46 protein-coding genes, 1 rRNA gene and 4 pseudogenes (1 of these 51 running past the window's edge) are annotated in these 57,671 nt (G+C 59.5%); 35 read left to right on the forward strand and 16 right to left on the reverse strand.

Features of this window, described 5'->3' with window-relative positions; translation table 11 throughout:
- The first annotated feature begins 187 nt into the window (after positions 1 to 187).
- From rrf to Q8X48_RS14675, 6 genes and pseudogenes are all read left to right on the forward strand, one after another.
- A 5S ribosomal RNA gene (gene rrf, locus Q8X48_RS14650) occupies positions 188 to 303 on the forward strand.
- Between the two features lie 236 nt (positions 304 to 539).
- Complete coding sequence (gene recC / locus Q8X48_RS14655; protein ID WP_407800781.1) at positions 540 to 3,989, forward strand: exodeoxyribonuclease V subunit gamma; 3,450 nt, start codon at positions 540 to 542, stop codon at positions 3,987 to 3,989.
- Positions 3,989 to 7,678, forward strand: coding sequence for an exodeoxyribonuclease V subunit beta (gene recB, locus Q8X48_RS14660; protein WP_407800782.1), 3,690 nt, complete (start codon positions 3,989 to 3,991; stop codon positions 7,676 to 7,678). Before recC ends, recB begins: the two co-directional genes overlap by 1 nt.
- Positions 7,675 to 9,777, forward strand: coding sequence for an exodeoxyribonuclease V subunit alpha (gene recD / locus Q8X48_RS14665; RefSeq protein ID WP_407800783.1), 2,103 nt, complete (start codon positions 7,675 to 7,677; stop codon positions 9,775 to 9,777). Before recB ends, recD begins: the two co-directional genes overlap by 4 nt.
- Before the next feature lie 128 nt (positions 9,778 to 9,905).
- A pseudogene (locus Q8X48_RS14670) lies at positions 9,906 to 10,202 on the forward strand (OmpA family protein); the annotation flags it as partial.
- Complete coding sequence (locus Q8X48_RS14675; protein WP_407800784.1) at positions 10,199 to 11,743, forward strand: class I SAM-dependent methyltransferase; 1,545 nt, start codon at positions 10,199 to 10,201, stop codon at positions 11,741 to 11,743. The pseudogene Q8X48_RS14670 and the gene Q8X48_RS14675, both read left to right, overlap by 4 nt.
- Positions 11,744 to 11,842: 99 nt before the next feature.
- On the opposite strand, the pseudogene Q8X48_RS14680 reads toward Q8X48_RS14675, so the two are convergent.
- A pseudogene (locus Q8X48_RS14680) lies at positions 11,843 to 11,980 on the reverse strand (LysR family transcriptional regulator); the annotation flags it as partial.
- A gap of 163 nt (positions 11,981 to 12,143) precedes the next feature.
- Here Q8X48_RS14680 and Q8X48_RS14685 point away from each other — a divergent pair.
- The 5 genes from Q8X48_RS14685 (at position 12,144) to Q8X48_RS14705 (ending at position 18,371) form a co-directional block, all read left to right on the forward strand.
- Positions 12,144 to 13,379 carry a tyrosine-type recombinase/integrase gene (locus tag Q8X48_RS14685; protein ID WP_407800785.1) on the forward strand — a complete coding sequence of 412 codons (1,236 nt, stop codon included), beginning with the start codon at positions 12,144 to 12,146 and terminating at the stop codon, positions 13,377 to 13,379.
- A 960-nt stretch (positions 13,380 to 14,339) separates the two neighbouring features.
- The gene (locus Q8X48_RS14690; RefSeq protein ID WP_407800786.1) at positions 14,340 to 15,158 is read left to right on the forward strand and encodes a phage antirepressor KilAC domain-containing protein; all 819 of its coding nucleotides are present in this window, start codon (positions 14,340 to 14,342) and stop codon (positions 15,156 to 15,158) included.
- Positions 15,159 to 15,678: 520 nt separating this feature from the next.
- Complete coding sequence (locus tag Q8X48_RS14695) at positions 15,679 to 16,536, forward strand: helix-turn-helix domain-containing protein (RefSeq protein ID WP_407800787.1); 858 nt, start codon at positions 15,679 to 15,681, stop codon at positions 16,534 to 16,536.
- A 388-nt stretch (positions 16,537 to 16,924) separates the two neighbouring features.
- On the forward strand, positions 16,925 to 17,197 hold the full coding sequence (locus tag Q8X48_RS14700; RefSeq protein WP_407800788.1) for a helix-turn-helix domain-containing protein: 273 nt from the start codon (positions 16,925 to 16,927) through the stop codon (positions 17,195 to 17,197).
- A 460-nt stretch (positions 17,198 to 17,657) separates the two neighbouring features.
- Entirely contained in the window at positions 17,658 to 18,371 is a 714-nt protein-coding gene (locus Q8X48_RS14705; protein ID WP_407800789.1) for a recombinase family protein, read from the forward strand.
- A gap of 396 nt (positions 18,372 to 18,767) precedes the next feature.
- On the opposite strand, the gene Q8X48_RS14710 is transcribed toward Q8X48_RS14705, so the two are convergent.
- Positions 18,768 to 19,196, reverse strand: coding sequence for a hypothetical protein (locus Q8X48_RS14710; RefSeq protein ID WP_407800790.1), 429 nt, complete (start codon positions 19,194 to 19,196; stop codon positions 18,768 to 18,770).
- Positions 19,197 to 19,412: 216 nt separating this feature from the next.
- Between Q8X48_RS14710 and Q8X48_RS14715 the strand changes: the two genes are divergently transcribed.
- Positions 19,413 to 19,973 carry a hypothetical protein gene (locus Q8X48_RS14715; RefSeq protein WP_407800791.1) on the forward strand — a complete coding sequence of 187 codons (561 nt, stop codon included), beginning with the start codon at positions 19,413 to 19,415 and terminating at the stop codon, positions 19,971 to 19,973.
- A 301-nt stretch (positions 19,974 to 20,274) separates the two neighbouring features.
- Here the strand turns inward: Q8X48_RS14715 and Q8X48_RS14720 are convergent, their stop codons facing one another.
- Entirely contained in the window at positions 20,275 to 20,628 is a 354-nt protein-coding gene (locus Q8X48_RS14720; protein ID WP_407800792.1) for a hypothetical protein, read from the reverse strand.
- An 851-nt stretch (positions 20,629 to 21,479) separates the two neighbouring features.
- Here Q8X48_RS14720 and Q8X48_RS14725 point away from each other — a divergent pair.
- The 3 genes from Q8X48_RS14725 (at position 21,480) to Q8X48_RS14735 (ending at position 22,894) form a co-directional block, all read left to right on the forward strand.
- Complete coding sequence (locus tag Q8X48_RS14725; protein WP_407800793.1) at positions 21,480 to 21,698, forward strand: hypothetical protein; 219 nt, start codon at positions 21,480 to 21,482, stop codon at positions 21,696 to 21,698.
- A 9-nt stretch (positions 21,699 to 21,707) separates the two neighbouring features.
- Entirely contained in the window at positions 21,708 to 21,860 is a 153-nt protein-coding gene (locus tag Q8X48_RS14730) for a gp19.5 family protein (protein ID WP_407800794.1), read from the forward strand.
- A 104-nt stretch (positions 21,861 to 21,964) separates the two neighbouring features.
- On the forward strand, positions 21,965 to 22,894 hold the full coding sequence (locus Q8X48_RS14735) for an STM4504/CBY_0614 family protein (RefSeq protein WP_407800885.1): 930 nt from the start codon (positions 21,965 to 21,967) through the stop codon (positions 22,892 to 22,894).
- A gap of 201 nt (positions 22,895 to 23,095) precedes the next feature.
- Here the strand turns inward: Q8X48_RS14735 and Q8X48_RS14740 are convergent, their stop codons facing one another.
- The gene (locus tag Q8X48_RS14740; protein WP_407800795.1) at positions 23,096 to 24,043 is read right to left on the reverse strand and encodes a LysR family transcriptional regulator; all 948 of its coding nucleotides are present in this window, start codon (positions 24,041 to 24,043) and stop codon (positions 23,096 to 23,098) included.
- Positions 24,044 to 24,193: 150 nt separating this feature from the next.
- Here Q8X48_RS14740 and Q8X48_RS14745 point away from each other — a divergent pair, with 150 nt between their 5' ends.
- Both Q8X48_RS14745 and mmsB read left to right on the forward strand, forming a co-directional pair.
- Positions 24,194 to 25,720: a CoA-acylating methylmalonate-semialdehyde dehydrogenase gene (locus tag Q8X48_RS14745; RefSeq protein WP_407800796.1), complete on the forward strand. Its 1,527-nt coding sequence runs from the start codon at positions 24,194 to 24,196 to the stop codon at positions 25,718 to 25,720.
- A 10-nt stretch (positions 25,721 to 25,730) separates the two neighbouring features.
- The gene (gene mmsB / locus Q8X48_RS14750; protein ID WP_126049136.1) at positions 25,731 to 26,618 is read left to right on the forward strand and encodes a 3-hydroxyisobutyrate dehydrogenase; all 888 of its coding nucleotides are present in this window, start codon (positions 25,731 to 25,733) and stop codon (positions 26,616 to 26,618) included.
- 165 nt (positions 26,619 to 26,783) lie between these two features.
- Here the strand turns inward: mmsB and Q8X48_RS14755 are convergent, their stop codons facing one another.
- The 4 genes from Q8X48_RS14755 to Q8X48_RS14770 form a co-directional block, all read right to left on the reverse strand.
- Entirely contained in the window at positions 26,784 to 27,128 is a 345-nt protein-coding gene (locus Q8X48_RS14755) for a cupin domain-containing protein (protein ID WP_007900627.1), read from the reverse strand.
- Between the two features lie 106 nt (positions 27,129 to 27,234).
- Complete coding sequence (locus Q8X48_RS14760; RefSeq protein WP_407800797.1) at positions 27,235 to 27,606, reverse strand: MerR family transcriptional regulator; 372 nt, start codon at positions 27,604 to 27,606, stop codon at positions 27,235 to 27,237.
- A 49-nt stretch (positions 27,607 to 27,655) separates the two neighbouring features.
- Positions 27,656 to 28,234, reverse strand: a complete 579-nt coding sequence (locus Q8X48_RS14765) for an NAD(P)H-dependent oxidoreductase (RefSeq protein ID WP_407800798.1) — start codon at positions 28,232 to 28,234, stop codon at positions 27,656 to 27,658.
- A 42-nt stretch (positions 28,235 to 28,276) separates the two neighbouring features.
- Positions 28,277 to 29,161, reverse strand: coding sequence for a LysR family transcriptional regulator (locus tag Q8X48_RS14770; RefSeq protein ID WP_407800886.1), 885 nt, complete (start codon positions 29,159 to 29,161; stop codon positions 28,277 to 28,279).
- 203 nt (positions 29,162 to 29,364) lie between these two features.
- Between Q8X48_RS14770 and Q8X48_RS14775 the strand changes: the two genes are divergently transcribed.
- Positions 29,365 to 30,129 carry a sulfite exporter TauE/SafE family protein gene (locus Q8X48_RS14775; RefSeq protein ID WP_407800799.1) on the forward strand — a complete coding sequence of 255 codons (765 nt, stop codon included), beginning with the start codon at positions 29,365 to 29,367 and terminating at the stop codon, positions 30,127 to 30,129.
- On the opposite strand, the gene Q8X48_RS14780 is transcribed toward Q8X48_RS14775, so the two are convergent.
- On the reverse strand, positions 30,119 to 30,433 hold the full coding sequence (locus tag Q8X48_RS14780; protein ID WP_407800800.1) for a putative quinol monooxygenase: 315 nt from the start codon (positions 30,431 to 30,433) through the stop codon (positions 30,119 to 30,121). The genes Q8X48_RS14775 and Q8X48_RS14780 overlap by 11 nt on opposite strands.
- Before the next feature lie 163 nt (positions 30,434 to 30,596).
- Between Q8X48_RS14780 and Q8X48_RS14785 the strand changes: the two genes are divergently transcribed.
- From Q8X48_RS14785 to Q8X48_RS14810, 6 genes and pseudogenes are all read left to right on the forward strand, one after another.
- Entirely contained in the window at positions 30,597 to 31,187 is a 591-nt protein-coding gene (locus tag Q8X48_RS14785; protein ID WP_095965978.1) for an NAD(P)H-dependent oxidoreductase, read from the forward strand.
- Positions 31,188 to 31,433: 246 nt separating this feature from the next.
- Positions 31,434 to 32,345 (forward strand): LysR family transcriptional regulator, encoded by a 912-nt coding sequence (locus tag Q8X48_RS14790; protein WP_007973212.1) that lies wholly within the window; start codon positions 31,434 to 31,436, stop codon positions 32,343 to 32,345.
- Positions 32,346 to 32,448: 103 nt separating this feature from the next.
- A complete protein-coding gene (locus Q8X48_RS14795; RefSeq protein WP_095965976.1) occupies positions 32,449 to 33,342 on the forward strand; it encodes an NAD-dependent epimerase/dehydratase family protein in 894 nt (297 codons plus the stop codon).
- Positions 33,343 to 33,544: 202 nt separating this feature from the next.
- Positions 33,545 to 34,990: a SulP family inorganic anion transporter gene (locus tag Q8X48_RS14800; protein WP_407800801.1), complete on the forward strand. Its 1,446-nt coding sequence runs from the start codon at positions 33,545 to 33,547 to the stop codon at positions 34,988 to 34,990.
- Positions 34,991 to 35,071: 81 nt separating this feature from the next.
- Positions 35,072 to 36,529 (forward strand): N-acyl-D-amino-acid deacylase family protein, encoded by a 1,458-nt coding sequence (locus Q8X48_RS14805; protein ID WP_407800802.1) that lies wholly within the window; start codon positions 35,072 to 35,074, stop codon positions 36,527 to 36,529.
- Positions 36,530 to 36,789: 260 nt separating this feature from the next.
- Positions 36,790 to 36,870: pseudogene (locus Q8X48_RS14810) on the forward strand (VOC family protein); the annotation flags it as partial.
- A gap of 19 nt (positions 36,871 to 36,889) precedes the next feature.
- Here the strand turns inward: Q8X48_RS14810 and gliR are convergent.
- The gene (gene gliR, locus Q8X48_RS14815) at positions 36,890 to 37,918 is read right to left on the reverse strand and encodes an AraC family transcriptional regulator GliR (RefSeq protein WP_126049152.1); all 1,029 of its coding nucleotides are present in this window, start codon (positions 37,916 to 37,918) and stop codon (positions 36,890 to 36,892) included.
- Between the two features lie 210 nt (positions 37,919 to 38,128).
- Here gliR and Q8X48_RS14820 point away from each other — a divergent pair, with 210 nt between their 5' ends.
- The 7 genes from Q8X48_RS14820 to Q8X48_RS14850 all read left to right on the forward strand — a co-directional run bounded on the left by Q8X48_RS14820 (position 38,129) and on the right by Q8X48_RS14850 (position 48,312).
- A complete protein-coding gene (locus tag Q8X48_RS14820) occupies positions 38,129 to 39,724 on the forward strand; it encodes an FAD-binding oxidoreductase (RefSeq protein WP_407800803.1) in 1,596 nt (531 codons plus the stop codon).
- 5 nt (positions 39,725 to 39,729) lie between these two features.
- Positions 39,730 to 41,319: a glycerol-3-phosphate dehydrogenase/oxidase gene (locus Q8X48_RS14825; RefSeq protein WP_407800804.1), complete on the forward strand. Its 1,590-nt coding sequence runs from the start codon at positions 39,730 to 39,732 to the stop codon at positions 41,317 to 41,319.
- A gap of 20 nt (positions 41,320 to 41,339) precedes the next feature.
- The gene (locus Q8X48_RS14830) at positions 41,340 to 42,908 is read left to right on the forward strand and encodes an FGGY-family carbohydrate kinase (protein ID WP_407800805.1); all 1,569 of its coding nucleotides are present in this window, start codon (positions 41,340 to 41,342) and stop codon (positions 42,906 to 42,908) included.
- A 240-nt stretch (positions 42,909 to 43,148) separates the two neighbouring features.
- Positions 43,149 to 44,450, forward strand: coding sequence for a phospholipase (locus Q8X48_RS14835; protein WP_407800806.1), 1,302 nt, complete (start codon positions 43,149 to 43,151; stop codon positions 44,448 to 44,450).
- Between the two features lie 41 nt (positions 44,451 to 44,491).
- Positions 44,492 to 46,447 carry a DUF1302 domain-containing protein gene (locus Q8X48_RS14840; protein WP_193601747.1) on the forward strand — a complete coding sequence of 652 codons (1,956 nt, stop codon included), beginning with the start codon at positions 44,492 to 44,494 and terminating at the stop codon, positions 46,445 to 46,447.
- Positions 46,448 to 46,581: 134 nt separating this feature from the next.
- Complete coding sequence (locus tag Q8X48_RS14845; protein ID WP_407800807.1) at positions 46,582 to 47,955, forward strand: DUF1329 domain-containing protein; 1,374 nt, start codon at positions 46,582 to 46,584, stop codon at positions 47,953 to 47,955.
- Between the two features lie 147 nt (positions 47,956 to 48,102).
- Positions 48,103 to 48,312 (forward strand): FitA-like ribbon-helix-helix domain-containing protein, encoded by a 210-nt coding sequence (locus Q8X48_RS14850; RefSeq protein WP_407800808.1) that lies wholly within the window; start codon positions 48,103 to 48,105, stop codon positions 48,310 to 48,312.
- 193 nt (positions 48,313 to 48,505) lie between these two features.
- On the opposite strand, the gene Q8X48_RS14855 is transcribed toward Q8X48_RS14850, so the two are convergent.
- Both Q8X48_RS14855 and Q8X48_RS14860 read right to left on the reverse strand, forming a co-directional pair.
- Complete coding sequence (locus Q8X48_RS14855) at positions 48,506 to 49,369, reverse strand: methyl-accepting chemotaxis protein (RefSeq protein WP_371317832.1); 864 nt, start codon at positions 49,367 to 49,369, stop codon at positions 48,506 to 48,508.
- A gap of 42 nt (positions 49,370 to 49,411) precedes the next feature.
- Positions 49,412 to 50,425: pseudogene (locus Q8X48_RS14860) on the reverse strand (methyl-accepting chemotaxis protein); the annotation flags it as partial.
- 261 nt (positions 50,426 to 50,686) lie between these two features.
- Here Q8X48_RS14860 and Q8X48_RS14865 point away from each other — a divergent pair.
- Together Q8X48_RS14865 and Q8X48_RS14870 are read left to right on the forward strand one after the other, a co-directional pair.
- Positions 50,687 to 51,358 (forward strand): histidine phosphatase family protein, encoded by a 672-nt coding sequence (locus Q8X48_RS14865; protein ID WP_407800809.1) that lies wholly within the window; start codon positions 50,687 to 50,689, stop codon positions 51,356 to 51,358.
- Between the two features lie 31 nt (positions 51,359 to 51,389).
- Positions 51,390 to 52,235: a phosphatase PAP2 family protein gene (locus Q8X48_RS14870; RefSeq protein ID WP_407800810.1), complete on the forward strand. Its 846-nt coding sequence runs from the start codon at positions 51,390 to 51,392 to the stop codon at positions 52,233 to 52,235.
- A 92-nt stretch (positions 52,236 to 52,327) separates the two neighbouring features.
- Here Q8X48_RS14870 and Q8X48_RS14875 read toward each other — a convergent pair whose 3' ends face one another.
- From Q8X48_RS14875 to Q8X48_RS14890, 4 genes are all read right to left on the reverse strand, one after another.
- On the reverse strand, positions 52,328 to 53,734 hold the full coding sequence (locus Q8X48_RS14875) for a DUF2252 domain-containing protein (protein WP_407800811.1): 1,407 nt from the start codon (positions 53,732 to 53,734) through the stop codon (positions 52,328 to 52,330).
- Between the two features lie 126 nt (positions 53,735 to 53,860).
- A complete protein-coding gene (locus Q8X48_RS14880) occupies positions 53,861 to 54,223 on the reverse strand; it encodes a DUF6124 family protein (RefSeq protein ID WP_407800812.1) in 363 nt (120 codons plus the stop codon).
- 162 nt (positions 54,224 to 54,385) lie between these two features.
- The gene (locus Q8X48_RS14885) at positions 54,386 to 54,847 is read right to left on the reverse strand and encodes an isochorismatase family protein (RefSeq protein ID WP_407800813.1); all 462 of its coding nucleotides are present in this window, start codon (positions 54,845 to 54,847) and stop codon (positions 54,386 to 54,388) included.
- 156 nt (positions 54,848 to 55,003) lie between these two features.
- A complete protein-coding gene (locus tag Q8X48_RS14890) occupies positions 55,004 to 56,227 on the reverse strand; it encodes an OprD family porin (RefSeq protein WP_407800814.1) in 1,224 nt (407 codons plus the stop codon).
- A 229-nt stretch (positions 56,228 to 56,456) separates the two neighbouring features.
- Between Q8X48_RS14890 and Q8X48_RS14895 the strand changes: the two genes are divergently transcribed.
- Both Q8X48_RS14895 and Q8X48_RS14900 read left to right on the forward strand, forming a co-directional pair.
- Complete coding sequence (locus tag Q8X48_RS14895; protein ID WP_407800815.1) at positions 56,457 to 57,377, forward strand: LysR family transcriptional regulator; 921 nt, start codon at positions 56,457 to 56,459, stop codon at positions 57,375 to 57,377.
- Between the two features lie 106 nt (positions 57,378 to 57,483).
- Positions 57,484 to 57,671, forward strand: partial view of a YfcC family protein gene (locus Q8X48_RS14900; RefSeq protein ID WP_407800816.1) — the start only. The gene runs 1,255 nt beyond the window's last position; only the first 188 of its 1,443 coding nucleotides appear in the window; the start codon lies at positions 57,484 to 57,486; its stop codon lies off the right edge, out of view.

Genomic DNA, 57,671 nt, shown 5'->3' on the forward strand with positions numbered 1-57,671 from the left:
CCCGTGAGGCTTGACCATATAACACCCAAGCAATTTGATGCTCCTAGTTGAAAAGACGAAAGAGACCAGATTGCGGTGTGTGAAGACGAAACGAACCGAAAGTTCGAAAGACTCACAAAACACCGAAGCTATCACATACCCAATTTGCTGAAGCGAGGCCACCGGTCACGACTCAGTACCCGAATTTCTTGACGACCATAGAGCATTGGAACCACCTGATCCCATCCCGAACTCAGAAGTGAAACGATGCATCGCCGATGGTAGTGTGGGGTTTCCCCATGTGAGAGTAGGTCATCGTCAAGATTAAATTCCGAAACCCCAATTGCGAAAGCAGTTGGGGTTTTGTTTTTGCGCCTCCATACACCTCAAACGCTGTTCCCTGTAGGAGCGAGCCTGCTCCGGGCGGCGTTCCGACGAAGAACTTCAGCGCACCGCGTTACCCCAGGCAACCCGCGTCATCGTTGACGACCTTCGCGAGCGAGCTCGCTCCTACAAATGCTAAAGTCGTCCCTCGAATTTGCATTTTCCAAGGAAGCCTTATGCCGGACGCGACGTCCCTCAGTGCTGGATTCATGGTGGTTCACGGCAATCGCCTGGACGAGTTGCGCAGCCTGGTGGTCAGTTGGATGCGGCGCTACCCGCTGGCTCCCCTGGAGAATGAAATCGCGCTGGTGCAAAGCAATGGCATTGCCCAATGGTTGAAGCTGGCCCTGGCGGAAGATTCCGAAGAAGACGACATGGGCGGCTGCGGCATCGCCGCCGCCATCGACGTGCAGCTGCCCGGCAGTTTCATGTGGCAGCTCTATCGCATGGTCCTTGGGCGCGACGAAATTCCGGCCAAGTCCCTGCTCGATAAAGCCCCACTGACCTGGCGATTGATGCGCCTGCTGCCGCAGTTGATCAACCAGCCACACTTCGAGCCGCTGCAGCGCTTCCTGACCCATGACACCGATCTGCGCAAACGCTATCAACTGGCTGAGCGTCTGGCGGACCTGTTCGACCAGTACCAGGTCTATCGGGCCGACTGGCTTGAAGACTGGGCAGAAGGTCGACATCAGACAAGAAGCGCCAGGGGCGAGGCCAAAGCCCTGACGCCGGCCAATTGCTGGCAGGCAGAGTTATGGCGTGCACTCTTGCTGGATGTCGGAGAGCAAGGCATGGCGCAAAGCCGTGCCGGGGTCCATCAGCGATTCGTCGAACGCATCAACAACCTCGAAACAGCTCCCCAGGGATTGCCCTCGCGAGTGATCGTTTTCGGGATTTCTTCGCTGCCTGCCCAAGCCCTGGAAGCACTGGCGGGGCTGGCACGATTCAGTCAGGTCCTGCTGTGCGTACACAACCCGTGTCGTCACCATTGGGCGGACATCGTCGCCGATAAAGACCTGTTGCGCCATCAATACAAGCGTCAGGCCCGCAAGAGCGGCATGCCGGTAGTGATCGATCGGCAAACCCTGCACCAGCATGCTCACCCGCTGCTGGCTGCCTGGGGTAAACAGGGGCGGGACTATATCAACCTGCTCGACAGTTACGACGATCCCAACAGCTATCGCTCCGCATTTCGTGACGGGCGCATCGACCTGTTCAGTGACGGTCAGCCGCTGAATGTGCTCAACCAGTTGCAGGATGACATCCTCGAGTTGCGTCCCCTCAACGAGACTCGGGAGCGCTGGCCGGCCATCGATCTGCAGACGGACGAATCGATCCGTTTTCACATTGCCCACAGCGCCCAGCGAGAAGTCGAGATTCTCCACGATCAACTGCTCGCGCGCTTCAGTGCCGATCCGGCATTGCGCCCCCGGGACATCATCGTGATGGTCCCGGACATCGACAGCTACGCCCCGCATATTCGTGCCGTGTTTGGCCAACTCGACCGTCAGGACCCGCGCTTCATTCCGTTTACGCTGGCTGACCAGGGCCAGCGTGGTCGCGATCCACTGTTGATTGCGGTCGAGCACCTGCTCAAGTTGCCTGACAGCCGATTCCCCGTCAGTGAGATTCTCGATCTGCTGGACGTCCCGGCACTGCGCGCCCGCTTTGGTGTCGAGGAGCGTGACCTGCCGACCCTGCACCGCTGGATCGAAGGTGCCGGCATTCGCTGGGGCATGAATGCCGAGCAACGTGCCGGACTCGGGCTGCCCAATGAACTGGAGCAAAACAGCTGGCGTTTCGGTTTGCGACGGATGTTGCTCGGTTATGCCGTTGGCAGCGCCGATGCCTATGAGGGCATCGAGCCCTACGACGAGATCGGTGGTCTGGACGCTGCGCTCATTGGTCCGCTGGTTGCGCTGCTGGACGCGCTGGAAGTGGCTCACCATGAACTCTCTCAGCCGGCACCGCCGCGGCAATGGGGCTTGCGCTTGCAGGCGTTGGTGCAGTTGTTCTTCCTCGCCAGCAACGAACACGATGACTACTTGCTGGCTCAGCTCGAAGAACTGCGTGAGGCCTGGCTCGAGACCTGCGAGTCCGTCGGCTTGCAGGACGAGTTGCCGCTGACGGTCGTGCGTGAAGCCTGGCTAGCAGGCCTGGACCAGGGCCGTTTGTCTCAACGCTTTCTGGCCGGTGCGGTGAACTTCTGCACCTTGATGCCCATGCGCGCTATCCCGTTCAAGCTGGTCTGCCTGCTGGGCATGAATGACGGCGATTATCCGCGTGCTCAACCGCCGCTGGATTTCGATCTGATGGGCAGTGATTACCGGCCAGGTGACCGCTCCCGACGCGAAGATGACCGTTACCTGCTACTGGAAGCCTTGCTGTCGGCACGGGATCAGCTCTACATCAGTTGGGTGGGCCGCAGCATCCGCGACAACAGTGAGAGACCGGCGTCAGTATTGATCGGCCAGTTGCGTGACCACTTGGCCAGTGGTTGGCGATTGGCACAAAGTGGCGAGGATCTGCTTGAAGCCATGACCCGGGAACACCCGTTGCAACCTTTCAGCGCACGCTACTTTCACGAAGGGGATGAGTCGTTCAGCTACGCCACGGAATGGCAGGTCCTTCATCAAGCGACAGAGCAACAGGCGAGTGCCGAAGTGCTCGAGCCTCACGTTCAGGACGAACCCCTCAGCCTCGGTCAACTGCAGGATTTCCTGCGCAATCCGGTACGGCACTTTTTCAGCCAGCGACTGAAAGTCTTCTTCGAGGCGGCTGAAGTGCCGTTGGCCGATGAAGAGCCTTTTGTCCTGGATGCACTGCAGCGTTACAGCCTCAGTGATCGTTTGCTCGAAGCGGCGCTGGCAGATCCGGGAAATACCGTACAAGCACTGGAGGATCAGGCCAAACGCCTGCAAAACAGCGGGCTGCTGCCCATGGCCGGTTTCGGTGAGTGCCTGCAACGTGAATTGATCGAACCATTGCCCGACTTGCTGCAACGCCACCAACAGCTCCTGGCTTTGTGGCCGACACCGCTCAGCAGTGCGTTGCCCGTCAATCTTGAACTGCAAGGCCTGCACATCGAGGGCTGGCTCAGCGGTCTGCATCAACGCGCTGATGGCGGTTTGCTGTCTGTCACGACGATCCCCAACAGTATCGGCTCGATCAAATCGCGCAAATGGCATCGACTCACGCGCCCGTGGCTCACGCATCTGGTGGCCTGTGCCAGTGGCATGGCGTTGACCACTGCACTGGTGGCCAGCGACGACAGCCTGTTGCTCGCACCGATGGACGAGTCCACGGCACGGAAAATTCTCGGTGACCTGTTGATGGCCTGGCAGTCGGGCATGCGCCAGCCTCTGCCGATCGCGGTCAAGACCGCCTTCGCGTGGCTGGGGCAAACCGCCCCGGACAAAGCCACGGCCGCTGCGCGCAAGGCCTATGAAGGCGACGGGCTGACGACGGACGGAGAGCGGCGCGAAAGTCCGGCACTTGCACGCCAATTCGCCGATTACGATGCCCTGACCGCCGATGAAACCTTCCCCGACTGGTGTGATGCGCTCTATCGCCCGCTGCTTGAAGCACCCTGGCGTTCACTGTCCAGCGAGGAGTCGCGTTGATGAGTACAAAGACACCGCTGGCCCTGGCTTTCCCGCTGCGTGGCAGTCAACTGATCGAAGCCAGCGCCGGGACCGGCAAGACCTTCACCATTTCCGCGTTGTACCTGCGCCTGGTGCTGGGCAATGGCGGGGAAGGCAGCGGCTTCGGACGCGAATTATTGCCGCCGCAAATCCTCGTCGTGACCTTTACCGACGCCGCCACTAAAGAATTGCGCGAACGCATTCGCACGCGACTCGCCGAGGCCGCACGCTTTTTCCGCGATGAAACGCCTGCCCCCGACAGCCTGATTGCCGAACTGCGTGATCAGTACTTGCCCGAGCAATGGCCCGGGTGCGCAAACCGCCTGGATATCGCCGCCCAATGGATGGACGAGGCAGCAGTGTCGACTATCCACAGTTGGTGCCAGCGCATGTTGCGCGAGCACGCCTTCGACAGCGGCAGCCTGTTTACCCAGACCCTGGAAACCGACCACAGCGATTTGCTGGGGGAGGTCCTGCGCGATTACTGGCGGCTGTTCTGCTACCCGATGCAAGGTGATGCGCTGAATTGGGTGCGCAGCAATTGGGGCGGTCCGGCGGCGCTGCTGCCGCGGATTCGTGCGCTGTTTGCCAGTGAGCGCGATACGCTTCAAGGCAAAGAGCCCGCCGAGATAATTTCGCAATGCTTGCAAGAGCGACGGGCTGCCCTGATCGAGCTCAAGAAGCCATGGCCGCAGTGGGCGGGCGAGTTACTTGCGATCTGTCACCAGGGTGTTGCCAGCAAGGCTGTCGACGGTCGCAAGATGCAGGCGCGCTATTTCGAGCCCTGGTTCGAAAAAATCAAAGCCTGGGCCGAAGACGAATCTCTCGAGCAACTGGATATCGGCACCGGTTTCACGCGCCTGACCCCGGATGGCATGGCCGAAGCCTGGAAGGGCGAAGCGCCTCGACATCCGGCGCTCGATGCGATGGCCGGTCTCAAGGCCTGTCTCGACGGGTTGCCAACGCCCGATGCCGCCGTGCTGCAACATGCCGCCCGCTGGGTCGGGGCACGATTCGAAGAAGAGAAACGCCGTCGTGCGGAAATGGGCTTCGACGACATGTTGCTGCGCCTTGATGCGGCCTTGCAGTCCGACGGCGGCGAGCGGCTGGCCACCCTGATTCGTGAACAGTTTCCGGTCGCCCTGATCGATGAGTTCCAGGACACCGACCCGGTGCAGTACCGGATCTTCGAGAGCATCTACCGCATTGAAGAGAACAGCCCCGAGTGCGGCCTGTTCCTGATCGGCGACCCGAAACAGGCGATTTATGCTTTTCGCGGTGCCGACATCCATACCTACCTGCGCGCCCGTCAGGCCACCACCGGCCGCCTGCACACCCTGGGCACCAACTTCCGCTCGAGCCATGGCATGGTCAACGCGGTGAACCATGTGTTCGAGCGTGCCGAAGCCCGGGAGTCGGGACGGGGCGCATTCCTCTTTCGGGAACCGAATGGCAATAACCCGGTTCCGTTCATGCCGGTGGCCTCCCAGGGCCGCAAAGAAGTCCTGCATATCAATAATCAGGCAGTCCCGGCCTTGAACATCTGGCACTTGTCGGCCGAACAACCGTTGTCCGGCGCGGTCTACCGGCAATATCTGGCGGCTGCCTGCGCCAGTGAAATCACGGCATTGCTCAATGGCGGGCAGCAGGGACAAGCGGGATTCACCAAGGACGGCAAAGCCTTCAGGGGCCTGCTCCCGGCGGACATCGCCATCCTGGTACGCGATGGCAAGGAAGCGCAGGCGGTGCGTGGCGAATTGGCTGCGCGGGGCGTGCGCAGTGTCTACCTGTCGGACAAAGACTCGGTGTTCGCCGCCCAGGAGGCGCATGACGTGCTGACCTGGCTCAAGGCCTGCGCCGAGCCGGATGTCGAGCGCCCGCTTCGGGCCGCGTTGGCCAGCATCACCTTGAACCTTTCGTTGACCGAGCTGGAGCGGCTGAATCAGGACGAATTGGCCTGGGAGTCCCGGGTCATGCAGTTCCGTGGCTATCGCGAAGTCTGGCGCAAGCAGGGTGTTTTGCCGATGCTGCGCCGTTTGCTGCACGACTTCCGCCTGCCCCAGGCGTTGATCGCCCGCAGTGACGGCGAGCGGGTCTTGACGAACCTCCTGCACCTGTCCGAATTGCTGCAACAGGCCGCCGCCGAACTCGATGGCGAACAAGCGCTGATCCGGCATTTGTCCGAGCATCTGGCGTTGTCCGGGCAGGCGGGCGAGGAGCAGATTCTGCGTCTGGAAAGTGATGAGCAACTGGTCAAGGTCGTGACCATCCACAAGTCCAAAGGCCTCGAATACCCCTTGGTGTTCCTGCCGTTCATCTGCTCGGCGAAGCCGGTGGATGGCAGCCGTTTGCCGTTGCACTACCACGATGAATCAGGCAATGCCCAGGTCACGTTGAAGCCGACGGCAGAATTGATTGCCCTGGCCGACGATGAGCGTCTGGCCGAGGATCTGCGCTTGCTCTATGTCGCCCTGACCCGGGCGCAACACGCCTGCTGGCTGGGGGTGGCTGACCTCAAGCGCGGCAACAACAATGGTTCGGTGCTGCATCTGTCGGCCTTGGGTTATCTGTTGGGCGGCGGTGCACCATTGGCCGACTCCCCGGCGTTGCAGCAGTGGTTGCGCGATCTGCAACAAGACTGCCCGGCGCTGGCCTATGCCCAGATGCCTGACGCGACAACAGAGCATTACCTGCCACCGCAAAACGACGCGGCGCTGCTGGCTCCGCTGATCCCCAAACGCAAGGCCAGTGAAAACTGGTGGATCGCCTCTTACAGCGCATTGCGCATTGGCGACACCCTGAGTGTCGGCACGGACGAGGCACCGGAGAGTCCACAGGCGCAAAAACTGTTCGATGACGAACGTCTCGACCCGCAGGCTCCCAGGGAAGTGGTGCTCAGTGGCGGCGATATCCATCGCTTCCCGCGCGGCCCGAACCCCGGCACCTTCCTCCATGGTCTGCTCGAATGGGCGGGGGGCGAGGGGTTTGCCGCGGCACCCCAGGAGGTGATCGACGCCATTGCCCGACGCTGCAATCGCCGAGGCTGGGAGGGCTGGATCACCACGCTGAGTGACTGGCTGCAGCATCTGCTCAAGTCGCCGTTGCAACTGGGTGCCGATCAGGCGCCGGTGATATTCGGGCAGTTGACGCAATATCAGGTCGAGATGGAATTCTGGTTCGCCAGCCATAAGGTCGATGTACTCAAGCTCGATGCGCTGGTGTGCCAGTACACCCATGACGGCGTGGCCCGGGTGGCCGCCGAACCGGTGCTGCTCAACGGCATGTTCAAGGGCTTCATCGACCTGACGTTCGAACACGACGGCCGCTATTACGTTGCCGACTACAAATCCAACTGGCTTGGCGCCGATGATGCGGCCTACACCGTGCCGGCCATGGAGCAGTCGATTCTCGACAACCGCTATGACCTGCAATACGTGTTGTACCTGTTGGCCCTGCATCGCCAGCTCAAGGCGCGACTCGCCGATTACGACTACGACCGGCACGTCGGCGGTGCGTTGTACCTGTTCCTGCGGGGTACGCGTGCGGCCAGCCAGGGGGTGTTTTTCACCCGTCCGCCAAGAGAACTCATCGAGCGTCTGGACAGGCTGTTCCAGGGCAAGCCAGAGCCCAAGGCCGAGCCCGCCTGGGAACAGGGAGTACTGTTATGAATCGCTCATTCGCCGATTTGCTGCCGACATCGCTGGCAGCCGAAAGCCTGGTCGAACTTGCGCCGCTGAATCGTGCCGACGACTTGCTGTTGCTGCTCACGCGCTGGGTCGAACGTGGCTGGTTGCGCGCGCTGGACAAAGCCTTTGTGGCGTTTCTGCATGAGCTGGCGCCGGAGGATGATCCATTGGTCTTGCTGGCTGCCGCGCTGACCAGCCACCAGTTGGGCCACGGGCATGTCTGCCTCGACCTGTTCGAGACGCTGAAAGAGCCGGACTTCGCCCTGTCATTACCACCCGAAGGTGACGTCCAAGGCGGCGCCATGCTGTTGCCGTCGCAATTGCTCGGATCGCTGGACGGTGCTCATTGGTGCAAGGTGCTGGCCGCCAGCAACCTGGTCGCACTGGCCGCCGATAGCCGTGACAACGTGCGTGACCGACCTTTGGTGTTATCGGGCAAACGCTTGTACCTGCGCCGCTATTGGGCCTACGAGCGGCGGATCGACCTTTCGTTGCGCGAGCGCCTGACGGAGCACGAGTCCACGCCGAACGACCTGCTCCAGCGCCTCACCGGTTTGTTTGGGCCTGCCCGGCCGGGTGAAGTGATCGACTGGCAGAAGCTCGCCTGCGCCCTGGCGACGCGCAGCGCCTTCAGCATCGTGACGGGGGGGCCGGGAACCGGCAAGACCACCACCGTCGTGCGCTTGCTGGCGTTGCTCCAGGCGCCGGCGGTCGAGGCCGGCATGCCATTGCGCATTCGCCTCGCCGCACCGACCGGCAAGGCCGCGGCGCGTCTGACAGAGTCCATCAGTCAGCAAGTCCGGACCCTGAAGGTCAGCGAAGCAATACGCGAGAAAATCCCGTCGGATGTCACCACCGTTCACCGTCTGCTGGGTAGCCGGCCCGGGACACGTCATTTCCGGCACCACGCGGGCAATCGCCTGCCGCTGGATGTGCTGGTGGTGGACGAGGCCTCGATGATCGACCTGGAAATGATGGCCAATCTGCTCGACGCCTTGCCGGCCCATGCACGCCTCGTGCTGTTGGGGGACAAGGACCAATTGGCTTCGGTAGAAGCCGGTGCGGTACTGGGGGATCTGTGTCGTGACGCGGAGGCTGGCTGGTACAGCCCGCAGACACGCCAGTGGCTGGAAGCCGTCAGCGGCGAAAGCCTGCAAGCCGGCGGATTGCAGGAGGATACGCAGGGCGCTCATCCACTGGCCCAACAGGTGGTGATGTTGCGCCATTCCCGGCGATTCGGTGAGGGCAGTGGCATTGGTCAGCTCGCTCGTTGGGTCAACCAGCAGCAACCGGAAGAAGCCCGCAAGTTGTTGTCTGCGCGAAGCCATGACGATGTGTATGGCTTGTCCCTCAAGGGCGAGCAAGACCGGACCCTGGAGCGTTTGCTGCTCGAAGGCCATGGTGAGGGTCCGCAGGGTTATCGGCATTACCTGACCTTACTGCGCAAACAGCGGCCGCCACTCGACAGCCCGCTGGACGATTCGAGCTGGACCGACTGGGCCCGGGAGGTGTTGCAAGCCTTTGACGCGTTCCAGCTGTTATGTGCCGTGCGCAAGGGGCCGTGGGGTGTGGAGGGCCTGAACCAGCGAGTGACGGAGGCGTTGCTCAGGGCACGCCTGATCGACAGCGACCAGCAGTGGTACGAAGGTCGCCCCGTGCTGATGACCCGCAACGATTACGGGCTGGGCTTGATGAACGGCGATATTGGCATCGCCCTCAAGCTCCCGGAGCAGGAGGGCCACGGAAAACAGGTTTTGCGTGTGGCGTTCCCACGCAATGACGGCCAGGGCGGCGTGCGATTTGTCCTGCCAAGCCGTCTGAATGATGTCGAAACCGTGTACGCCATGACTGTGCATAAATCCCAGGGCTCGGAGTTCGCGCACACCGCGTTGATTCTTCCTGACGCCTTGAATCCGGTTCTCACCAAGGAATTGATCTATACCGGGATTACCCGGGCCAAGGACTGGTTCACCCTGATCGAATCGCGCGCAGGCGTATTTGAAGAGGCGGTGAAACGCCGGGTCAAGCGCTTGAGCGGGCTGATGCTGGAACTGAAGGACGGCAGTGAGCCGACAGGCTGAAAGGTCAGTGAGCGATTGTAGGAAGTTGCCAGAGGCGGCGTAGTACGTGGCCTCGCTGGCATTTCCTCGCTGTGCAGTCGTTGCGGCATCCTTTCGCTTCGGTCCAAGAGTATTCCTGCATGAAGGTGGCTGTCAGGATGACAGAGCGCGTCGGCAAGGCGCTGCTCGGTGTGGGTATCGAGCGAGAGCGGGTCGATGGCCACACCGACGCATCGGGCAAAGAGGCCTACAACGAGCAGCTGTCCGTGCGCCGGGCGAAAAGCGTTGCACCGGTGGCCACCAACACCACCTCCAGTGGCCGCAACGGCTTGAGCCTGGCGTGGACACGAAAAATTGTTCACACGTTTTTTATTGCTTGTAGTGCGCAAGAGCTACCCCTTATAAGAGCAACTTTTCACTCTCGAAATAAAGGGAAGCAAGCATGAGCGACGCCTGGAACGAAGGGTATTTTACGGACGAGGGCTACACCTACAGCTACAGCCGGGAAATCAATCCAGTCTTCCAGCGCTATTGCTTGTTGTTGCGCGGTTTTGCCAGTCTTGAGACGACCGACGGCTATCACTGCGAATTGGGGTTTGGCCAGGGTGTCTCGATCAATATCCATGCCGCCGCCAACCCAGGGCCCTACATAGGTACGGATTTCCACCCGGGCCAGGCAGCCCATGCCAATGCACTGGCGACTGCCTGGAACAGCGATGCGCGGCTGTATGACGACAGCTTCGAGCAACTGCTTGCCCGCGACGACTTGCCACAATTCGACAGCATCAGCCTGCATGGCATCTGGACCTGGGTCAGCCGCGACAACCAGAAACTGATCGTCGAGTTCGCCCGTCGTCACCTCAAACCCGGTGGCCTGCTGTACATAAGCTACAACTGCTTCCCCGGCTGGTCGCCGTCGGCACCCTTGCGTCATCTGTTCAGGCTGCACGACCGCTTCGCCACGAACACCTGCGTTCGCCCGGACCAGCGTATCGAGGCCGCACTGCAATTCTCCGAAACGCTGCTGGCGGCCAATCCCAACTACGCCAGCGCGGTACCGAATCTTGACGACAAGCTCCAGGGCATCAAAGGTCAGGATCGCCAGTACGTCGCCCATGAATACTTCAACCGCGACTGGAACTGCATGTATTTCACCGACGTGGTCGATGCCCTGGCCCCTGCCAAACTCGACTACGCCACGACGGCCGTCCCTCTGGACTCGGTGGCCCCGCTCAACTTGAGCGCAGAAGGCATGGACTTCCTGGAAGGAATCGAGCACCCGGTCATGCGTGAACAAGCGCGCGACTACTTCGTCAACCAGCATTTCCGTCGAGATCTGTACGTGCGCGGCGCCAACCGACTGTCCGCCGCTGAACAGCGCCAGGGTATGTACAACACGCGTTTTGTCCTGCTGCGAGCGGCAGAAAGCATCTCTGACACCGTCAGGGGGCCTGCCGGCGAAGCTACGCTGCAGACAGAAGTCTATGGTCCCGTACTTGAAGCGCTGACGGCCAACGCCTATGCACCGAAAACCTTGCGCCAGTTGGCCGGGTCCGTGCCCTCGATGCCTTATGACGATCTGGTGCAGGCCATCACCGTATTGATCGGGATGGGCGCTGCAGCACCGTGCCAGAGCGAAGTGGCCGAGAAACTGGTGCAGGCGCGCTGCAACACCCTCAATCTGCAGCTATGCAAACGTGCGCTGCTCAGTAACAAAATCCAGATCCTGGCCAGTCCGGTAACGGGCGGCGGCGTGCCGGTCAGCCGCTTCCAGCTGCTGTTCCTGATATCCATCAAGCAAGGCAGAAAACATCCGGCTGAATGGGCACAGCTGGCGTGGGGCGTTCTCGCCGAACAAGGCGAAGTCCTCATCAAGGACAATCAGCCGTTGACCACGGCAGAAGAGAATATCGCCGAACTGACTGAACAGGCCGAAGCGTTTGCCGAGCAATCGCTGGTGGTTCTCAAGGCGTTGAACATCGTTTGACCGATAGATGGGGGGCAGACGCCCCCATCATGGGAGCCCTCGCGTGGGCTTTAACCTGCTGACCTCATTACGGTGCCGCTACCTGATTCCTTCAAATCTTCAGTCGGCAAACAACATCTCCCGGCTTTCGCCCATCAGCAGGCCCTGATTCTGTTCGGTCACCTGGCGGATGTAATCCCACAACAGGGTGATCCGCTTGAGCTTCCTCAGGTCTTCGCGGCAGTACATCCAGAACTTCAAGGAACTCAGGTTAACCCAATGAATACAGGGGCTAACCGCTATGAGCATCCTTGCAGCTCCGTCTGCTGTTACAAACACTGTTACAAACCTCGCATTTCCCGTGAGGCCAACGACAAGACTCGCCAAGCCGTATCACTTCAGGCGTAACGGGATTTACTACATGCGTCTCAGGGCCACCGGCAGCACCACTGAGTTCGCATCTGTTTCCCTCTACACCAGCAACAGGCGGGACGCATTGGACGCTTCAGAACTCATTGCGGGGTTCGTCAGGGCGTTCCATTTGGATAACCCTGATGCGTCGTGGAGCAAGCTGAAAGAACATTTCCGTGTTGTCACGGGGGAGCTGTTTGAGGCTGGACGTGATGACAACGTTACGCAGGTTTGGGGTGGATTGCATGGGAGCCACTCAGGGCCTGCGGGAGGTTCGACTAGCCCTCTGAAGCCCGTAAAGAATGCTCCAGTATCCCCATCTGTAATCACGCTTGCTGTGACCTTTGACGCCCTTGCAGCTCTCTACTTGGCTGACCGTGGGCAGGATCAGAAGGTATCGACCCTGAAGGAAACCAAGATTTGCCACGGGACCATCTCTGCTGCTCTTGGAGAGTTGGACATGCGGACTCATTCACGGGCTGACCTCGTGGCTCTGCGTGACCGTCTTTCAGATGGCCGCATGCCTTCAACGGTCAACAAGCTGCTCGTAAAGCTATCGGCTGTCCTTGCGTGGTCAGTTGAAAATGGTCACATACCCAAGTCTTACGACAAGAAGCTGAAGCTCACAAAGGGCATTGAGTCGAGTCGTAAGGCGTTCACGCAGGATCAGGTAGGCAAGCTGGTGGCTTACTCCAATACGCTGCCCGAGACCTCATGGAAGCGTTGGCTGCTAAGCCTCGGTGCTATCACTGGTGGGCGCCTCAATGAAATCTCTCAGCTAACCACGAACGACATACAGACTCCCGCACCAGGCATCACAGCCATTTCCATCAATGAGGCTGGGGAAGGGAAGTCAATCAAGAACAAGCGTAGTGAACGATTGGTGCCGTTGACTGACGGTGCTTACGAGTTCGAGCTTGCTGCCTTCTTACGGTACGTCGAAGCGTGCAGGCTCAGTGGGTCGGGTTCATTAGCCCAGATTGGCTACAAGACAGCGGGGGAGTGGGCGAACCAACAGGCAATCCCTTTGGCTCTTGGGGAATCCTTTGGCCCAGGCTTAACGTTCCATTCACTGCGACACTCTCTGGCGTCCTTGATGCAAGCCAAAGGAGTTCCTACGGCTTACGCACAGGCTGTGATGGGTCATGCGTCGGGTACGATTACTTTTGATGTCTACGGTTCAGGGGTGCCCGTTGAGACCGTCGCGGAGATGCTTACGGAGTTGTTCGTTGGTGGTGGTCAGTGATTGTGTTGTTGGGGGGGCTATTTTGGCGCCTCCCTGCTGGATAGGCGTAACAAGGTTCCCCTTGCATCAACTCCGGTAGGCCAGAGTCACCTGCGTGGCGGCACGGTCAGATCATGATCGTTTCTGGGCACCGGGGCACCGGGGCACACGCTTAGCAGCGCTAATCTTCTATGGTCGCAGCTTATCTGATGATGCGTGCAATCAAGCCCGGGAGACGATCAGCAGTATTCCGCATACTGCATATAGGTTCTTATGTCAAGAAAAAATGAAAAAAAATGCTCGGCAGGTGTTGACAGGGGGGAAGGCAGTGATCATGATGTGCCCCGTAAACAGCAAGAAGCACCATAAGCAATGCAGCACCCGGCCTAACAAGGCGCGATGCATACCTCGCCGAAACAAGGTAGTTAACAGGCCCATTGGCCAAAACAGTATCAAACTCTCTGCACCGCCATAAATAGGATGGTTTGCACAGAGTTTTTGTCGTGTCCTAGATTAAACTGCAGAATCGCTAGCCCTAGTTTGCCTTCAATCAAGGAGGATTATGATTCCGCATTAGAGCTGCATCTTTTTCGCTGAGCAACAATAACATTTGGAGAATAAAAATGACCTGACAACACCGTAAAGCCTCCCGTCATAAATGGCTACGCATAGAGCTATTGGGAGCACCTCTTTCACGCATATTCTGACGCCTAAAATTCATACTCAAAGTCCGAGTGACGGCAGTCTATTGCCTGATAAAGCACTTGTATTTCGTATTTTTGATAAGGTGTGCGTATCGGCAACACAACTGATCTATAGGAGAGTTAAACGATGACTAATACTTAGCCCTGCCAACCTAGTTTAGTCGGGCAATCAAAGCCTGATATGTATTGCACTCGTCAATCTGATGCCCAGCATCCACGCTCAAAGTTAAAGCGATGGGGTCGATTGCTTAAAATTCCTCTGTATAAAGAGTAAGAAATGATTACCCATAATATCTACACATCTGCTGCAAACAAAAATACCGCCAACTCCATGCTTTTTTCTAGTGGCAACTCCTTTGCGATCTCTACCAAGAGCACTATGGTAGATTACATTGGCAATTCAGTACCTCCCATCACCATGAGTAGCAGAGAAATTGCAAAGCTAACAGGAAAGCGTCACGGAGACGTTATTCGCGACGTGAAGGTGATGCTTGGAGAGCTCGGTCTTGAGGGTGACGCAGAATTGCGTCATGTAGAAATCCGCGAGGATTTACGCGGCTACACCTCGGAGATAATGCTTCCGCGCCGAGAGGTCGAAATCCTGCTCACAGGCTATAGCGTGCCTCTGCGGGCGAAGGTCATTGATCGATTGCATGAACTGGATGCGGACGTCTTGAAGCCACTTTGGGCATTGAGCGATGTGCCCACCCTCCAGGCCATGGTGCTCACCTGCGCGAATCAGCTACGGAAGCAACACGAGAAGATTCGACAGGATGCCGTAAAGGTTGAATTTTATAACGAGATCTGTGAGAGGGAAGACCTGTTGAATCCAGTCAAAGCCGCTAAGCTCTTCGACACAGGCAGAAACCGATACTTGAAGTATCTCCGCGACCATAAAATTGTTATGAGCCGCCCGCACCAACTCAATATGCCTTATCAGCAATATCTGGATGCCGGATTGTTCGAGGTAAAGGAGGGTGTATATGAAGATCGCAAGACGGGCAAGTGTGAGCTCAAGGCGCTGCCACTGCTTACTGGCAAAGGCTTGATCTGGCTTCAGCAGTTCATTAACAAGCATGGTCGAGATGGATTATGAAAGCCCCGCCTGTTGATTGACGGGGCAGTTATGCCTGGGTGAACGCCGCACCTTAACTGACAGAGCGCTAGTAACATGGATGTATGCAGCCCGGACGACCTTATGCACCGACCTGGACAAGATGCACCTTAAGGATGGCTGGTAATTTTACGCCAGCCATCCTCTAGCGCCCGAGGTCATGCCTCGCTTATCCGCACAACTAACAAGTAGCCTGCTGTTATATGAGATAGATTCATCCCCACTAGTGATAACTACCAGAGCAGGTATGAGTCCTTAAAAGCTTGATAAACAACCTCGTAGAGCTCATTAGAATTACGAGCGCCGTCACACAGACACGCATCACGGCTTCGCAATCGCACCCTTTTCGACGGTTTTATCAATTGTTCAAGCCTGTAGGCCGCTGAGCAGAGCGAATTGTTGTCGTCTGCGATATGGGTTTATGCGTTTCCGGAAATGAAAAGCCGACGACTAATTGAGGACTTGCCTATGACACAAACCTAATTAACAAGGAGAAACACCCATGGAACTTTGCACCATCGCAGCAAGCAGCACCGACACACCTAGACTCCTATCTCAGTCTGAGCTGATAACTCTAAACTCTCAGATTGCCACCAATGCCGATAAATGGCTTGGCAGGATGGTGCAGAAGAACAAAGATTCATCAAGACCCGAAAAGTATTTGCAGCAGAAGAGCACTAGAGGGCGCTCGCCCAAGGTTATCACCAACCCATTCTACGACGTTATCGGTGGGGGAATTTACTTGAGCGAATACCCAGCATTTGCGATGGATATCATCGAGGGTATTGCACGACTGGACTGGCATGACCGCCCAATCGGAGTTGGTGGAAAGTCTATGCCGCTATCAGTACACAGCATTGTGGAGATTTTAGAGTGGCTCCCTATCGTGACTAATGACGCCGTTAAAGCCCTGCTGGACCTTGATGAAAGGCATGCCCGACGTTATGTCAAAGCGATTGAGCTTATCGTTCCGTACATGATGAAGAGCCGACCAATGTCGCTTTGCAATGAGATGGAAGGCATCGCACCCAAGTCATCACCCAGTGCCTGGCAGGATAGTGATGAGCTAATCGCACCCAGCCCCGAAGCATTGGCTAAGCTGCATTATGACCTGCGAACCCTAACGCAATATAAAAGTGCAGAAGCGTACGAGGTTGAGTACGAACCAGCACCGGCAGATGCCCACTTCACCAACGTGATCGCCTTCCCGCCTCGCATGCAGCACCCCAAGAAAGGCGCGGCATTGGCGTTACTGGGGCAAGGGTTGAGCCTCAGAGCAATCGCAAAGGAACTCGGAATCTCTGTGAACTCCGTCCGCTCCTGGCAGAAGTCCAACCCCGTCGAGAAACAAGCAGCATGAACGGGGTGTGTCAGTAATTCGGCCGCATGTATCTAAAAGAAGTGACCACTTCTACCGGAGGTAGGAGCGGGAACGCATCGCTAAAGCGTAGCTTTGAGATTAACCTTTTATATAGTTACCTTGTAGCGTCTACGCTACAGCATCAAACCTGTGCCCTGAGGCACGGATAACAACTCTATTCAGTTAGGGGGAGAGATGGGGAACAACCTCCTCCCCGCTCTTGATCTTGCCCTTAACTGTGCTGAACACTGTAGAGTTTGTTATCACGTGACGGAACGTCACAGCATATCTGCACAGTCAAGATCAAGAGCTTGTGGGGCTTTTCTGCCCCTGCCCCCACTGATTATATAAAGTGCCGTGAGGCAAGATAGCAACTCTATACAGTAGGGTGGAATGGAGGTGCAGCCACCACCCTGCACTTGATCTTGATCTTAACTATGCCGAGCGGCATAAGGAACCTGAGCGAACTGATCGCAAGCGTGCAGGGTTGACCCAAGAGCAGCTGGCACTGGAGGCCGATGTGCAGCGGAACTATGTAAGCCTCATTGAGCGAGGGGTAAACCAGCCCACCATCACTATCATCTTCAAGCTGGCCGTTGCGTTGAAATGCCAGCCATCTGCACTCATCGCCGATGTGGAGGCTCTTGTACTCAGCAAGTGAGGGATGGCGACCTCTCTACGGCCACTCTGGATACAGCTGATCAAAAACTAATCAACATCTATCTCCTCCCAGACGTCGATCAGTTCCCCTATACCACCCTAGACTCGCCAAAGCCTCTGTTTCCGGGGTTTACGCTACAGCCGGGTCAAGCAAAGCCCCCTCGACACGCGTATTTCCCGCAGTCAGGGCAGATTTCCCTACACCAGCCTGAGTGCAGCACCAGGAGTTGCCAGACCTCCACTACAGCGGGTACTTGCATCACCGGATCGGCTAGGACGCTCCTAGGGCATCCCCTAGAGCCTGCACATCATCACAGTCGTTGCACACATCCCTAGTGCCCCTGAATCGAGCTGGAGCAGTCCAGCAAGCAGGCCAACAATTCCAAACGATAGTTAACACTTCGTTGTCGAACGTCAGCAAAGTGTTAAGATTGGCAAACACCAGATAATGAGGCGATAACATGAAGCAGGTAGTGGCTTACGCAAGGATGAGTACAGACGATCAGTGCCTGTCGGTAGCTGGTCAGTTCGCCGCTATCCAGATCGCTGCTGAGACACACGGCTGGCAGATCGTCGCCCAGTTCACTGATGAAGGCGTGTCAGGTTCCATCGACCCTCAGGAGCGTGCCCAGTGCCGCCTTGCTCTGGCAATGGCTAAAGGTTTGGATTGCCCGGTGGTCGTACACCGCGTTGACCGTCTCACCCGTGACCATGCCCACTTCGTCACTCTGCAAAAGAAATACACCATCGTCGAAGCCGAGGACGTTCACGGCAGTGGCCTTGTTCGCAACATCAAGTCGCTGTTGGCTGAGGAGGAGCTAATCAAGATCCGCAAGCGGACGAAGGATGGTCTGGCAGAGTTGAAAGCCCTTGCCGGCAATGGCGATGTCGAAGCACAGGAGAAGATCGCTCGTCGTGACGCTGGTCGTGCGAAGGCTTGGGCAGTAGGCAACGGTGCCGCACTGGAGGCGAAGAAACAGAATGCTGACAACCGCGCGGACGCAATCTCTCACCACATCAAGGCGTGCTTGTACGATGGCTGTACATCCTTTGCTGCTATTGCCCAGTGTCTCAACTCCAAGGGCGTAAGCACGGCCAAAGGGAAAGCGTTCCAACCAATGACTGTATCCCGCCTCATGACTCGCCTTGAGTTGTCACTCAACGCCAAGGCGTAAGGCAGCAGATGCCAACCGAATAAACGACTCTGAAAGCTCCTGTGAGGCGATATAGGCCACTTTTATGCAGCAGTCTGAATCAACCCCTGATATTCGAAACTGCCGCTTATAGCTCGCTATAGCTCGCCTGGGCGGGGGTTAAGGTAAGCCAGCCATTTGCGGAGTTTCTGCCATTCTCCAGGTATCCTCTGTGATATTCCTGCTGCTGGCGTGAGCCCGATATTCCGTATCACCAGTGTCCCGTTTAGAAAATTCAGGGTGATAGCCGTATTGGTTCTTTACGTGCGTTCCTACGCGCACTCTGCACGCCCAGCACGGCCATCTCCCCCCCCCGAAAAAAACCAAATATAAAAAAACCCGCACTTGGCGGGCTTCTTACGCTTACTTCGCGCGTGCTTAGTTGAAGTCGTATTTTTTGTTTACTTTGCGTTTTTCAAGGGCGTATTGCGCTACGTCGATTTGACCCGACTGCAGGCGTTCGTCAATAGCATCAACTTCTTTCTGCTGCAGTTGATTCACATGTGCCTTTGTTGCGGTGTAGTTGATCGACTCAGCCGCGTCATGACCGCTGACCGGATCCCACAGGATCGACAACGGCCAAAAAAGCAGATTCACAACACCCCAACCATATTCGCGGCCGTAGAATGATCCACCGCCAGGAAGCAGTCCAAGAGCGGCACCAGTGCCAGGGTTCTTTTCCTGGACAGCAAGTCCATTCGCCTCATAGTGGCGAAGCTCTGCTTTCTGTTGAGAGTTCAGGCCGCTAGCACAGCCCGAGCAAGCAGCAGCCAATCCAAGTGCCAAAACCAAACGATGCGCCTTCATACGTCTAATCCCTCAAAATTCCATTCATGCTCAAACGAGCGGCGCAATGATATCAGCTTGCCATCAGGTCAACTAGGTAACGCAGTATCTCCTAGGGGCGTCGCTAATCGCTGGCAATGCTCCTGCCCTGCACCTTCGAAAACTAGTCGAAAAAAATGGCATAGTGCTACCATTTGCGATCCCTTCGATACTTTTACAATCATAAGGATTTGTCGAATGACGTACCTTCGCTTGCTTTTAGCTTCAGCCCTAATTGCTCTTTGCACTGGCTGTGCCTCGCCCGCTCAAATTTCCGGCATGTCAGTGTCTGCCGATCAAGCAAAGGCAAACACCTATGACTCCCAGCTGCGAAACAATGTGCGGCTTTCCGAGGTGAATGGTGGAGATAAAACCAACCCTCTGTGGACTTCCGAAATCGACGCCCCTGATTTTGGCGCTGCACTCAAGCAATCGCTCGTCAATGCTGATTTGCTTGGCGACGAGTCAGCGCCTTTTGCTCTGCGTGCCAACCTGCTGCGCGTTGACCAGCCTGTATTCGGGCTGGATTTTGAAGTGACCAGCGAAGTTGAATACACCTTAATAGAGTCAAGCACTAACAATGTCGTTTTACGTGAAATTATCCGGACCCCTTTCACTGCTGGCATGGGCGATTCGGTTATAGGAATCAAGCGCCTACGCTTGGCCAATGAGGGATCCGCTCGGGTAAACATTATTGCTATGCTCAAGCGCCTCAGTGATCTCAAAATCGAAGCCAAACAAGTTTCGTTAAAGGACTGAGTATCTTACTGAAGCGCAGTACGACGACAATGCAGAGAGTAAAAGCAGATTCTGTTAGCTCGCGGGAAGCCGTGTAAGCTTTATTAACCGCCTACGGGCGGTTTTTCGTACCCGTGATATTTTGAATTTGTAGTCGCTGACAGTGAGGTAGCACGGGAATGGCTCTTAACCTTGACCCACCCTGTGTGGGAAATCCGCCGATCTGTCAGATTCTCCTACCTGATATTCCGCCACAGATTGACGGACGATATTCGATTCAGGGCGAGTGTCGATTTTGAAAAAGTATGGGCATCAGCGGATTTCAAGAGTGGCTTATGGCCGCCAGAAAACGGCCGATTCTGTTGAAAAAGTCGGTTTTCCCAAAACGCTCGAACATTGATGGGTGAAAACACCTCTTTTGCACGCTGCTACGTGAAATACGAGTCCTGGACCTTTTGCCAAAAAAATAGATTTCAATCTCAAGCGCGTACTTTTCTGTCGTGGAAACCGAAGCCGACTTTTTCAACAGAATCGGCCAGAAACGGTCTTTCGGTTTCCATCCCAACAACGGGCTTTCGGGTACTTCTAAAAACCTATTTTTCCAAAATTTTCGCCCAGAAAAACCGGAAGTGCAGGCCTCAAAAACGCCGGAATTGGAGGTTTTTAGAAGTGCCATTCGGTCGCCCCCGCGTCAGACCTTTCTTCATACTCGCAGTCACCCGTGTCGGGTGTGCGGGGGACTTTCACCGCTGAGTGAGTACGCCATGCCAAGTGCACCATAAACCGCCAGAAGGCGGTTTGGGGTGGTGCAAAAAACTACTTTGCACAAGACCGTACAACATCCAACACACTATCTGGAGGACTTTGCCACGTTCGGTAAAAGTGGTACTTAACAACCGAGCCTTTAGTTGATGGATCAATATCTACAACATTCCATGGAGAATCAACATACGGCGCAATTACCGTGTAGCGATCACCGGATGTTTGGAGCAGCCCTCCAAGATTTCCCCCGATCAAGGGGGTAGCCTGCCATCCATCTCGTATGCATTCAGCCACATTCTTGGCGGGCTTGTGCGAATCCAGGTTCAGCAATGGCGTATTAGATCTTACGTCGCCTATGGTGGCGGCGCAGCCTGCCAACAACACAGCCGCCAACGCCCCTATCAAAACTTTCATGGTGCTCCCCCCTATTTAAACCGATAACTGTAGCACTCGGCTTGTCTGGGCATTCATCATGGACAAATGCTCAGTGGGAACAGCGCAAGATCAGTAGTAGCTTCTTGCGTCCAGTCAACAGTTCTCCGGTGGTGGTCGTGCCTGAGCTCAGGCGAGCTGAAAATCCGACTTTTTCAACAGAATCGGTCGTTTTCTGCCGGTCATAACCAGGACGCGTGCTGGTCAAATCTGGTCCAAAGGCCTGGTCAGGTCGCACGCAAACAATTGGCAGGCCCGAGCAACCACCCACTCAGTCCCAGCCAGCGGCAAGGTGAGCTAGGATTCCCGCACCATCACTCAAGGACGATACCCATGCCGGATAGCTCAGAAGCCAACATCGCCACAGCGGACGCACTGACATTGCTTCTGCATAACCAGCACGCCATAGGTGCTGCCATAGAAGAGATCTCCAAGTGGCTCTCTGAGAATGGAGTCGGGAGTGGTGCTGCTAACGCAATGGCGGCCATGGAAACGCTGGACACCAACGCTCAAGGCATCACTGACGCCATCATGCGATTACGCCAGTCGTAGGCCCGCATTTTGGCTACCCATCGTGTCACCTATCGATTTCTTGGTTTACTCCTTGTCACTCTGGGAGTTACTCAAGGTGGTCCTTTGGTCGAAGGCCTTGGGAATGTCGTCTGCGCTCTACTTGGTGGCTGTGACGGGGGACCTCGCTGTGAAATGTGCTGAGGGCTTTCGGGAAAGCAAAACAGTGTGAACCCTGCAAACATTCCTCGCGCAAGTCTATGATGCCACTTTGATCCTTTCCGACTTGGGTGAATTGAATGGCTGTAATGGACCTGTACTCTAAACGTCAACGGCGGTTACGGGGTGAGGTGAGTGACGTCTACTCGTATGACAGCTTCCCCAGCACATTTCGAGTGCAAGTGTCCTTCATGATCGAAGAGCTTTTAGGCGGTGTTGAGGAATACTTTCGTTACCACCAAGCAAAGCGCGCGTACACGGAAATCGTGAAGGTGTTAAGAAAGGAGTACGGTCAGCAATCTATAACCAAGGTTCGTCACAATGAGCCGTACACGGAGCTTCATAATTTTCTAATCGAAGAGCAAGATGTGGAAAGGTGCCTTGATGTCATCGAGCTATCTTTTGGTCTTGGTGACAGCGTGGCACGATCTCCAGGCTACATGAATCGCTCCAACCCTGATAAACGTGTTGACGAATGTTTAGCAGAATTGAACGAAAGGTTTAAAGAAGCAGGGTTAGGGTATGAGTTAATCGACGGAAAAATTGTTCGTATAGACTCACAGCTTCTCCATTCAGAAATCGTAAAGCCTGCCATTGGGTTCCTCAATGCTGAGGTGTATTCAGGCCCACGCGATGAGTTCTTGGGGGCATATGAACACTACCGCCACGGCAACCACGAAGAGGCGTTGGTCGATGCCCTCAAGGCCTTTGAAAGCACCATTAAGGTCATACTGACCGCCAACGGAAAACCCTATGGTGCTGGCGACACCGCTTCGAAGTTGATCTTGGCGTGCAGGGATGCTGATCTCATGCCTGCGTACAACGAGTCCCAACTCCAATCCTTGGTCAACGTACTCAGCAGCGGTATACCTACGTTGCGGAACAAGAACGGGGGACATGGACAAGGGGAGGCGGTTAGGACTGTCGAGCCAGAGATTGTCGCCTACGGTTTGCACTTAACGGCTTCCGCAATAGTCATGCTTGCTGGCCTTGAGGCAAAACGCAGAGCAGCTCCTTGAGGAGCTGACAGAAAAATCCGTATGACCAACTGACTACGGGTATGTGCAAGCGTCCCCACCACGTGGTCCTGAAAGCGTGCCTGTTCGTCTCTGAATGTCGACGCCGAGGTGTTACAAGTTGCGTGACAACCGCTGTTACAAACTGTTGGAAAAGGCCTGCTGACCTCGTTACGATTCCGCTGCCTGATTCCTTGAAGATCTTCAGCCGGCAAACAACATCTCCCGGCTTTCGCCCATCAGCAGGCCGTGATTCTGCTCCGTCACCTGGCGGATGTAATCCCACAACAGGGTGATCCGCTTGAGCTTGCGCAGGTCTTCGCGGCAGTACATCCAGAACTGTCGAGTGATGTTGATTTCCTGCGGCAACACCGGCAGCAGGCGCGGGTCTTGAGTGGCGAGGAAGCACGGCAGGATCGCCAGTGAGCGTCCTTGCTGCGCCGCCACGAACTGCGCGATCACGCTGGTGCTGCGCAGGTTGGCGCTGGCACCGGGCAGTACGTTGGCCAGGTACAACAGCTCCGAGCTGAACGCCAGGTCGTCGACGTAACTGATAAACGAATGTTTCGCCAGGTCTGCCGGGCGGTGGATGGCCGGGTGGTTGTCGAGATAATCCTGGGTCGCGTACAGCTGCAACCGGTAGTCGCACAGTTTGCAGCAGACGTACGGGCCATGCTCCGGACGCTCCAGGGCGATGACGATGTCGGCCTCGCGCTTGGACAGGCTGATGAAGTGCGGCAGCGGCAGGATGTCCACCGAGATCGCCGGGTAGGTGTCGACGAAGTGGCTCAACTGCGGCGTGATGAAAAAGCTGCCGAAGCCTTCGGTGCAGCCCATGCGCACATGACCGGACAGCGCCACGCCGGACCCGGAAACCTGCTCGCACGCCATGTGCAAGGTGCTTTCGATCGATTCGGCATACCCCATCAACCGCTGGCCTTCGGCAGTCAGGACAAAGCCGTTGGTCCGGGACTTCTCGAACAGCAAGGTGCCCAGCGCCGTTTCCAGCGAACTGATGCGCCGCGATACCGTGGTGTAGTCCACCGCCAGGCGCTTGGCCGCGGTGCTGGCCTTGCGGGTGCGGGCGACTTCAAGGAAAAACTTGAGGTCATCCCAGTTGAGCGAACCGAGGGAGGTGATGTTTTTTTGCATGTTGGACCGGTTTTTATGTGCGTTCTTATCAGAAGTTTGCACATCTATACTCCAAAAACAGTCCGAGAACCAATTCGCGACAAACAGCTCATCTCAGGGCGACCCTTTCGCCCTGGCTCCCAAGATAACAACAAAGATCCGGAGACTCACATGAACGCATCGCTCACGCCCAATGACACCACCGTGCAAAAGGTCAAACTGTTGATCGACGGCGAGTGGGTCGAGTCCAAGTCCACCGAATGGCACGACATCATCAACCCGGCGACCCAGCAAGTGCTGGCCAAAGTGCCGTTTGCCACCGCCGAAGAAGTCGATGCCGCCATCAGCGCCGCTCATCGTGCGTTCCAGACCTGGAAGCTGACACCCATCGGCGCGCGGATGCGCATCATGCTCAAGCTCCAGGCGTTGATTCGCGAGCACTCCAAGCGCATCGCCGCGGTCCTGAGCGCCGAGCAGGGCAAGACCATTGCCGACGCCGAAGGCGATATTTTCCGTGGCCTGGAAGTGGTCGAGCACGCTTGCTCCATCGGCAGCCTGCAAATGGGCGAGTTTGCTGAAAACGTCGCCGGTGGCGTCGACACCTACACCCTGCGCCAGCCGATCGGCGTGTGCGCGGGCATTACCCCGTTCAACTTCCCGGCGATGATCCCGTTGTGGATGTTCCCGATGGCCATCGCCTGCGGTAACACCTTCGTGCTCAAACCGTCGGAACAGGACCCGATGTCGACCATGCTCCTGGTGGAGCTGGCGATCGAGGCGGGCATTCCGGCCGGCGTGCTCAACGTCGTGCATGGTGGCAAGGATGTGGTGGACGGGCTCTGCACCCACAAGGACATCAAGGCGGTTTCCTTTGTCGGCTCGACCGCCGTCGGTACTCATGTCTATGACCTGGCCGGTAAACACGGCAAGCGCGTGCAATCGATGATGGGTGCCAAGAACCACGCCGTGGTGCTGCCGGACGCTAATCGCGAACAAGCGCTGAATGCACTGGTGGGGGCCGGCTTCGGTGCTGCCGGTCAACGCTGCATGGCCACTTCGGTGGTGGTGCTGGTGGGGGCGGCCAGGCAATGGCTGCCGGACCTCAAGGCGCTGGCGCAAAAACTCAAGGTCAATGCCGGCAGCGAGCCGGGCACCGATGTCGGTCCGGTGATCTCGAAAAAAGCCAAGGCGCGGATTCTCGACCTGATCGAAAGCGGCATCAAGGAAGGCGCCAAACTTGAACTGGACGGTCGCGAGATCTCGGTTCCAGGTTACGAGAAGGGCAACTTTGTCGGCCCGACCCTGTTCTCCGGCGTGACCACCGACATGCAGATCTACACCCAGGAAATCTTCGGCCCGGTGCTGGTGGTGCTGGAAGTCGCCACCCTCGACGAGGCCATCGCCCTGGTCAACGCCAACCCGTTCGGCAACGGCACGGGCCTGTTCACCCAGAGCGGTGCGGCGGCACGTAAATTCCAGAGCGAGATCGATGTCGGCCAGGTCGGCATCAACATCCCGATCCCGGTGCCGGTCCCGTTCTTCAGCTTCACCGGTTCGCGCGGCTCCAAGCTCGGCGACCTCGGTCCGTACGGCAAGCAGGTGGTGCAGTTCTACACTCAGACCAAGACCGTCACCAGCCGCTGGTTCGACGACAACAGCGTCAACGACGGTGTGAACACCACGATCAACCTGCGATAAGGAGCCGGACATGAAAATCGCTTTTATCGGTCTGGGCAACATGGGTGCGCCGATGGCGCGCAACCTGATCAAGGCCGGCCATGCGCTGCGCCTGGTGGACCTGAACAAGGCCGTGCTGGCCGAACTGGAGCAACTGGGCGGCAGTATCAGTGCCTCGGCCCGTGAAGCGGCGGAGGGCGCCGAACTGGTGATCACCATGCTGCCTGCCGCGGTGCATGTGCGCAGTGTGTGGCTGGGTGAAAACGGTGTGCTCGCCGGTATCGGCAAAGGCGTACCGGCCGTCGATTGCAGCACCATCGATCCGCAGACCGCGCGGGACGTGGCCGCCGCCGCTGCCAAACAGGGCGTGACCATGGCCGATGCGCCGGTCTCTGGCGGTACCGGTGGTGCCGCCGCCGGGACCCTGACCTTCATGGTCGGCGCCACGCCTGAACTGTTCGCTACCCTGCAACCGGTACTGGCGCAAATGGGCCGTAACATCGTCCATTGTGGTGAGGTCGGCACCGGTCAAATCGCTAAAATCTGCAACAACCTGCTGCTGGGGATTTCCATGGTCGGCGTCAGCGAAGCCATGGCGCTGGGTGATGCGCTGGGCATCGACACCAAGGTGTTGGCGGGCATCATCAACAGCTCCACCGGGCGTTGCTGGAGTTCGGAGATGTACAACCCGTGGCCGGGCATCGTCGAAACAGCACCGGCGTCGCGCGGCTACACCGGCGGCTTCGGGGCCGAACTGATGCTCAAGGATCTGGGGCTGGCCACTGAAGCGGCGCGTCAGGCGCACCAGCCGGTGGTGCTTGGCGCGGTGGCCCAGCAGTTGTATCAGGCGATGAGTTTGCGTGGGGAAGGTGGCAACGACTTCTCGGCGATCATCAATAGCTATCGCAAACCGCAATAGCAAAAACTGTGGGAGCGAGCTTGCTCGCGATGAGGTCGTTACAGTCGACATTGATGGTGACTGACCCACCGCTATCGCGAGCAAGCTCGCTCCCACAGGGTACGGCGCTTACCTAAAGACTTTTGACCGGGAGATCACGTCGGGTGATCCCCCGGTTTTTTTGTCTCAGGCAAACACGAAATATTTGCGCACGGTCTCCACCACTTCCCAGGTGCCTTTCATCCCGGGCTCGATGACAAAGATGTCCCCAGCGCGCAGGTGGATCGGCGCCATGCCTTCGGGGGTGATGATGCAGTAGCCTTCCTGGAAATGGCAGTACTCCCACTTCACATATTCCACGTACCACTTGCCCGGCGTGCAGATCCAGGTGCCCATGATCTTGCTGCCGTCTTCACTGGTGTAGGCGTTGAGGTTGACGGTGTGCGGGTCGCCTTCGAGTTTTTCCCATTTGCAGGCGTCGAGCACGGGCAGCGGGTGGGTGTCGCGAAGAACGGTAATCGGTGCGGTCATGATGACTCCGGGCAGTGGGCTCAAGAACTGAAGTCGCACCCTATAGCGCCTGTCCGTGGGTCAGTTGTCTGTGCTCGACACTGAGCTGTCCAGAAACGCACAGCCCTCAAAGACGGGTCAACGGGCAGTCGAGCCTGGATTGTTCGAGGCTGCTTTCGAACTCGACCAATTGCGCGTGCTGTTGCGACAGCGCCGCTATCCGTTCGGCGATTTCCTGTTTTTTGCTGGCGATGACCTGATGGGCCCGTTCCCATGGCAACGGCGGGCCCTGATGTCCGGCAAAGGCTGACTGCAATTCCTTGAGCCTGAAACCCAGCTGCTGCGCACATTTGATGAACATCAGCAGATCGACGCTGTGCTGGTCGTAGATGCGGTACTTGCCCTGACGTCGAGCGGCAGGCAGCAGGCCAATAGACTCGTAGTGACGGATGCTTTTGACAGTGGTTCCGGAACGTTGCGCGGCTTGGCCGATGTACATGGGAAGGTCCTTTTCTCCGAGGATAAAGCTCGGCGCATTATCGACCGACTCAAGCGCTGGCGATAGCTTCGGCCTGGCGTAACCAGGCCGCATGCCGGTCTGCGCTGGCGCCGAGAATTGGCCCGAAGGTGAGGGTTAGGGTTGGCTTGATGCCACAGAATTCCAGCGTGGTTTTGCGGACCTGATGCAAACCGGGCATGCGGTAGATCCAGCGGTAGTACCAGGGCGGTGTATCCATCGTCACCAACAGGTGGGCGGTTCGGCCGCGCAGGAGTTTGTCGGGGAAGGCTTTGCCCTGGCGATACCTGAAGGCAAAACCCGGCAAGAACACCCGGTCGAAAAAGCCCTTGAGCAAGGCCGGTACGCCACCCCACCAGATCGGATAAACCAGCGTCAGCTGTTCGGCCCACAGGATGTCGGCCTGGGCGTTACGCAAGTCGGCCTCCAGCGGCTGAACCTGCTGATAGCCTTCGCGCAGCACCGGGTCAAAATCCAGGGTGCCGAGAAACAACTGACGCACCTCATGCCCGGCGCGCACTGCCGACTGTGCGTAACTCTCGGCAAGGGCGGCGCAGAAGCTGTTGCTGGACGGATGCCCGAGGATCACCAGTATTCGTTTACCCATCATCGCTGTCCTTGAAGATCAAACCTCAAGGATAAAGTCTGCCCCTCAGGGGAGAGTCAAGGCGTGCAGCAGGGCCTTGGCATAGCCGGGCAGTGCGGCGAAGTCCCGTGCACAGAGCAGCAGTTTGCGTTGGCCCCAGGGTTCCTGCAGGGCGAGGCTCTTGAAGGGCAGGCTGCCTGACCCGCGCTCGACCGCGGCCAGCGGCACAATCGCCAGGCCCGCCCCACGGGCGACCATGCGCATCACGCCATCGAAGCCATCGGCGCGGATGCGAATCTGCATGCGCAGGCCGGCGTGCAGTGCCTGTTCTTCGAGATACACCGCCAGCGCGCTGTTGGCATTCAGGCCGACGTAGTCGTGATGCAGCGTGTCGGTGAAGCTCACCGAGGTTGCCTGTGCCAGGGAGTGATCGCGGGGCATGATCAGCACCAGCGGATCATCGCGGAATGCTCGGGTCTGCAAGTCATCGGTGTCCACCGCGTCGGAAACGATGCCCAAGTCCGCCGCGCCCTGGCGCAAGGCGTGGGTGATGCGGGCGCTGGGCAGTTCCTGCAGGTCGATGTCGAGGTTGGGGTGGTTGTGCAGGAAGTCCGCGAGCAACTCCGGCAGGTACTCGGTGATCGCCGTGGTATTGCACAGCAGCCGCACCTGGCCTTTGACGCCCTTGGCGTATTCGGCCAGTTCCTGTTGCAGGCGTTCGGCCTGTTGCAGCAGAACCCGGGCGTGCCGGGCCAGAGCATCGCCGGCCGGCGTCGGGCTGACCCCGCGACGGTTGCGCTGAAGAAACTCGACGCCCAAAGATGCCTCCATGGCGCGAATTCGCGCGCTGGCCGCCGCGAGTGACAGATGACTGCGTGCGGCGCCGGCGGTGATGTTGCCGGTGTCGAGGATGTTCAGGTACAGGTGCAGGTCGGTCAGGTCGAAGTGCATTGTCATCCCCGGTTTATTTGCTGTCTGGACTGGCCCCTTCGCGAGCAAGCCCGCTCCCACAGTGGATAGCGTCACCTGTGGGAGCGGGCTTGCTCGCGAAGGGGCCAGTCGTTTCAGCGAAATTCTCAGCCTCTGTCATAGCAAGAGGCAGCCTCAGTATATGGCAGATTTTCAATCAACCCCCGCGGGCCCACCATAGTCCCATGAACACACTCTCGGCGTTTTACCAGAACCTCGGATTGGCCCTGTCACTGCTGGTGATCGGCACCTTTGTGCTGGCTGGCATGATCAAGGGCGTGATCGGCCTCGGCCTGCCAACGGTTGCCATGGGACTGCTGGGTCTGGCTATGGCGCCGTCGCAGGCAGCCGCGCTATTGATCATTCCGGCAACGCTCACCAACGTCTGGCAACTGGCATTCGGCGGGCATTTGTCCGGATTGATCAAACGACTGTGGCCGATGTTGCTGGCGATTTTCATCGGCACCGGGGCAGGCACGCTGTGGATCGGCATGAGCGGTGGCCATTGGGTGGTGCGAGGGTTGGGCGCTGCGTTGTTGCTGTATGCGCTGAGCGGATTGTGCCTGCCGACCTTGCGCGTAGGACCCCACCGTGAACGCTGGCTCGGTCCGCTGTGTGGCCTGCTGACCGGCGTTATCACTTCGGCTACCGGCGTGTTCGTGATTCCGGCGGTGCCCTACCTGCAAGCGCTGGGTTTGAGCCGGGACGAACTGGTGCAGGCGCTGGGCCTGTCGTTCACCGTCTCGACCCTGGCCCTGGCCGGTGGCTTGCTATGGCGCGGCGCGCTCGGTGGGGGTGAGTTGAGCGCGTCGCTGCTGGCGCTGATCCCGGCCATGCTCGGCATGTGGCTGGGACAGTCGCTGCGCCAGCGGATCAGCGCCCTGTGGTTCAAGCGCGTGTTTTTCGTTGGCCTGGGGGTGCTTGGCGGCCATTTGCTGATCAGCGGCTAGCGGACGACAGGCTGATCATGTCGATGGCGCGGATGTCGAAGTCCCGTTCCAGATATTCATCGCGCTGCTCGAGGAATTGCTTCATGTGCGGCAGGTTCGAGTGCACGTCCAGATGGGCCTGGGATTGCCAGATCTCGTAGAAGATGAACAGGGTCGGGTCCTGTTTATCGCGCAGCATGTGGTATTCGATGCAACCGGGTTCGGCGCGGCTTGCTTGCACGTAGCCGCTGAAAAACGCTTCGAAGGCGTCGGATTTTTCCGGACGGGTCTTGGCGTGCAGGATGAAGCCCTGGATTTCACTCATCTACATCTCTCCTCAGGTCAGAATGGGCGCCAGTCTAAGGCAACAATCGACTGTGGATTCGTGCTTGTGGGTCAAATGAATTTTGCCAAATCGACGCTTATTCCGCGCGAGGCCGACCGGTACTCTGCCGCTATCGAATTCCCGACCCTTCCCGAGACCTTCCATGAAAAAAGTCCTGTTGCTCAACGGCGGCAAACAGTTTGCGCACTCCGACGGTCGCTACAACACCACCCTGCATGAAGCCGCGTTGAGCGTGCTGGATCGCGGTGGTGTGGATATCAAAACCACCTTCATCGACGAGGGCTACGACGTCGCCGAAGAAGTGGCCAAGTTTCTCTGGGCCGACGTGATCATTTACCAGATGCCCGGCTGGTGGATGGGCGCGCCGTGGACCGTGAAGAAGTACATCGATGAAGTCTTCACCGAAGGTCATGGCAGCCTCTACGCCAGCGACGGCCGCACCCGTTCCGACGCGTCGCAGAAGTACGGCAGCGGCGGCCTGATCCACGGCAAGCAATACATGTTGTCGCTGACCTGGAACGCCCCGCAGCAAGCCTTCGACGACCCGACCGATTTCTTCGAAGCCAAAGGTGTGGACGCGGTGTACTTCCCGTTCCACAAGGCCAACGAGTTCCTGGGCATGACCGGTTTGCCGACGTTCCTCTGTGTGGACGTGATGAAGCGCCCGAACATCGAGGGCGACGTGGCTCGTTATGAGCAGCATTTGATTGAGGTGTTTGGCCTGTCGGCGTAACTGTTTCGGGCTACTATCGATTATTTGAGTCCGGCACCGTTCCTGTGGCGAGGGGGCTTTTGTGGCGAGGGGGCTTGCTCCCGTTGGTGCGCGAAGCGGACCCAAAACCGGCGCATGTGGTTATGCAGGTACTGCGGGTTTGCCGACTTTACGACGGCTCCGCCGCCGAACGGGGGCAAGCCCCCTCGCCACAATGGTTTATATGTGCCCAGAAGAACGGCGCAGGACTATCGATAAGGGACACACGTGAAAGCCAGATCCGATGAATTGCAGATATTCGTCTGCGTGATTGAATGCGGGTCGATTTCCGCGGCGGCCGAGCAGGTCGGGCAAACGCCTTCGGCGGTCAGCCGCACGCTGTCGCGGCTGGAGGCCAAGCTCGACACCACCTTGATCAATCGCACCACGCGACGCATGGACCTGACCGAGGAGGGCAAGTATTTCTTCGAGCATGCCAAGCGCATTCTCGATCAGATGGACGAGCTCGAAGAGCGCCTGTCCTCACGCCAGCAAACACCGTCCGGGCGCCTGCGGATCAACGCGGCATCACCCTTCATGCTGCACGCCATCGTGCCCTACATCGATGAATTCCGCAGGCTTTACCCCGACATCCAGCTCGAACTCAACAGCAACGACTTGATCATCGACCTGCTGGAACAGAGCACCGACATCGCCATTCGCATTGGCACCCTGACCGACTCGACACTGCATGCCCGCTCCCTGGGTTGCAGCCCGCTGCACATCGTCGCCAGCCCGGCCTACCTGGAAAAGCACGGCACACCGCAAGCCGTGGCTGACCTGGCCGACCATACGCTGCTGGGGTTCACCCAGAACGAAGGCCTCAACCAATGGCCGCTGCGTTATGTGCATGGCGATCGCTGGCCGATTCAGGCGTCGATCAGCGCCTCCAGCGGCGAGACCATCCGCCATCTGGCACTGGACGGCCAGGGCATCGCCAGCCTGTCGCACTTCATGACCATCGAGGACATTCGTGCCGGACGCTTGAAAGTGTTGCTGGCCGAATTCAATAGCGGCTATCGCCAGCCGATCAATGCGGTGTACTACCGCAACTCGCAGCTGGCCTTGCGGATTCAATGCTTCCTGGACTTTATCCAGGGCAAGTTGGCGGATTATGCGAGCGCGGATTTCAAAGGCTGATTCGTGATCCCTGCGCAAAATTGAATTGGGTCAGAGGGCATTTTTCAGCAGTCATCGCTCCTTGATACTCCCTGCATCACTTACCCACGCAGGGAGTTTCTCCATGAACGTATTCGTCACCGGCGCTGCCGGATTTATTGGCGGCTCCATCGCCACGGGTCTGGTCCAGGCCGGCCACGCTGTCACCGGTCTGGTGCGCAGCGCCGAACAGGCCGATGAGCTGCGTGCTTTGGGCATTTCTCCGGTGGTGGGCAGTCTGGACGACCGCGACCTGTTGACCGATCAGGCGCTTGCAGCCGATGCAGTGATCAACGCGGCCAGCAGCGATCATCGTGGCGCGGTGGAAGCCTTGCTCGATGCCTTGCGCGGCTCTGGCAAAGTGTTCCTGCACACCAGCGGTTCGAGCATTGTCGGGGATGCCTCGGGCGGTCAATCCAGTGATGTCATCTACTTCGAAGACCATTTGCCGGAACCGACTGTCGACAAGGCGGCGCGCGTGGCCATCGATCGCCTGATCCTGGCGGCGGCCATGGAGGGGGTGAACTCGGCAGTGATCTGCAACACCTTGATCTACGGCCACAGCCTGGGTGTCCATCGCGACAGCGTTCAGCTGCCACGCCTGCTCAAACAGGCGCGCAAAAGCGGTGTGGTGCGCCACGTCGGCACGGGCCGCAACATCTGGTCCAACGTGCACATCGAGGACGTGGTTGCGCTATACCTGCTGGCGCTGACTAACAATGTACCCGGCACGTTCTACTTCGTTGAAAGCGGTGAAGCGTCGTTCATCGACATGACCAAAGCGATGGCTCGGGTACTGAACCTGGGCGAGCCGCAGGACTGGCCGCTTAAGGATGCCGAAGCCGAGTGGGGCTACGAAATGGCCAACTATGGTCTGGGTTCCAACAGTCGGGTGCGCGGCAAACATGCGCGGGAACTGTTGGGGTGGGTGCCCAAGCGCACTTCGGTGGTTGAGTGGATTCGCGACGAGATGGTTTGAGTTTGCTTTAGACCGCGTCATCGTTCTTCGCGAGCAAGCCTGCTCCCACAATTGATCGCGCTCCGTCGGAAGGAATGCGATCGAATGTGGGAGCGGGCTTGCTCGCGAAGCTTTTTCAGCAGCCCATTAACTGGTCGGGCCGCCCTCGATTCCGTAACATCCGCACACTCTTTTTTCGTCTCTCCCTGTATGCGGTCCCCCCATGAAAGCAAAACGTCTACGCGCCGATGTCCTGGCCGGGCTTACCACCTCCTTCGCCCTGTTGCCCGAGTGCATCGCTTTCGCCCTGGTGGCCCACCTCAATCCGCTGATGGGGCTCTATGGCGCGTTCATCATCTGCACCCTGACCGCGCTCTTCGGCGGGCGACCGGGCATGGTGTCCGGCGCGGCCGGCTCGATGGCCGTGGTGATCGTCGCGCTGGTGGTGCAACACGGCGTGCAGTACTTGCTGGCCACGGTGTTGCTGGGCGGGCTGATCATGATGGCGTTCGGGCTGCTCAAGCTCGGCAAACTGGTGCGCATGGTGCCGCACCCGGTGATGCTCGGTTTCGTCAACGGCCTGGCGATCATCATTGCCCTGGCGCAACTGGAGCACTTCAAGGACGGTGAGGCCTGGCTGAGCGGCACGCCGCTGTACATGATGCTTGGCCTGGTCGCGGTGACCATGGCCGTTGTCTACGTACTGCCGCGCCTGACCCGCACCGTACCGCCGGCGCTGGTGGCGATTCTCGGCGTGGGCCTGGCGGTGTATCTGCTTGGCTTGCCAACCCGCACCCTGGGCGACATGGCGCACATTGCCGGTGGCCTGCCGACGCTGGCGCTGCCGGACATTGCGTGGAATCTGGACACCCTGCGCATCATCGCGCCCTACGCGATCCTGATGGCGCTGGTCGGGTTGCTGGAAACCCTGCTGACCCTCAACCTCACCGACGAAATCACCGAGAGCCGTGGCTACCCGGACCGCGAGTGCGTGGCGCTGGGAGCGGCGAATGTGGTGTCCGGTGCATTCGGCGGCATGGGCGGTTGCGCCATGATCGGCCAGACCGTGATCAACCTCAGTTCCGGTGGCCGCGGTCGCTTGTCCGGGGTGGTGGCCGGGGTGTCGATCCTGCTGTTCATCCTGTTTCTGTCGCCGCTGATCGAGCGTATTCCATTGGCCGCGCTGGTCGGGGTGATGTTCGTGGTGTCGCAACAGACCTTTGCCTGGGCCTCGTTGCGGGTGCTGAACAAGGTGCCGCTCAACGACGTGCTGGTGATCATCGCGGTAACGGTGATTACCGTGTTCACCGACCTGGCCACCGCGGTGCTCTGCGGCATCATCATTGCGGCGCTGAACTTTGCCTGGCAGCAGGCCCGTCAGCTGTATGCCGACAGTCATCTGGAGAGCGACGGCAGCAAGCTGTATCGAGTGCATGGCACGCTGTTCTTCGCCTCGACCACACCCTTTCTCAATCAGTTCGATCCGGCCAATGACCCGGCGCAAGTGACCCTGGATTGCCAGCACCTGAGCTTTGTCGACTACTCGGCCATCGCCGCGCTGGGCACCTTGCGCGAGCGCTACGCCAAGGCTGGAAAACACTTGCGAGTGCTGCACTTGTCCGAGCGCTGCAAAAAGCTGCTCAAGCGCGCCCGGATGCAGCACGACTGAACTCAGCCATTCGATCTTTCACACGCTGAGCGGGGAAAGATCGGCCGGTCGGTGATGATCACCTGCCGCAGGGAGACTGACATGCAGTACGACACGCTGATTCGCAACGCCCTGATCATCGACGGCAGAAACAGCCCCGGTTATCCCGCCGACGTGGCCATTCTCAGCGGGCGCATTGAGCGTATCGGCGACTTGCGCGATGCCCGTGCCAACGAAGAAGTCGACGCACAGGGCCATGTGCTGGCGCCGGGTTTTATCGACGTGCACACTCATGACGACACCGTGGTCATTCGCCAACCGCAGATGCTGCCCAAGCTCAGCCAGGGCGTGACCACTGTGATCGTCGGCAACTGTGGGATCAGTGCTTCACCGGTGAGTTTGCGCAGTGATCCGCCGGACCCGATGAACCTGCTCGGCATGGCCGCTGCGTTCGTTTATCCGACCTTCCGCGACTATCGGGCGGCGGTCGAAGCGGCGAACACCACGCTGAACGTCGCCGCTTTGGTGGGTCATACCGCGTTGCGCAGCAACCACCTCGACGATCTGTTCCGTACCGCCACAACCGAAGAAATCACCGCGATGCGCGAGCAGCTGCGCGAAAGCCTTGAGGCCGGTGCGCTGGGCCTGTCCACCGGCCTTGCCTATGCCAGTGCCTTCTGCGCATCGACTGATGAAGTGATGCAACTGACCGAAGAGTTGAGCGCATTCGGCGCGGTCTACACCACCCATTTGCGCAGTGAGTTCGAACCGGTGCTGGAGGCCATGGACGAGGCGTTCCGGATTGGTCGCCATGCACAAAGCCCGGTGATCATTTCCCACCTCAAATGTGCCGGCGCCGGCAACTGGGGGCGCAGTCCGCAGTTGCTGGCGTCCCTCGAACAGGCGGCGAAGACCCACCCGGTGGGCTGCGACTGTTATCCCTACGCCGCGAGTTCATCGACCCTGGACCTCAAGCAGGTGACCGATGCCCACCGCATCACCATCACCTGGTCGACGCCGCATCCGGAGATGGGCGGCCGCGACCTGATGGACATCGCCGCCGAATGGAACCTGTCGTTGCTCGATGCCGCCCGCCAACTGCAACCGGCCGGTGCGGTGTACTACGGCATGGATGAGGCGGATGTGCGCCGGATCCTCGCGCATCCGCTGTCGATGGTCGGCTCCGACGGCTTGCCGGAAGACCCGTTCCCACACCCACGCCTGTGGGGCGCATTCCCCAGGGTGCTCGGACATTTCAGCCGTGACGTAGGGCTGTTCCCGCTGCACACCGCCGTGCACAAAATGACCGGGCTGTCGGCGGCACGCTTCGGTTTGAAGGCACGCGGTGAAATACGCGAAGGCCATTGGGCGGACCTGGTGTTGTTCGATCCGGCGACCATCCGTGATGTCGCCGATTTCAACGATCCGCAGCGGGCGGCGGAGGGCATTGAAGGGGTGTGGGTCAACGGTGTGTTGAGTTACCGCGATGGCCAGGCCAATGGACGCAGGGAAGGGCGGTTTTTGGCGCGGCAAGGGGAATTGCGTGACGGGTTTCATTGATTGATGTGGGGCGAAAAGATCGAATAGTGGCAATGTGCAATTAAGTAATCCCGAATTGCTGACATCAAGCCCGACAACCGATGCTGTTCAGTCATGTAGGAGCGAGCTTGCTCGCGATGGAGTCAGAAGCGCCGCGTTTAGCCAGGCAAAACGCGTTATCGTTGACGACCATCGCGAGCAAGCTCGCTCCTACAGGGAGCAATCCGATGAACTCCGGTCCCGCGTATTTTCGACGAAGCCAAGGCAGTGGATCGAGACGGATGAGCTGGGGTAGTCAGGACATGACCATCGCTGGCCCGTTCGGCAATCGGTTGGTGTTCACCAACGCGATCAGCCTCTGAACCTTCAACCCCTGAGCCATCAGCCTTCGTTCGGCACCCTGTGGGTTTGGCGAAACTCGCCGGGCGGCATCCCGCGTCGGCTTTTGAACGTGCGGTGAAACGAGCGGGGTTCGGTGAAACCCAGGTATTGGGCGATGTCCTGAATCGGCAAGGTGCTGTTGAGCAGGTAATGCTCGGCCAGTTCCTGGCGCAGGTCATCGAGGATCTGCTGGTACGACGTACCGGCCTGATGCAGCTGGCGTTGCAGTGTACGCACCGACACGGCGAGATGTTCGGCCACCTGCTCCTTGCGTGGCAGGCCCTCCTTGAGCAGCTGGCGCAGGATGCTTTTGACCCGCTGTTCCAGCGACGCGTCCTCCAGTGTGGCCATCAGCCCCTGGGCATGTTCTTCCAGGGTGCGCAGCAATTGCGCATCGGCCTGGCGCAAGGGCAACTGCAAATACGGCAACGGCACAATCAGCGCCGAATAAGGCTGGTCGAACAGTACCGGGCAGTCGAAGAACTGTTCGTACTCTGCCAGCGTCGTATCGGCCGGGCAGGCATGTTCCAGCCAGACGGCGGCCGGCGACATTTGCGTGTCGGCGATCCAGCGCGCGTATTGCAGCCAGGAGCCGAGCACGTTTTCCACCAGGTGCCGGCGAATTCGCGGGCGTTGATGGCGGCAGGTCCAGATCAGGTGCACCTCGCTGCCTTGCACCTCGGCGCGGCTGACACCCATGTCTCCCACCAGCTTCTCGAACGGCATGATGCGGCTCATCGCATCGCCCAGTGTCGCGCAGTTCATGGTGATGTAACCCAGCACGCTCCAGGAGTTGGGCAACACAAAACGCGCGGCGTTGAGACCGAACAAGGGATCACCCGAGTGTTCGCAGAAGTAATCGAGCAGCCGTTCATGGGCTTCACCGGGCAACCGCAGGCTGTTGTCGCTCAACTGCTGCGCCTGTAACCCGGCAGCCGCCAACGCAGGCTCGATGGCCATGCCCAGTTGTTCGGCATGACGCAGGTATTTGAGCAGCGGCGGAACGGAAGTGAAGCCCAGGGATTGCATGATCGTATTCCTTTGATCAAGGCCCGCGTGCGCGGATGAATGCGCTGAAAGGTAATTTGAAAGCACGACTAAAGTAAATGGCTGACGCCTGCGCGACGTTTGACTCAATTGGCTACTCGAACTGGCCCGATGCGACCGTGACACTTTACGGCGGCTGACTAGTATGGGGGCCTGAAATATCACTGATAAGAACCGCAAAAGGACACACGCATGCGACGCTGGAACGGCTGGGGAGATGCAACCACGGTGGTCGAACTGCCGGCCCAGGGAGCGAGTTTTCTCGCCCGGCGGGTAGGTGACGGTCGAGCGCTGCCCGACGCGACGCTTGAGACGGCATTGGCCCGCGTGCCCCCGTCGCGGTTGCAGCAACACTTCCTGTACAGCGTGGATGCCCATGATCGATTGCTGCATGCTCGCGGCCAAAGCCTGCCGGACTGGCTGGCGTTGCGTGAGGGCGCGCTGGGCAATTATCCCGACGCCGTGGCCTATCCCACGAGCGCTGAACAGATTCGCCGCTTACTGCAGCTCGCCCATGAACAGGACCTGTGCCTGATTCCCTATGGCGGCGGCACTTCGGTGGCCGGTCACATCAACCCGCCGAGTTCCGCGCGGCCAGTGGTGACGGTTTCCCTGGCGCGGATGAATCGCCTGCTGGACCTCGACGAAGAGAGCCTGCTGGCCACCTTCGGCCCCGGCACCAGTGGACCGCAGGTGGAAAGTCAGTTGCGCGCCCGTGGTTACACCCTGGGGCACTTCCCGCAGTCATGGGAGTTGTCGACCCTGGGCGGTTGGGTCGCCAGCCGCTCCAGTGGCCAGCAGTCATTGCGCTATGGGCGGATCGAGCAACTGTTCGCTGGCGGAACCCTGGAAACCTTTGCCGGACCTTTGGACATTCCCTCCTTTCCGGCCTCGGCGGCCGGTCCCGATCTGCGCGAGTTGGTGCTGGGTTGTGAGGGCCGTTTCGGGATCATTTCAGAGGTCAAGGTACGGGTCAGCGCACTGCCCGCCGATGAACGTTTCTACGGGGTGTTCCTGCCCGATTGGCCCAAGGCGCTGCAAGCCATCCGCCAGTTGGCCCAGGCGCGCGTGCCGCTGTCGATGCTGCGCCTGTCCAACGCGGTGGAAACCGAAACCCAGCTGGCACTGGCCGGTCACCCACAGCAGATCGCCTGGCTGGAAAAGTACCTGGCCCTGCGCGGCGCCGGTGAGGGCAAATGCCTGCTGACGTTCGGTGTGACCGGCAACCGTCGGCAAAATGCGCTGTCCCTGCGTCAGGCCCGGCAGCACCTCAAGGCGTTCGGCGGGGTGTTTACCGGCACCTTGCTCGGCAAGAAGTGGGCGCAGAACCGCTTCCGTTTTCCCTACCTGCGCGAGAACCTGTGGAACGCCGGTTACGTGGTCGACACCCTGGAAACGGCCACCGACTGGAGCAACGTCGATAACCTGCTCACCCTGATTGAAACCAGCCTGCGTGAGGCCCTGGCGGCGCAGGGCGAACGGGTCCACGTGTTCACCCATCTGTCCCACGTCTACGGCGAAGGCTCGAGCATCTACACCACCTACGTGTTTCGCCCGGCGGCGGATTACCCCGCCACCCTGGCGCGCTGGCAGGCACTCAAGCAGGCGGCCAGCCAGACCATCGTCGACAACCACGGCACCATCAGTCACCAGCATGGCGTGGGCAAGGACCACGCGCCTTACCTACTGCGCGAGAAGGGCGCGCTGGCGATGGACACCCTGCAGGCACTGAGTCGGCACTTCGATCCGGCCGGGCGACTGAACCCTGGCACGCTGTTGCAGGAGTGACGGCCATGAGCCTGGACTGGAACGCGACGTGGCGTCAGCAGGTGCTGCCGACGCTGGCGGCTGAAACCTGGGACCTGATCGTCATCGGCGGCGGCATCAGTGGCGCCGGCATCCTGCGCGAAGCCGCGCGCCGAGGGTGGCGTTGCCTGCTGCTGGAGCAGCGCGACTTCGCCTGGGGCACCTCCAGCCGCTCTTCGAAAATGGTCCATGGCGGCTTGCGTTACATCGCCAAGGGCCAGTGGCGCCTGACCCGCGATTCGGTGCGTGAACGCCAGAGGCTGCTCGACGAAGCGCCGGGGCTGGTCGAGCCGATGAGTTTCATGATGCCGCATTACCGTGGCGGTTTTCCCGGACCGCGGGTGCTGGGTGGTTTGTTGTCCGTCTATGACGCGTTGGCCGGGCGGCGCAGCCATCACTTCCATGACGTGCAACAACTGCGTTATCTGGCGCCAGGGGTGAAGGAAGACGGCCTGCTGGGTGGCACCTGTTTTGTCGATGCGTTGACCGATGATGCCCGCCTGGTGATGCGCGTATTGGGCGAGGCCCGGGCCGACGGCGCCGTGGTGCTCAACGGCGTGCGCGTGCAGCAATTGCTGCGTGAGGAGGGACGTGTTTGCGGGGTTCAGGTCGAAGACTGCGAGGGGGGCGGACTACTGACAGTGCGTTGTGGGGTGTTGGCCGTGGCCACCGGCGCGTGGGCCGAGCGCTTGCGCCTGCCCGATGCGCCTCGCCAGTTGCGCCCGTTGCGTGGCAGTCATCTGTTGTTGCCGGGCTGGCGCCTGCCCGTGGCGCAAGCCTTCACCTTCCTGCACGAGCGTGACCGTCGACCGGTGTTCGTTTTCCCCTGGGAGGGTGCCACGGTGGTCGGCACCACGGACCTCGATCATCGTGAGGATCTGGATCAAAGCGCGAGTATCAGCGCTGAGGAACTCGACTATCTGCTGGCGGCTTGCACTCAACAATTTCCCGGCGCTGAAGTGGTCGCAGCCGATGTGCTGTCGACCTGGTCGGGCGTGCGCCCGGTGGTGGGCAGCGTGGCGGGTGAACTCAAACCGTCGAATGAAACCCGTGAGCATGTGCTGTGGCAGGAGCCGGGTTGCGTGACCCTGGCCGGCGGCAAGCTGACCACCTTTCGCCCGCAGGCGATCGAAGTGCTCAGGGCCTGCGCGAGCATGCTCGAGCGGCCCTTCAATGATGACGCCGCGCCGGTTTTCGCCGTCGTGCCGCCGCTGGCGATACCGGGGCTCAGCGCCAGCCAATGGCGGCGTCTGGCCGGGCGGCATGGTCGTGATCTGCCGAAGCTGGCGCAACTGATCGCCCGATTGGGCCATGAAACGGTAGGCAGCACGGACACCTTGTGGGCGGAACTGGCCGTCGCCTGCGAGGCGGAAATGGTCCTGCATCTCGATGACCTGCTGTTGCGCCGCACCCGTCTGGGCCTGCTGCTACCGCGTGGCGGCGAGGATTGTTTCACTGCCATTCGCCAACTCTGCCAGCCGCGACTGGGCTGGGACGATGAGCGTTGGCAGCAGGAGATACAGCGTTATCGGGCGTTGTGGCAACGCCATCACGGATTGCCGGATGCCACGCACTGATGCCCATTGAAGAGAGCTCCATGGATAACCACCCGAACAAGCGTTACCTGTTGGCCATCGACAATGGCACCCAGAGCGTGCGCGCGCTGCTCTTCGACCTGCAGGGCAATCTGCTGGGCAAAGGCAAGGTCGAGTTGCAGGCCTATTACTCGGCACAACCTGGGTGGGCCGAGCAGGATCCGGAATATTACTGGGAAAAATTGGGTGAAGCCTGCCAGCAGGTGTGGCAGCAAACCGGGATCGATCGCTCACAGATTGCCGGCGTGTCCCTGACCACCCAACGCGGCACGGTGATCAACGTCGATGCCCAGGGCAAGCCTTTGCGCCCGGCCATTCTGTGGCTCGATCAGCGTCAGAGCGAAGTCGAAGGCGGTATCAAGGGACCGTGGGGCTGGTTGTTCAAACTGGTCGGCGCGCAAGCCACGGTGGACTACTTTCGCGCCCAGGCCGAGGCCAACTGGATCGCCCGTCATCAGCCTGAGGTCTGGGCGGCGACTGACAAGTTCCTGCTGCTCTCGGGGTTTCTCACCCATCGTCTTTGTGGGCGCTTTGTCGATTCCGTGGGGTGTTGCGTCGGTTACTTGCCCTTCGACTTCAAGCGCCTGAAATGGGCCGCACCCAGCGACTGGAAATGGCAGGCGCTGGCGGTGCGTCCCGAGCAACTGCCGAGCCTGCACAAGCCCGGTGAAACCCTGGGCTACATCAGCGCCGAGGCCAGCCGCCACACCGGCATTCCCGAGGGGCTGCCGCTGATTGCCGCGGGTGCCGACAAGGCCTGCGAAGTCGTGGGTTCCGGTGTCGTCGACGCCGGCACCGTGTGCCTGTCCTACGGCACCACGGCGACGATCACCAGCACCCGCTCGCGCTACCTGGAAATCGTCCCGTTGATTCCGCCTTACCCGTCGGCGGTGCCGGATCAATTCAACTGCGAGGTGATGATCTATCGCGGCTACTGGATGGTCAGCTGGTTCAAGAACGAGTTCGGCCTGCGGGAAATGCAGCAGGCCAAAGCCCAGGGCGTGGAGCCCGAGCAACTCTTCGATGCGCTGGTCGAGGCTGTGCCGCCGGGTTCCATGGGGTTGATGCTGCAACCCTACTGGTCGCCGGGCATCCGCGAGCCGGGTGTGGAAGCCAAGGGCGCGATGATCGGCTTCGGCGACGTGCATACCCGCGCGCACATTTACCGGGCCATCCTCGAAGGCCTGGCGTACGCCTTGCGCCAGGGCATGGAGAAGATCGAGAAACGTTCGGGTGTCTCCATCACGCGCTTGCGCGTCGCCGGTGGCGGCTCCCAGAGTGATGCCGCGATGCAACTCACGGCGAACATTTTCGGCCTGCCGGCCGAGCGTCCGCATGTCTACGAAGCGTCCGGCCTGGGCGCGGCCATTTGCTGCGCGGTGGGGCTGGGACTGCACGCGGACTTCCCCACGGCGATCGCCGCCATGACGCGGGTCGGTGCGGTCTTCCTGCCGCAACCCGAGGCGCAACAGGTCTATGAGCGACTGTACAAAGAGGTCTACCTGCGCATGTATCGACAGCTCAAGCCGTTGTACCAGAGCATCCGCAAAATCACCGGTTACCCCGCTTAGTAAAACACCCGGGAACCCTGTGGGAGCGAGCTTGCTCGCGATGACGGCAGTACATTCGATATCAATGGTGACTGACCCACCGCCATCGCGAGCAAGCTCGCTCCCACAATGACCTTCGGTGTTTTTTTACACCGTGCATGTGGCGCTATCGGAGAACTTTTCTGGTGAGATTGGACAGTGTCAGGGGCAGGGTCGGTTGTTAGGCTCAACCCTCACTGCACATCCAATAAGAACCAGGCAATGAAGCTGACATTCCTCCTGTTGCTGCTTTGTGGAACGGCGCCGATGGCCTGGGGCTGGTCCAACCATACGGTGGGCAGCTACCTGGCGTTGCAGGACCTGCCGGCCTTGCGCGACGCACCGCAGGTCGACGTCGAGCCGCTGGAGCAGTTTCTCTCGCAACAATACGAGGCGGTGAGCGCGTTGCTCGACGAGCAGGAGCACTTCGCCCGGGAGCACTTCGCCCAGTACCCGCCGCGCCCCGACAACCTGCGAATGCCAGCCGTGCCTGGGGACAATCTGCGCCACGACTTCCTCACCGCACTGCGCATCAATCCCGGGATTCATCTGGCGATGGTCATCCAGCCGATGCCGGGCAAGGATCAACCCGAGCGTGAGCACCTCAAGGCCAAGCAGGTCATGGTCGAGCAGACCCTCTCGCCATGGAATCGCCAGCGCTTCATCGTCGTCGCTGACCACGAACAAGTCGCACCCCTGGCCGTGTTGGCCAGCGCCGCCGATGAGCCGGATTACGGCCACGACATCAACCTGTTCAGCGACAACCCCGGCGACGTCGGCGCGCTGTACGGCTTCGGCCCGCAGCCCTTCGGTGACGCGCGGTTTCAGTACAGCTCCCAGGCGCCGTTCCACATGGGGTTCTTCCATGAGAGCCCGGTGGTGTACGCCGCTGCCGGATTTCTCCAACGCAGTTGGCCCGACTGGCGCGCCTATCAATACATGGGATTGGCGCGACTGGCCTTTGCCACCGGCCATCCATATTGGGGTTATCGCTTTCTCGGCTGGGGCCTGCACCACATTCAGGACCTGACCCAGCCTTATCACGCCAAGCCATTGCCCGGTGTCGATCTCGCCAATCTGCTTCTGCTGGAAGGCAAGGCACTGGCCGGTTTCGCGGCCGACAAGCAGGCATCCATCGAGCGCGTTGCGACCCGGCACATGGAAGTGGAGAAGTATCAGTCGAGCTGGTTGCGTCGTTTGCTGCGCACGGGCCAGCCCCATCCGATGCTCGACGCCTATGCCGATTCTGCCCAGGACGCGGGTTACCCGCCGTACTCGGTGGACTACCTGCGCGAAGTGGTGAGTGCCGAGTCCGTCGACGCGTCCGCAGCGTTCGATGACGCCATCGGCCAATGGCTGGACAGAGCACCGATCACCGGCGATTTCAGCCGCGGTAATCAACTGCAGCGCGAAGACTTCGACCATCCGGCACTTAATCGGCAGCTGTTCAAACTGCTGGGACATTTCGGCGCACACAGCCGGATTTATGCCGGTGCGGGATTGGCGCCCCAAGCCTCGCAGTAACGCACACAACAACAATAAATCCAGGGAAAGAGGAACAGATCATGAGCACTCGATTTCGCCTGTCTGGCGCGGCGCTTCCCGGTGTGGGCCTGGCAGGGCTGCTGCAACTGTGCGCGGTCGACGGCGTGCAGGCCGAGGAGTTCAGCGTGCTGGACAACCAGGTCACCGGTTCATTCGACAGTACCTTGTCTTATGGCCGCTTGTGGCGGGTTCAGGGCCGGGACAAGAACAACGACGACGTCAACACCAACGACGGCAATCGCAACTTCGACACCGGGCTGGTTTCCGAGGTGTACAAGATCACCTCGGAGCTCGAAGCCAACTATCAGAATTACGGGATGTTCGTGCGCGGTACCGCGTTCTATGACACCCAACTGATGGACAAACGCAACGATTACTACCGCAACAACAACCCGTCGCAACCCAGTCAGAGTTACCCGCAGGACGACCACTTCACCAGCCAGACCCGCGATATCGCCGGCAGCCGGGCGGAGTTGCTCGACGCCTACCTCTATGGCAATTGGGACGTGGCGCAGATGCCGGTCACTGCACGTATCGGGCGCCAGGTGTTCAACTGGGGCGAGGGGATTTTCTACCGTGGCGGGATCAACACCACCAACCCGGTGGATGCGGCCAAGTACCGTCTGCCCGGGGCCGAAGTCAAGGAAGTGCTGGTCCCGGTGGAAGCACTGAGCTTCAACATCGGCCTGACCGACAGCCTGACCATGGAAAGCTTTTACCAGACCAACTGGAAGGAAACCCGCATTGACCCGGTCGGCACGTTCTACTCGCAGACAGACCTGTTCGCCGACGGCGGCAACACCGCCTACAACAACTTCAGCGGTACCGCGCTGGACACCCCGGTGCCCGGCTTCGGCAACGTGATCGATCTGTACAGCGCGCTGGGCAACAACCCGCTGCTCAACCAGGCCCTGAGCACCACCGGCCTGTATGCCAACGGGGTCACCCCGACCTTTGGCAACACCGTCAAGGTGGCCACGGTTGGCAAGGATTTCAACGCGCGCAACGACGGCCAGTTCGGTTTCGCTTTTCGCTACATCGCAGAAGAGTTCAACAGCACCGAGTTCGGGTTGTACATGGTCAACTACCACGCCAAGGAGCCGACCATTTCCGCCGACCTGGGCGGGTACCAGGGCATCGACATGAATGCCCTGACCAACCTGTTGGCCGGTGTCGCCGGCAGCCAGGCGGGGCAGTTGGCCAACGGCCTGGCGACCGTGGATGTGCTGGGCAACATTCAGGCGCACCGGCGTTACGCCGAAGACATCCGCATGTATGGCTTCAGTTTCAACACCACCCTGGGCCAGGCGTCGGTGTTCGGTGAAGTGGCGTATCGGCCGAACCTGCCCATCGGGGTCGCCGCCACCAACGACCTGATCGGCGACCTGGCCAACGGCGCTGCCGCAGCGGCAGGCGGCCAGACCATCAACATCGGCGGGCAGCAGGTCACGCTCGACAGCCAGATCAATAACGCCGAGCGCGTGGAAGCGTTCAACACCTCCCTGGGCACCATTTACAACTTTGGCCCGAGCCTGTCGTTCGACTCGATGTTCGGCGTATTCGAGCTGGCGTCCGAGCACCTGCGCGGCAGCAGCCTGCAATACACCGCTTATGACGGCAGTAACCGTTACTACGCGGGCACCGGCAACTTTTCCTATGTGTCCGGTGGCGAGCGCGGCGACCAGGTCAACCGCAACTCCTACAGCTACACCGCGATGCTCAACGGCACCTGGAACGACGTGTATGCCGGGGTCAACGTCTCGCCCTATGTCGTCTACAAGGATGACTTCGAGGGCAACAGCTATCAGGCGGGCAACGTCATCGAGGGCCGCAAGGCCTACACCCTGGGGATCAAGGCCAACTACCAGAACAGGCTGGAGGCCGAGCTGCAATACACCGAGTTCTATGGCGGCGGGCAGGACAACGGCCTGCGTGACCGCGACAACATCGGCTTCAACCTCAAGTACTTCCTTTGATTGCTACACGCAGACCCTGTGTGGGAGCGGGCTTGCTCGCGAAGAGGGCGGCACATTCAACACAGATGTCGCCTGAAAAACCGCTTTCGCGAGCAGGCTCGCTCCCACAGGTTTTTGTATTTCGGAGAACGATCATGTTTCACACTTCACGACTGACCAAGACCACGCTGGCGCTGTTCCTGAGCCTGGCCGCCGGCAGCGCGCTGGCCGCGGTCACGCCCCAGCTGGCCGAACAACTGAAAACCACCCTGACCCCATTGGGCGCCGAGCGTGTCGGCAACGCCGCCGGGACCATTCCGGCCTGGACTGGCGGCATCACCCAGGCGCCGGCGGGCTACAAACCAGGCCAGCATCACCCGGACCCGTATGCGGCGGACAAGCCGCTGTTCACCATCACCAAGGCCAACCTTGAACAGTACAAGGCCCACCTCAGCCCGGGTCAGGTCGCCCTGTTCAACAGCTACCCCGACACCTTCCAGATGCCGGTCTATCCTTCACGCCGTTCTGGCTCGGCGCCGCAGTGGCTGTATGACAACACCTTGAAGAATGCGACCGCGACCAAGCTGCTCGATGGCGGCACCGGTTTTGCCGATGCCTATGGCGGTGTGCCGTTCCCGCTACCCAAGGACGGGGTCGAGGTGTTGTGGAACCACATCACCCGCTATCGCGGCATCTATGTGGTCCGTCGTGCCTCCGAAGCGCCGGTACAACGCAACGGCAGCTTCGCGCTCGTGACCTCGCAGCAGGAGGGGCTCTTCAATTATTACCGCCCGGGTGGGCAGTTTGCCGACCTGAAAAACATCCTGTTTTACTACCTGGCGTTCGTGAAGAGCCCGGCTCGTCTGGCGGGTGGTGCGGCCCTGGTTCACGAGACCCTGGACCAGCTCAAGGACCCGCGTCAGGCCTGGGTCTACGATGCCGGACAACGTCGTGTGCGCCGGGCGCCGAACCTCGCCTATGACACCCCGATCGCCTCATCCGACGGCCTGCGCACGGCGGACGATACCGACCTGTTCAACGGCTCGCCGGACCGCTATGACTGGAAGCTCAAGGGCAAGCAAGAGGTCTACATTCCCTACAACAACTACAAAGTCGGCAGCCCTGAGGTGAAGTACGCGCAGTTGCTCACACCGGGCCACGTCAACCCGCAGTACACCCGTTATGAGCTGCATCGGGTCTGGGTGGTCGAAGGCACGCTCAAGCCGGGCGCGCGGCATATCTATTCCAAGCGCGTGCTGTTTCTCGACGAGGACAGTTGGGGCGCCGCATTGGTGGATCAGTATGACGGGCGAGGGGAGTTGTGGCGGGTGTCGATGGCCTACCTGAAAAACTTCTACGACCTGCCCACCACCTGGAGTGCGCTGGACGTATTCCATGACTTGCAAGCACGTCGTTACTACGTGCAGAACCTGGATAACGAAGAGCAGGGCACCGTGGACTTCACCCAACCGGTGCCGGAAGACGCGTACTTCATGCCGTCGGCATTGCGCCAGCGTGGGACGCGGTGAGTGTCGCAAACCACGCAAAAATGGCGAGAGCAGTGCCCTCGCCAAAGCGCGGATCACTCAGTCGGCACAACCTAATCCAACATTCGATTGACGAGCAGTCATGGTAGCCTCGTCGCTTCAACTGCCGTTACATCGGAGGGCATTGTGGTGAGTTTGACCATCAACAATATTGACCGTCAGCTCTATGAAGCACTGCGAGTAGCGGCAGACATCAATGGTCTTTCCATTGAAGAACAAGCGTGTCTGATTTTGAGCAAAGCGCTGGAACAGAGTAAATGTACTGACGGCTTGGGAACTCGAATCCACAAACGGTTCAGCATTGATGATGGAGTCGAATTGGATCTGCCTTCGCGCTGAAGTAGGGCAGCCAGATTCTCGGTTCGACACATCATCATTGGTAGTCCTTCAGATCGCATTCGCGGGCAAGTCGGACCGCTGGACCGCTGCTCTCACAGGTAAGTTGTCGAACACAGATTCTGTGAACGACCCAACACCCTGTGGGAGCGTGGCTTGCCCGCGAAGGGATATTTCATTCACCGCAAGGCGAACGTCAAACGCGGAAGTGGCTCACCATCTGCTGCAATTGACCACCCAACCGCGCCAGTTCAACGCTGGACTTGGCGGTCTCATCGCTCGCCGCAGCCGTCTGCTCCGACACATCGCGCACGTTGATGATGCTGCGGCTGATCTCCTCGGCCACGGCGCTTTGCTGTTCGGCCGCCGCGGCGATCTGCTGGTTCATCGACTGGATGTTGGACACCGTGCGGGTGATGCTCTCCAGTGACTCGCCGGCCTTGCGGGTCAGGGCCACGCTGCTGTCGGTGAGGACGCGGCTGTTGTTCATCACGGCAGACACTTGTTGTGTGCCGTTCTGCAGGCCGGCCACCAGACCTTCGATTTCCTCGGTGGATTTCTGCGTGCGCTGGGCCAGGCCGCGGACCTCGTCGGCCACCACGGCGAAACCACGACCGGCTTCACCGGCGCGGGCCGCTTCGATGGCGGCGTTGAGCGCCAGCAGGTTGGTCTGTTCGGCCACGGCCTTGATCACGTCCATGACGCTGCCGATCTTGTCGCTTTCCTGTTGCAGCACGCTCATGGCCTCGGTGGAACGTACCACTTCGCTGGCCAGACGCTCGATCTGGGCGATGGCTTCGTTGACCACCTTGTCGCCTTCACGAGCTTCGCCGTCCGCCGCCGCAGCGGCTTGCGAAGCTTCTTCGGCGTTGCGCGCGACTTCCTGCACGGTGGCGGTCATCTCGTGCATGGCGGTCGCGACCTGATCGGTCTCGACTTTCTGGCTGTTGACCCCGGCACTGGTCTGTTCGGTCACGGCCGAGAGCTCTTCGGCGGCGCTGGCGATTTGGGTCACGCCGTCGCGGATGCCGCTGATCAAGTCGCGCAAGGTCACGCCCATGCGCGCGATGCCTTGCTGCAACACGCCGAGTTCGTCACGACGGGTGACCAGCACGTTCTGGGACAGGTCACCGCTGGCGATGCGGTCGACCACCGCCAGGGTTTCGCGCAATGGACGGGTGATCTGGCGCGTGATGACCACGGCGGCAATGATGCCCACCAACAATGCCAGCAGCGTGCTGATCAGTTGCAGCGTGCGCGCCCGGGCGCTTTCGGCGTCACGGCGGTCGAGCTGGATCTGATACAGCTGATCGCTCTGGGACACGATGGCGGCGCCCTGGTCGGTCATTTCCTTGCGCGCCTGCACCGCGTCATTGCTGGCGGCCTTGTAGGCCTGCAAGGCACTGCGATAGTTGCCCAGCGCGGTTTCCAGCTGACGCAGGGCGTCTTGCTGGGTGTCGGCGAAATGCGCGTTCAGCGGTTTCAGGCTGGCGATGGCGGCGTCCAGCTGGCCGACCGCTTTTTGCTCGGTTTCGATATTGGTGGTGGCGGTGTAACCACGTACTTCGTAACGCGCCAGCAGGAACGCTTCCTTGGCCGATGTAATGGCCTGGAACTGTTCGAAGCGCTGGTCGCTCAGCGGCATTTGCTGCACGCGGGTGTTGATCTCATTGAGCAGCGTTTGGGCGGTTTCGGCGTTGGCGCTCATGGCGTCGCGGGCGGTGTTGCCGGCGCGATAAGCGTTGCGCATTTTGCCCAGGGACGTCCTGTAGGCGTCGATCACGGTGCCTTGCTCACGGAGCAGCTTGAGGTTTTCCGGGCTCTTGAACTTCGCCAGCAGGGCCTGTTGCTGGGCCGAGAAAGCGTCGAGGGTGGTCTGCACGCCCTGCGCGGCGGTTTCGTCGCCGTTGGTCAGCATGTATTGCAGGCGAACCACGCGCAGCTTGGTCAGGCCGGCGTTGAGCTGGGTGATGTCGCTCATCCAGTTGCTGCGGTCGATCAACCCGCCCAGGCTGGTCCAGCCGGTCAGGGCGAGGACGCAGGTCAGTGCCAGCACAAGGCCAAACCCAAGGCCCAGTTTCAGGTTCACGCTGATGTTGCCGAACCAGCTATTCATCCAATTCCTCCAGGAACGTAGTGCTTCTATTTCGTCGGCTGGCTGGAAGATTGTTTTTTTTGGGGGGCCGCCAAGCTGTGTAAGCAGGATGTATCGGCAGCAATGGCGGGAGCTGAAAGGATTTTTCCAAACGGATTCTGTAACAAGGTTTTTACAGCGCTTTTAAGCTTTTTTTCACATGGGTTTCACCCGCCACCGACGCACGCTTCTTTAACCTCCGGGGATCTGATGAGGTGGTGCGTGCCGGCGAGGCGGCTTGATGTGGAATTAAGACTGAGTCTTTTCGGGATAAAACGCTCGATCGACCTGAAGCGCTTCACCCGCTATCGCAACGCTGCGGTGGTGTTGGCCTCGGCGCTGCTGGTGATCCCGTTGACGGTGTTTTTACTGCGACCGGCCACCGTTCCGGACCTGGCGCATGGCAATGTGCGCGGTGCACAGGCGTTGATGAAGGAGTGGGCCAAGGGCGACCTGATCGTGCTGGTGCGCCACGTCGAACGCTGCGATCACTCTTCGGCTGCCTGCCTGATCGGCAACGATGGCATTACCGAGCGTTCGCGCAGTGTTGCCACCAAAGTCGGGGCGCAGTTCCGTAACCTGGGCCTGGACAAGGCCGATATCTACCACAGCCCGATCCTGCGAACGGCGCAGACTGCCGGCTTCATGTTCAACAAGGCCGACGCGGGCGAAGACTGGCTGGTCGGTTGCAAGGGCACCATGCTGCGCGACGCGTTGGCGCACAAGGTGGCCGGGCGTAACCTGATTCTGGTGACCCACAGCGAATGCATGGCGCAACTGGAAAAAGACCTCGATTTGACGACTTCAACCCTGGGTTACGGGGCGTCTCTGTTTATCTCCGCCGAAACCCCGAACAGTCCGCGCATGCTTGGTTTTATCGAAGCATCGGATTGGCCCACGGTGACACCCCGTTGAACTTCAGCCTCCCTTTGAATCAGGATTGAGCATGCAGACCGCCTCCCGCTACCGCTTTTATTGGGTGAACTTTGGTATTCCGCTAGCCTGCGCGGTCGTGGTGTTCCTGACGTTCGACATGACCCGCATCGACATCGCCTTCAACAACTATTTTTTTGACCCGGTGACGCAGACGTACCCGCTGGACCAGATCCACCTGTTCGAAAAGATCACCCACAAATGGGCGCGGATCATCCCGAACTGGACCGGCGAAATTGCGATTATCGGCGCCTTGCTGTCGTTCCTCTGGCCGCGCCTGAAGGCTGAAAAACACTCGAAAATCATCGCCTTCCTGGAAAAAATCAAAGTCGCACCGGTGCTGCGCTTTGCCAACCGCCATCGACGCGACTTTCTCTACGTGGTGTTCGCGTTTTCCATCAGCACCGGGGTCATTCACTACCTCAAGGGCCACACCAGCGTGTATTGCCCGATCGAGACGACACTGTACGGCGGCAAGATGCAGCACGTTGAGTGGTATGAAAATTTCGACCTGCTGAAAGTTGCCGGTGACGGCCGCTGCTGGCCGGGCGGACATGCCTCGGGCGGTTTCACCATGCTGGCGTTGTACTTCGTGGCTCGCCGTTATCGCTGGCGCTATGCCAAGGCGATCATGTACGGCTCGCTGACCCTCGGCTTCATCTACGGCACAACGCGAGTGCTGCAAGGCTGGCACTACATGTCCCACACCTTCTGGGCCGGGATCTTCGTGTGGCTGGCGTGTTTGCTGACGGCGCTGGCGTTTTACGGGCGAGCGAGGCTGGAACAGCCGGTGCTCTGCGAAGCGAATTCGCAGGCAAAAAAAAGCCCGCGGGAGGGCGGGCAAACCGTAGTTTCTTGAATGAGCGAGCGAAATGTACAGGCTGGCGCGAGAGGGTGGGGTGAAGAAAAATTCATCTCGATCAAAGCCCCGCACCAGAGCCTGCGACACCGCTACGGCAAATGATCGGCGGCAAAGTCGGCTTCCGACCGTGCACGTAAACGGCCCTTGCGGCAGGCTTGCTGGAAGCGCTCGAAATCGCGCTCGTTCTGCTCGGTATAGCCCTGGGCGTATTTATAAAGCGCATCGGCCAATGCCTCACTCTTGCCGATGTAGCCGCTGATCACCGCCGCCTGCCCGGAAGACTTGGCATGGGCGCGAGCCAGGGCCCGGCCGCAAAGCCGGCCATAGGCCGCGAAGGCTTCGCCATCGAAGGTCTCGAGTTCGGCGGAGATTTTCATATCGCGCAATTGCCGCACATGGAAATGCCGCCCGCTGGGCCCGGTGGTCCAGCCGAGGAACAGGTCGCTGGCCGATTGCATCAAGCGTTGACCCTCGACCACACGCTGCCCTTCATGGCGCACCCGCGACCTGGCCTTCACGTAGCCGGCGAGCACCGAGCGCCGCGCTTCCTTGAATTGCAGGAACAGCGGGAACTGCTGATCGTCGGTCAGCAGCGCCACCAGGCAACGGGTGCCTGCACTGCCGACGCCCACCACCTTGAAGGCCATGTCCTGTACGTGAAAACGCGACAGCAGCTCACGGCGGTCCGCTTGCAGGGTGCCGCGATAGTCGCGCATGAAGGTGTCGTAGAGCGGACGCCAGTCCGAGAGGCGCAACCAGTCATCATCGGCGTCCAGCAGCGTGGTGTTCTTGTGCAGGTGGAAAATTTCCGGCAGGTCATCGCGAATGATCAGACGCCCATGGCCGTCGCGTTCGCTGATTTTTGGCAGCAGTTCGGCATGGGTACGACGCTCGGCTTTTTCGATGGCGCGTTCCACGTGTTCCAGGGTGCTTTGGTTGGCCTGCGCCAGCAGGTCGTTATAGCTGATGGATTCGTACCAGGTTTCCAGCGAACTTTGTTCGGCGCATTCGAGCATGGTTTTCTGATAGGCACTCACCACCTCATGGCAGATGCTGTCTTCAACCGACTCGCCATGGCGCAAGTCGCGGGCGGCCACCAGAAAACTCGCCACCAGGCGTTTCAAGTCCCACTCCCACGGCCCGGGATGGGCTTCGTCGAAGTCGTTGACGCTGAACAGCAGGTTGCGTTCAGGCGTTGCGAAACCGCCGAAGTTCATCAGGTGGCTATCGCCACAAATCGGCGAAACCAGCCCCATGTGCGAGGTGCCCGCCAGGTCGTGGGCCTGCAGCAGCGCATTGCCGCGATAGAAGGTGAACGGCGACACCAGCATGCGCCCGTAACGCAGCTCCACCAGCGATTTGACGCGCCCCTCACTCGATGCCTTGATCAGCGGTATCGGGTCGCGATCGACATTGCCCAAGGCTGCTTGCGAACTGCGCGAGCACTTCTTGCGCGCATCCTTGCCTTGCTTCAAACGGTCGGTGAGGGTGGTCATGGGGGCCTATTCGACGGGTATTTTAGGGCGATTGCGAATGGAGTGTAGAAGGGCTTTGCGGGTTCATCCGAAGTGTTTGCCCGGCGACTGACCTGTCTGTCAGGCATCGGCATGTATCGATCCATCTCAAGCCTCTGCTTCGTCGAGTGGCGCGATGTTGTCCAGTGCCCGGTTCACCAGCAATTGCGCCAGCACGGCCAGTTGCTGGATTGCCAGGGCGATGTTGCGACGCGAACTCTCAAGCTCGCAGGCGAGATCGGTGCTCATGACGTTGAGCGAGGCGAGGGTTTCGCTGGCGTGGGTGAGCAGGGACGGCGTGTCTATGTCGGGGCGGATGGTGAAGACGTGGCTGACGGGGTCGAGGTGATTGGGGTTGCGCAGGCGGGCGCTGATGGCGGGTTCGGTGGTGTTGGAGAGGTTGGATAAGTCGGGTGATTCGGTTGTTGTATCAGGTGAAGAGTTTTGCAGGGTGGGGCTGTGTCTTTTCATGATGGAGATCCTGGTTTGTTTATAGGAGCTGCCCCGGTTTTCAGCCTGTCAAAGCCGGTCGCTGATTTTCAGCGACCCAGAAAGGCTATCGTCGAGAAGGAGGCCCCGCCAGTTCATGAAAGGCGATGCGTTTTGCGGGAAATGTCCTAGGACGCGGTGAAGTCACAGGTCGCTAGATTTCACCGTGTGCTTGAAATGATGCTCCCAAAGCTTGACCCCCAACCCGCCCGTCCGGTCCAGCGACGAACCCACCGTCAAATCCGTAATCAAGGTCGGCTGCAACCCCGCATCAAACAGCGCAAACCCCGCCGCCAGGCAGCAGGTTTCGGTCTGCAGGCCGCACACCAGCACGCGCTCGACGTTCAGGCTTTTCAGGTAGTCGATGGTTTGCGGCGTGGGTGCGTAGCCGTGCTTGATGAAAATACGGTCGGCGGGGATCAGGCTGTCATCGTCCGGCGCGGGGTGCCAGCCAAGCTGTTTTTCGAAGGGAGTTATGGACTCGTCGTGACGCTCGACCGTGGCGACACTGGGCAGGGTGCCGATGAGTGCCCGGATACCGTCGACCAGCCACTGCGGCGGGGCGAAGCCGGGTTGTACGTCGATGATCAGGAGGGCTTGGCGCATGGGCTTCTCCGGGAGAGAGGGTGACGACGAGTGGCAGGGGGAAGACAGTTGCTCCCACAGGGTGCGGTGTGAGGCATGAATTATCAAACCCCAGATGCAATAAGGCCCGCACTGGGCGGGCCTTGTCAGCTTTGATTGGTGGGCCGGGTTAATGGGTTACCACAATGCGATGTCATAAGTCAGGTACAGGCGATAGTTATCTCGATCGCTGGCGTAGGTAGAACGATAAGTGGCTTTTCGCACTTCGATGCCTATGCCTTGGAGCGCGCTGCTCTGTATGACATATCGCAGATTGGTGTCGGATTCCCACTCCCGGGCTTCGCGTCCTTTGTAGTCCCCGTTCTCGCCCTTGTAGTAACGGGTCATCAGGCTCAGGCCAGGCACAAACGCAGCGAAGTCATAGTCGTAGCGCAGCATCCAGGTCTGCTCACCAGCCTGGATGAACTTTCCGACGCCTGCATTGGAGAACGAATAGACCGTCGACACGCTGGTGTAGGGCAATGCCGTATCGCCGCTGACCTTCTGATAACCCAGGCCAAGTGCATGGCCGCCGAGGCGATAGGTGAAAAGGCCGCTGAACATATCGGCATCCACCGCACCATTGCGTGCCTCACCGGCATCGCCACTGATGAAGTAGCGCAAATCGCTGGTCAGGCTGCCACTGCCCATCGGTTGTTTATGCACCAGACCGAAAAACTGCTGCCGGTAGAACTCACGCATCTCCCCGTAATACCAGGTGCCGCTTAGGGTGGGCGTGAACTTGTAGGTGGCGCCGGCAAAATCAAAGTCAGTGCCTTTGCTACCGGTGTAGCCCTGTGGATAGATATCGACGCTGTCGGTGGAGTTGCGCTGCTTGAACTTGTCCAGATGACCGCTGTGCAAGTACAGATCGCGGATGCCGCTATACTCGATTTGCGTACCGCGAAAGGTTTGCGGCAACAGACGCCCATCGTTGTAGACCAGCACCGGAATCCTCGGCATCAGGTTACCGGTCTTGATCACGGCCTCGCCGATACGCATTTTTGCAGTGATACCCAGGCTGGAAAAACCATCCGCTGCATGGCCATCGTCGTGCACCGGCAGCAAACCGGTGCCCGCATGGGTCGGGCTGGAATCGAGCTTCAGGCCGGCCAGGCCCAGCGCATCCAGACCGAACCCCACCGTACCCTCGGTGTAGCCCGATTGCAGGTTGAGCAAGAAACCCTGCGCCCACTCTTTGCGGTCCTCGCCACCGTCGCGATAGCCATCGTTGAAGTAGTAATTGCGCAAGGTCAGTTTGCCTTGGGAATCCTCGAAAAATCCTTGGGCCATCAGCGCTGGCGACAGACCCGCCAGCAATCCTGCGGACACAATGCCGCCTCTCGTGAACAGTCCACGCATGGTGTTTTCCTCAGCCCCGCATTATCGGTTTTATTGGCAGTCGCAAAGGTCCCGGAATCGGGATGGGTCTCGATTTTGTTGGCCTGCGAAGCTGGACTCAGCGGCGCATTGCGGCGGACACTAACGGCTCGACAGCGCGTCCACAACGTTATGCGAGAAGCGCATCAGGCTATGCGAAAGCTGGTTTTTCGCGGGCGGGCACCGTTGCAAAACCAGGGGAATCGGCAGCGTGAATCTCAAGCAACTCGAAGCTTTCAAAGCCATCATGGCCACCGGTTCGACCATCGGTGCCGCCACTCGCATGGGGCTATCCCAATCGGCCGTCAGCCGCTTGCTGACGCAGCTGGAAGAAGCATTGGGCTTCGCCTTGTTCTTGCGCAAAAAGGGCCGTTTGATGGCCACGCCGGAAGCCGAAGAGCTGCTCGCCGAGGTCACGGGGCTGGTGGATGGCATGCAGCGCATTCAACGCATGGCCGATGAGCTGCGCATCGGTCGCTCGCACAAGAGCCTGCTCAAGGTGGGCGTGCCGACCAGCATGACCCAGGAGCTGCTGCCGAAAATCGTTGCCGAATTTCTCAAGAGTCACGACGACATCGTCGTCGAGTTGCTCACCGGCTCGTACGACACCATCGAGCGCGCCGTGCTCGACCGGTCTGCCGATCTCGGCTTCGTGCGTTTGCCTACGGAACTGTCCGACTTCGACATTGAACCGGTACTGGAAACCGAAGGTGTCTGCGTCATGCCCGCGGATCATCCGTTGACCCGCCATGCAGTGATCGACGTGCAGCATCTGCGCAATGTGCCGCTAGTATTGCTGGGCCGGCAACGGGCCTTGCGCGCCGAGCTCAATCAGGTGTTTCGCGCCGTCAACCTGACACCGCAAGTGCGCATCGAAGTGCATTCGGTCGGCGCCGCCTGCAGCTTTGTCGCCGAGGGCCTGGGGGTGTCGATCGTCAATGGATTGCTGGCCAGTCACTTCACTCATTTGCCGGTTGTCACCCGACCTTTTCGCCCGACACTGCGCTACGAATTCGGTCTGGCATTCCGTCGGGACGAGCAGCGCCCATCGATGGTGAGTGCCTTTGCCGCCCATCTCAAACAACGTCTGAACGAGTCGATGAAGACCGTCCACGCATCACAAAACGCATAGCCCGACCCGCTCCACGCATAACGTTGTAGCCCCTTGGCGTTTGCCCTAGTGTCTGCCCCATCGAAACATTGACACTCAGAATAAAAACACCGAAGGGCTCACCGCCATGTCCCAGATCGACCTCGCACAACCGGGCGCTGCCGAAAGTCAGACGCAACCCGCCAAGCCGACTGTACGCAAAACCATTAACCCGGCCATCATCCTGCTGAGCATCGTGTTGCTCGCGGTCGGGTTCACGTATGCGGTCAACTCCGGCAGCTTCCAGCGCCAGAACGGGCTGGTGGTACCAGGCTC

The organism is Pseudomonas sp. QLc11A, assembly GCF_052112305.1.
GTDB classification, from domain to species: Bacteria; Pseudomonadota; Gammaproteobacteria; order Pseudomonadales; family Pseudomonadaceae; genus Aquipseudomonas; species Aquipseudomonas laurylsulfatiphila.

Excerpts from the sequence above, each read along its gene's own strand:
- recC (WP_407800781.1), top strand. The coding sequence starts at position 540 with ATGCCGGACGCGACGTCCCTCAGTGCTGGATTCATGGTGGTTCACGGC.
- recB (WP_407800782.1), top strand. The coding sequence starts at position 3,989 with ATGAGTACAAAGACACCGCTGGCCCTGGCTTTCCCGCTGCGTGGCAGT.
- recD (WP_407800783.1), top strand. The coding sequence starts at position 7,675 with ATGAATCGCTCATTCGCCGATTTGCTGCCGACATCGCTGGCAGCCGAA.
- Q8X48_RS14675 (WP_407800784.1), top strand. The coding sequence starts at position 10,199 with ATGAGCGACGCCTGGAACGAAGGGTATTTTACGGACGAGGGCTACACC.
- Q8X48_RS14685 (WP_407800785.1), top strand. The coding sequence starts at position 12,144 with ATGCGTCTCAGGGCCACCGGCAGCACCACTGAGTTCGCATCTGTTTCC.
- Q8X48_RS14690 (WP_407800786.1), top strand. The coding sequence starts at position 14,340 with ATGATTACCCATAATATCTACACATCTGCTGCAAACAAAAATACCGCC.
- Q8X48_RS14695 (WP_407800787.1), top strand. The coding sequence starts at position 15,679 with ATGGAACTTTGCACCATCGCAGCAAGCAGCACCGACACACCTAGACTC.
- Q8X48_RS14705 (WP_407800789.1), top strand. The coding sequence starts at position 17,658 with ATGAAGCAGGTAGTGGCTTACGCAAGGATGAGTACAGACGATCAGTGC.
- Q8X48_RS14710 (WP_407800790.1), bottom strand. The coding sequence starts at position 19,196 with ATGAAGGCGCATCGTTTGGTTTTGGCACTTGGATTGGCTGCTGCTTGC.
- Q8X48_RS14715 (WP_407800791.1), top strand. The coding sequence starts at position 19,413 with ATGACGTACCTTCGCTTGCTTTTAGCTTCAGCCCTAATTGCTCTTTGC.
- Q8X48_RS14720 (WP_407800792.1), bottom strand. The coding sequence starts at position 20,628 with ATGGCACTTCTAAAAACCTCCAATTCCGGCGTTTTTGAGGCCTGCACT.
- Q8X48_RS14725 (WP_407800793.1), top strand. The coding sequence starts at position 21,480 with ATGCCGGATAGCTCAGAAGCCAACATCGCCACAGCGGACGCACTGACA.
- Q8X48_RS14735 (WP_407800885.1), top strand. The coding sequence starts at position 21,965 with ATGGACCTGTACTCTAAACGTCAACGGCGGTTACGGGGTGAGGTGAGT.
- Q8X48_RS14740 (WP_407800795.1), bottom strand. The coding sequence starts at position 24,043 with ATGCAAAAAAACATCACCTCCCTCGGTTCGCTCAACTGGGATGACCTC.
- Q8X48_RS14745 (WP_407800796.1), top strand. The coding sequence starts at position 24,194 with ATGAACGCATCGCTCACGCCCAATGACACCACCGTGCAAAAGGTCAAA.
- mmsB (WP_126049136.1), top strand. The coding sequence starts at position 25,731 with ATGAAAATCGCTTTTATCGGTCTGGGCAACATGGGTGCGCCGATGGCG.
- Q8X48_RS14755 (WP_007900627.1), bottom strand. The coding sequence starts at position 27,128 with ATGACCGCACCGATTACCGTTCTTCGCGACACCCACCCGCTGCCCGTG.
- Q8X48_RS14760 (WP_407800797.1), bottom strand. The coding sequence starts at position 27,606 with ATGTACATCGGCCAAGCCGCGCAACGTTCCGGAACCACTGTCAAAAGC.
- Q8X48_RS14765 (WP_407800798.1), bottom strand. The coding sequence starts at position 28,234 with ATGATGGGTAAACGAATACTGGTGATCCTCGGGCATCCGTCCAGCAAC.
- Q8X48_RS14770 (WP_407800886.1), bottom strand. The coding sequence starts at position 29,161 with ATGCACTTCGACCTGACCGACCTGCACCTGTACCTGAACATCCTCGAC.
- Q8X48_RS14775 (WP_407800799.1), top strand. The coding sequence starts at position 29,365 with ATGAACACACTCTCGGCGTTTTACCAGAACCTCGGATTGGCCCTGTCA.
- Q8X48_RS14780 (WP_407800800.1), bottom strand. The coding sequence starts at position 30,433 with ATGAGTGAAATCCAGGGCTTCATCCTGCACGCCAAGACCCGTCCGGAA.
- Q8X48_RS14785 (WP_095965978.1), top strand. The coding sequence starts at position 30,597 with ATGAAAAAAGTCCTGTTGCTCAACGGCGGCAAACAGTTTGCGCACTCC.
- Q8X48_RS14795 (WP_095965976.1), top strand. The coding sequence starts at position 32,449 with ATGAACGTATTCGTCACCGGCGCTGCCGGATTTATTGGCGGCTCCATC.
- Q8X48_RS14800 (WP_407800801.1), top strand. The coding sequence starts at position 33,545 with ATGAAAGCAAAACGTCTACGCGCCGATGTCCTGGCCGGGCTTACCACC.
- Q8X48_RS14805 (WP_407800802.1), top strand. The coding sequence starts at position 35,072 with ATGCAGTACGACACGCTGATTCGCAACGCCCTGATCATCGACGGCAGA.
- gliR (WP_126049152.1), bottom strand. The coding sequence starts at position 37,918 with ATGCAATCCCTGGGCTTCACTTCCGTTCCGCCGCTGCTCAAATACCTG.
- Q8X48_RS14820 (WP_407800803.1), top strand. The coding sequence starts at position 38,129 with ATGCGACGCTGGAACGGCTGGGGAGATGCAACCACGGTGGTCGAACTG.
- Q8X48_RS14825 (WP_407800804.1), top strand. The coding sequence starts at position 39,730 with ATGAGCCTGGACTGGAACGCGACGTGGCGTCAGCAGGTGCTGCCGACG.
- Q8X48_RS14830 (WP_407800805.1), top strand. The coding sequence starts at position 41,340 with ATGGATAACCACCCGAACAAGCGTTACCTGTTGGCCATCGACAATGGC.
- Q8X48_RS14835 (WP_407800806.1), top strand. The coding sequence starts at position 43,149 with ATGAAGCTGACATTCCTCCTGTTGCTGCTTTGTGGAACGGCGCCGATG.
- Q8X48_RS14840 (WP_193601747.1), top strand. The coding sequence starts at position 44,492 with ATGAGCACTCGATTTCGCCTGTCTGGCGCGGCGCTTCCCGGTGTGGGC.
- Q8X48_RS14845 (WP_407800807.1), top strand. The coding sequence starts at position 46,582 with ATGTTTCACACTTCACGACTGACCAAGACCACGCTGGCGCTGTTCCTG.
- Q8X48_RS14855 (WP_371317832.1), bottom strand. The coding sequence starts at position 49,369 with ATGGGCGTGACCTTGCGCGACTTGATCAGCGGCATCCGCGACGGCGTG.
- Q8X48_RS14870 (WP_407800810.1), top strand. The coding sequence starts at position 51,390 with ATGCAGACCGCCTCCCGCTACCGCTTTTATTGGGTGAACTTTGGTATT.
- Q8X48_RS14875 (WP_407800811.1), bottom strand. The coding sequence starts at position 53,734 with ATGACCACCCTCACCGACCGTTTGAAGCAAGGCAAGGATGCGCGCAAG.
- Q8X48_RS14880 (WP_407800812.1), bottom strand. The coding sequence starts at position 54,223 with ATGAAAAGACACAGCCCCACCCTGCAAAACTCTTCACCTGATACAACA.
- Q8X48_RS14885 (WP_407800813.1), bottom strand. The coding sequence starts at position 54,847 with ATGCGCCAAGCCCTCCTGATCATCGACGTACAACCCGGCTTCGCCCCG.
- Q8X48_RS14890 (WP_407800814.1), bottom strand. The coding sequence starts at position 56,227 with ATGCGTGGACTGTTCACGAGAGGCGGCATTGTGTCCGCAGGATTGCTG.